At 41.5% G+C, this 56,552-nt stretch carries 42 protein-coding genes (1 of these 42 only partly in view); 11 read left to right on the top strand and 31 right to left on the bottom strand.

The annotated features are described in order from the left end of the window. Positions 1-17: 17 nt before the first annotated feature. Positions 18-1,430: a replicative DNA helicase gene (gene dnaB, locus PR800_RS06750; protein ID WP_004260904.1), complete on the bottom strand. Its 1,413-nt coding sequence runs from the start codon at positions 1,428-1,430 to the stop codon at positions 18-20. A 212-nt stretch (positions 1,431-1,642) separates the two neighbouring features. Between dnaB and PR800_RS06745 the strand changes: the two genes are divergently transcribed. Further along, on the top strand, positions 1,643-2,626 hold the full coding sequence (locus tag PR800_RS06745; protein ID WP_102139110.1) for a quinone oxidoreductase: 984 nt from the start codon (positions 1,643-1,645) through the stop codon (positions 2,624-2,626). Positions 2,627-2,679: 53 nt separating this feature from the next. Here the strand turns inward: PR800_RS06745 and dusA are convergent, their stop codons facing one another. The 3 genes from dusA to PR800_RS06730 form a co-directional block, all read right to left on the bottom strand. After that, positions 2,680-3,681, bottom strand: coding sequence for a tRNA dihydrouridine(20/20a) synthase DusA (gene dusA, locus PR800_RS06740; RefSeq protein WP_102139111.1), 1,002 nt, complete (start codon positions 3,679-3,681; stop codon positions 2,680-2,682). A 213-nt stretch (positions 3,682-3,894) separates the two neighbouring features. Further along, positions 3,895-4,521, bottom strand: a complete 627-nt coding sequence (ycaC, locus tag PR800_RS06735) for an isochorismate family cysteine hydrolase YcaC (RefSeq protein ID WP_004260919.1) — start codon at positions 4,519-4,521, stop codon at positions 3,895-3,897. 137 nt (positions 4,522-4,658) lie between these two features. Further along, entirely contained in the window at positions 4,659-4,868 is a 210-nt protein-coding gene (locus PR800_RS06730; protein WP_004260921.1) for a YdgH/BhsA/McbA-like domain containing protein, read from the bottom strand. 243 nt (positions 4,869-5,111) lie between these two features. Between PR800_RS06730 and cbrC the strand changes: the two genes are divergently transcribed. Beyond that, positions 5,112-5,699, top strand: a complete 588-nt coding sequence (gene cbrC, locus PR800_RS06725) for a PF03691 family colicin E2 tolerance protein CbrC (RefSeq protein ID WP_206275888.1) — start codon at positions 5,112-5,114, stop codon at positions 5,697-5,699. A 201-nt stretch (positions 5,700-5,900) separates the two neighbouring features. On the opposite strand, the gene PR800_RS06720 is transcribed toward cbrC, so the two are convergent. The 4 genes from PR800_RS06720 to PR800_RS06705 all read right to left on the bottom strand — a co-directional run bounded on the left by PR800_RS06720 (position 5,901) and on the right by PR800_RS06705 (position 10,863). Next, a complete protein-coding gene (locus tag PR800_RS06720; protein ID WP_102139113.1) occupies positions 5,901-6,374 on the bottom strand; it encodes a DUF6882 domain-containing protein in 474 nt (157 codons plus the stop codon). A gap of 3 nt (positions 6,375-6,377) precedes the next feature. Then, the gene (gene uriH, locus PR800_RS06715; RefSeq protein WP_102139114.1) at positions 6,378-7,313 is read right to left on the bottom strand and encodes a uridine-preferring nucleoside hydrolase UriH; all 936 of its coding nucleotides are present in this window, start codon (positions 7,311-7,313) and stop codon (positions 6,378-6,380) included. 98 nt (positions 7,314-7,411) lie between these two features. Beyond that, positions 7,412-9,571, bottom strand: a complete 2,160-nt coding sequence (locus tag PR800_RS06710) for an ornithine decarboxylase (protein WP_272530439.1) — start codon at positions 9,569-9,571, stop codon at positions 7,412-7,414. A 272-nt stretch (positions 9,572-9,843) separates the two neighbouring features. Continuing rightward, positions 9,844-10,863: a mechanosensitive ion channel family protein gene (locus PR800_RS06705; protein WP_102139116.1), complete on the bottom strand. Its 1,020-nt coding sequence runs from the start codon at positions 10,861-10,863 to the stop codon at positions 9,844-9,846. A gap of 143 nt (positions 10,864-11,006) precedes the next feature. Here PR800_RS06705 and PR800_RS06700 point away from each other — a divergent pair, with 143 nt between their 5' ends. After that, positions 11,007-11,414, top strand: a complete 408-nt coding sequence (locus tag PR800_RS06700) for a DUF2750 domain-containing protein (protein ID WP_166267295.1) — start codon at positions 11,007-11,009, stop codon at positions 11,412-11,414. A 32-nt stretch (positions 11,415-11,446) separates the two neighbouring features. Here the strand turns inward: PR800_RS06700 and PR800_RS06695 are convergent, their stop codons facing one another. From PR800_RS06695 to rbsK, 3 genes are all read right to left on the bottom strand, one after another. Beyond that, positions 11,447-12,463, bottom strand: a complete 1,017-nt coding sequence (locus PR800_RS06695; protein WP_272530438.1) for an aldose 1-epimerase family protein — start codon at positions 12,461-12,463, stop codon at positions 11,447-11,449. A 63-nt stretch (positions 12,464-12,526) separates the two neighbouring features. Then, entirely contained in the window at positions 12,527-13,834 is a 1,308-nt protein-coding gene (fucP, locus tag PR800_RS06690) for an L-fucose:H+ symporter permease (RefSeq protein ID WP_102139119.1), read from the bottom strand. A gap of 108 nt (positions 13,835-13,942) precedes the next feature. Beyond that, entirely contained in the window at positions 13,943-14,872 is a 930-nt protein-coding gene (gene rbsK / locus PR800_RS06685) for a ribokinase (protein ID WP_094961414.1), read from the bottom strand. Positions 14,873-15,040: 168 nt separating this feature from the next. On the opposite strand from rbsK, the gene deoC reads away from it, so the two are divergent. Beyond that, complete coding sequence (gene deoC, locus PR800_RS06680) at positions 15,041-15,709, top strand: deoxyribose-phosphate aldolase (protein ID WP_166267291.1); 669 nt, start codon at positions 15,041-15,043, stop codon at positions 15,707-15,709. A gap of 55 nt (positions 15,710-15,764) precedes the next feature. After that, positions 15,765-16,544, top strand: a complete 780-nt coding sequence (deoR, locus tag PR800_RS06675) for a DNA-binding transcriptional repressor DeoR (protein WP_102139122.1) — start codon at positions 15,765-15,767, stop codon at positions 16,542-16,544. Positions 16,545-16,586: 42 nt separating this feature from the next. Here deoR and rnz read toward each other — a convergent pair whose 3' ends face one another. After that, positions 16,587-17,501, bottom strand: a complete 915-nt coding sequence (gene rnz, locus PR800_RS06670) for a ribonuclease Z (RefSeq protein WP_166267287.1) — start codon at positions 17,499-17,501, stop codon at positions 16,587-16,589. Between the two features lie 233 nt (positions 17,502-17,734). Here rnz and PR800_RS06665 point away from each other — a divergent pair, with 233 nt between their 5' ends. Further along, complete coding sequence (locus PR800_RS06665; RefSeq protein ID WP_231068824.1) at positions 17,735-19,915, top strand: inverse autotransporter beta domain-containing protein; 2,181 nt, start codon at positions 17,735-17,737, stop codon at positions 19,913-19,915. A 380-nt stretch (positions 19,916-20,295) separates the two neighbouring features. Continuing rightward, complete coding sequence (locus tag PR800_RS06660) at positions 20,296-34,227, top strand: invasin domain 3-containing protein (RefSeq protein ID WP_272530435.1); 13,932 nt, start codon at positions 20,296-20,298, stop codon at positions 34,225-34,227. Between the two features lie 75 nt (positions 34,228-34,302). On the opposite strand, the gene rtcR is transcribed toward PR800_RS06660, so the two are convergent. Next, complete coding sequence (gene rtcR, locus PR800_RS06655) at positions 34,303-35,883, bottom strand: RNA repair transcriptional activator RtcR (RefSeq protein ID WP_272530434.1); 1,581 nt, start codon at positions 35,881-35,883, stop codon at positions 34,303-34,305. A 959-nt stretch (positions 35,884-36,842) separates the two neighbouring features. Here rtcR and PR800_RS06650 point away from each other — a divergent pair. Next, positions 36,843-37,916: a slipin family protein gene (locus PR800_RS06650; protein ID WP_439652722.1), complete on the top strand. Its 1,074-nt coding sequence runs from the start codon at positions 36,843-36,845 to the stop codon at positions 37,914-37,916. 3 nt (positions 37,917-37,919) lie between these two features. Next, positions 37,920-39,146 carry an RtcB family protein gene (locus PR800_RS06645; protein ID WP_102139126.1) on the top strand — a complete coding sequence of 409 codons (1,227 nt, stop codon included), beginning with the start codon at positions 37,920-37,922 and terminating at the stop codon, positions 39,144-39,146. A gap of 56 nt (positions 39,147-39,202) precedes the next feature. Here PR800_RS06645 and PR800_RS06640 read toward each other — a convergent pair whose 3' ends face one another. The 8 genes from PR800_RS06640 to PR800_RS06605 all read right to left on the bottom strand — a co-directional run bounded on the left by PR800_RS06640 (position 39,203) and on the right by PR800_RS06605 (position 46,270). Continuing rightward, a complete protein-coding gene (locus tag PR800_RS06640) occupies positions 39,203-40,033 on the bottom strand; it encodes a hypothetical protein (protein WP_210844204.1) in 831 nt (276 codons plus the stop codon). 311 nt (positions 40,034-40,344) lie between these two features. Beyond that, positions 40,345-40,638 carry a type II toxin-antitoxin system RelE/ParE family toxin gene (locus tag PR800_RS06635; protein ID WP_272530431.1) on the bottom strand — a complete coding sequence of 98 codons (294 nt, stop codon included), beginning with the start codon at positions 40,636-40,638 and terminating at the stop codon, positions 40,345-40,347. Positions 40,639-40,640: 2 nt separating this feature from the next. Beyond that, on the bottom strand, positions 40,641-40,910 hold the full coding sequence (locus tag PR800_RS06630; RefSeq protein WP_166267275.1) for a type II toxin-antitoxin system Phd/YefM family antitoxin: 270 nt from the start codon (positions 40,908-40,910) through the stop codon (positions 40,641-40,643). A 181-nt stretch (positions 40,911-41,091) separates the two neighbouring features. Next, a complete protein-coding gene (locus PR800_RS06625; protein WP_244974779.1) occupies positions 41,092-41,547 on the bottom strand; it encodes a DoxX family protein in 456 nt (151 codons plus the stop codon). Between the two features lie 173 nt (positions 41,548-41,720). Further along, on the bottom strand, positions 41,721-42,287 hold the full coding sequence (locus PR800_RS06620) for a molecular chaperone TorD family protein (RefSeq protein WP_166267273.1): 567 nt from the start codon (positions 42,285-42,287) through the stop codon (positions 41,721-41,723). A gap of 37 nt (positions 42,288-42,324) precedes the next feature. Next, a complete protein-coding gene (locus tag PR800_RS06615) occupies positions 42,325-43,221 on the bottom strand; it encodes a dimethyl sulfoxide reductase anchor subunit family protein (RefSeq protein ID WP_272530430.1) in 897 nt (298 codons plus the stop codon). Further along, on the bottom strand, positions 43,218-43,856 hold the full coding sequence (locus PR800_RS06610) for a DMSO/selenate family reductase complex B subunit (RefSeq protein WP_102139131.1): 639 nt from the start codon (positions 43,854-43,856) through the stop codon (positions 43,218-43,220). The genes PR800_RS06615 and PR800_RS06610 overlap by 4 nt, the downstream gene beginning before the upstream one ends. Beyond that, entirely contained in the window at positions 43,853-46,270 is a 2,418-nt protein-coding gene (locus PR800_RS06605) for a DMSO/selenate family reductase complex A subunit (protein WP_195698141.1), read from the bottom strand. Before PR800_RS06605 ends, PR800_RS06610 begins: the two co-directional genes overlap by 4 nt. Positions 46,271-46,461: 191 nt before the next feature. Between PR800_RS06605 and PR800_RS06600 the strand changes: the two genes are divergently transcribed. Next, positions 46,462-47,235 carry an AraC family transcriptional regulator gene (locus PR800_RS06600; RefSeq protein WP_136134398.1) on the top strand — a complete coding sequence of 258 codons (774 nt, stop codon included), beginning with the start codon at positions 46,462-46,464 and terminating at the stop codon, positions 47,233-47,235. A 24-nt stretch (positions 47,236-47,259) separates the two neighbouring features. Here PR800_RS06600 and PR800_RS06595 read toward each other — a convergent pair whose 3' ends face one another. From PR800_RS06595 to PR800_RS06555, 9 genes are all read right to left on the bottom strand, one after another. Continuing rightward, entirely contained in the window at positions 47,260-48,414 is a 1,155-nt protein-coding gene (locus PR800_RS06595; protein WP_206275876.1) for an adhesin, read from the bottom strand. Between the two features lie 16 nt (positions 48,415-48,430). Continuing rightward, positions 48,431-48,964, bottom strand: coding sequence for a fimbrial protein (locus PR800_RS06590; protein ID WP_102139135.1), 534 nt, complete (start codon positions 48,962-48,964; stop codon positions 48,431-48,433). Beyond that, entirely contained in the window at positions 48,964-49,479 is a 516-nt protein-coding gene (locus PR800_RS06585; RefSeq protein WP_272530428.1) for a fimbrial protein, read from the bottom strand. The genes PR800_RS06590 and PR800_RS06585 overlap by 1 nt, the downstream gene beginning before the upstream one ends. Continuing rightward, positions 49,472-49,882, bottom strand: coding sequence for a hypothetical protein (locus PR800_RS06580; RefSeq protein WP_272530427.1), 411 nt, complete (start codon positions 49,880-49,882; stop codon positions 49,472-49,474). The genes PR800_RS06585 and PR800_RS06580 overlap by 8 nt, the downstream gene beginning before the upstream one ends. 47 nt (positions 49,883-49,929) lie before the next feature. Further along, positions 49,930-50,667, bottom strand: a complete 738-nt coding sequence (locus tag PR800_RS06575; protein WP_229597524.1) for a fimbrial biogenesis chaperone — start codon at positions 50,665-50,667, stop codon at positions 49,930-49,932. Between the two features lie 14 nt (positions 50,668-50,681). Next, positions 50,682-53,234: a fimbria/pilus outer membrane usher protein gene (locus PR800_RS06570; protein ID WP_272530426.1), complete on the bottom strand. Its 2,553-nt coding sequence runs from the start codon at positions 53,232-53,234 to the stop codon at positions 50,682-50,684. Between the two features lie 88 nt (positions 53,235-53,322). Further along, positions 53,323-53,901: a fimbrial protein gene (locus PR800_RS06565; protein WP_102139191.1), complete on the bottom strand. Its 579-nt coding sequence runs from the start codon at positions 53,899-53,901 to the stop codon at positions 53,323-53,325. Between the two features lie 61 nt (positions 53,902-53,962). Further along, a complete protein-coding gene (locus tag PR800_RS06560; protein ID WP_102139192.1) occupies positions 53,963-54,478 on the bottom strand; it encodes a fimbrial protein in 516 nt (171 codons plus the stop codon). Between the two features lie 233 nt (positions 54,479-54,711). Beyond that, entirely contained in the window at positions 54,712-55,041 is a 330-nt protein-coding gene (locus PR800_RS06555) for a helix-turn-helix domain-containing protein (RefSeq protein WP_166267257.1), read from the bottom strand. Between the two features lie 636 nt (positions 55,042-55,677). Between PR800_RS06555 and PR800_RS06550 the strand changes: the two genes are divergently transcribed. After that, on the top strand, positions 55,678-56,298 hold the full coding sequence (locus PR800_RS06550) for a flavin reductase family protein (RefSeq protein ID WP_195698138.1): 621 nt from the start codon (positions 55,678-55,680) through the stop codon (positions 56,296-56,298). A gap of 56 nt (positions 56,299-56,354) precedes the next feature. On the opposite strand, the gene PR800_RS06545 is transcribed toward PR800_RS06550, so the two are convergent. Continuing rightward, positions 56,355-56,552 carry the 3' portion of an AAA family ATPase gene (locus PR800_RS06545; protein ID WP_102139142.1) on the bottom strand. The gene runs 315 nt beyond the window's last position, so the window shows 198 of its 513 coding nt (coding positions 316-513); the start codon falls outside the window, past its right edge; the stop codon is at positions 56,355-56,357.

Below are 56,552 nucleotides of genomic sequence, written 5' to 3'. Positions count from 1 at the left end.
GTATTTATGAGGAGTATTTAGTCCTCGTCGTTATAAGCCGGCCCCGCATAATTATCGAAGCGCGACCACTGCCCATTAAACGTCAACCGCACTGTACCAATTGGCCCGTTACGCTGTTTACCTAATATAATCTCAGCAACGCCTTTGAGCTCACTATTATCGTGATAAACTTCATCGCGGTAGATAAACATAATCAAGTCCGCATCTTGCTCGATAGACCCTGATTCACGTAAATCCGAGTTAACTGGGCGTTTATCAGCACGTTGCTCAAGGCTTCGGTTCAACTGAGACAGTGCCACCACCGGTACATTTAATTCTTTCGCTAACGCCTTAAGTGAACGTGAAATTTCGGCAATTTCTAACGTACGGTTGTCAGAAAGCGCAGGAACTCGCATCAATTGGAGGTAGTCAATCATGATCAAACTTAAACCTCCATGTTCACGGTAAATACGCCTCGCACGTGAACGAACCTCTGTGGGAGTCAGGCCCGAAGAGTCATCGATGTACATATTGCGCTTTTCCATCAAAATACCCATCGTGCTTGAAATTCGTGCCCAATCCTCATCATCAAGTTGCCCAGTACGAATACGGGTTTGGTCAACACGGGATAATGATGCCAACATACGCATCATGATTTGGTTACCTGGCATCTCTAAACTGAAGATTAAAACCGGTTTTTCTTCCGTCATCGCCGCGTTTTCGCACAAGTTCATTGCAAAAGTGGTTTTCCCCATCGATGGACGAGCGGCCACAATAATTAAATCAGAACCTTGTAAACCTGCAGTTTTTTTATCGAGGTCTTGGTAACCTGTTGAAACCCCAGTAACACCGTCGTGAGGCTGCTGGTAAAGTTGCTCAATTTTTTCAACAGTTTCCGACAAAATGGCTTCAATGCCTTTCGGCCCTTCATCTTTATTCGCTCTTGATTCGGCAATTTGGAAAACTTTAGTTTCGGCTAAATCGAGGAGGTCTTCACTGCTTCGCCCTTGTGGGTCATAACCTGCATCCGCAATTTCATTAGCAACAGAAATCATATCGCGAACTATCGCACGTTCACGGACGATGTCTGCATAAGCATTAATATTCGCCGCACTTGGCGTATTTTTAGATAGCTCAGCCAAATAAGCAAAACCACCGACGCTATCTAATTCACCCTGTTGTTCTAGTGATTCCGATAGAGTAATAAGATCAATAGGTTTGCCTTGCTCAAGCAAAAATTGCATTTGCGAGAAAATAGTGCGGTGGGGTCGGCTAAAGAAATCAGCATGAGTCACACGTTCAGAAACGGTATCCCAACGCTCGTTATCTAACATTAACCCCCCTAAAACAGACTGCTCCGCTTCGAGAGAATGAGGTGGAAGTTTTAACCCTTCCATTTGGTGGTCTCGTGGGGCATCCGTTTTGAAATTTGATGAGGGTTTTTTAGCCATACATTAATATCCAAGTCTATAATTAACGATCTGCGCTTAGTATACGCCAATCTTATTTTTTTGTGGTTTTCTTTGCATCTTTACGCAAAGTCATCACAAGATAAAATACATCACTGAAAGCACAAACCTATAATTCTTCTGATTGAAACATGGCGTTATGATAAAACGATTGTTATTGTAATTAAAATGAATGGTTCTTATTGGAGATTGTCATGGCAAAACGTATTGAGTTCGCGCAACATGGCGGCGCTGACGTCCTTAACTTGGTAGATTACTCCCCAGCAAATCCAGCAGATAACGAAATTCAAATTGAAAACCGTGCTATCGGGATTAACTTTATCGACACCTATGTCCGCAGTGGTTTATACCCTGTCGCTAATCTGCCTTGTGGTCTTGGTACAGAAGCAGCGGGTGTTGTTGTAAAAACCGGTGCTCATGTCACAGGTTTCAAGCCCGGTGACCGTGTCGTTTATGCGCAAGGCCCACTAGGTGCTTATAGCGAAGTCCACAATGTTCCTGAAAATGCGGTCGCTCACCTCCCAGATGGTATTACGTTTGAACAAGCCGCAGCCAGCTCATTAAAAGGTATGACGGTTTATTATTTATTCCATCAGACATATCAACTGAAACGTGACGAAGTCTTTCTGTTCCATGCCGCTGCAGGCGGTGTTGGGCTGATAGCTTGCCAGTGGGCAAATGCACTAGGCGCTAAGATGATAGGCACAGTGGGTTCTGCAGATAAAGCGTTAAGAGCCAAAGATGCTGGGGCATGGGAAGTCATCAATTACCAAACAGAAGACATTGCAGCTCGCGTGAAAGAAATCACGAATGGCGAAAAAGTGAATGTAGCGTATGACTCTGTTGGTCAATCCACATGGCTTGCCTCATTAGACTCACTCAAACGCCGTGGCTTGATGGTTAGCTTTGGTAACGCCTCAGGCCCTGTCACTGGCGTGAATTTGGGGATCTTAAACCAAAAAGGCGGGTTATACGTTACTCGCCCATCGTTAGGCGTTTATGTGACTAACCGTGCTGAGCTAGACCAAGCTAGTAATGCCTTATTTGATATGATTTTAAGCGGTAAAGTGAATGTGGATGTACCACAATCACAAATTTTTGCTTTAAAAGATGCACAAAAAGCGCATGTCACTATCGAATCGAGAAAAACCCAAGGTTCGAGTTTACTGATCCCATAAACAAGTTTCACCTAGAGAAAAGCGCCAATTGGCGCTTTTTTTCCCATATGTAGCTATTCACCGCGAGTGACAAACTCCAGAGCTTGCTCAACAACGGCTAGATCCGCCCCTTTTTTATGCGCATTTTCACTTAAATGCCGACGCCATTGGCGCGCACCAGGAATACCTTGGAAAATCCCTAACATATGCCGCGTCATATGACCTAAATAGGCGCCCTTTGTTAATTCATTTTCTATATAAGGGTACATCGCCCTAACTGCATCAACACCATTGGTGATAGGAAAGTGCTCACCAAACAATTGGTTATCAACCGCTGTTAAAATAGACGGGTTTTGATAAGCTTCACGCCCCACCATCACACCATCTAAATGTTGAAGATGCTGTTTGGCTTCTTCTAATGTTTTAATACCGCCATTAATGGCCATCGTCAGATGTGGGAAATCACGTTTTAATTGATAAACTCGCGGGTAATCTAATGGTGGGATTTCGCGATTTTCTTTTGGGCTAAGGCCGGATAGCCATGCTTTACGCGCATGGATAATAAACATCTCACAACCGCCTTTATCAGAAACGGTTTCAATAAAATCACATAAAAACGCGTAGCTGTCTTGCTCATCAATACCAATACGGGTTTTTACGGTCACCGGGATAGAAACCACGTCTTGCATGGCTTTCACGCAATCAGCAACCAATTGGGCATCACCCATTAAACAGGCACCAAAACGCCCATTTTGTACGCGATCTGATGGGCATCCGACATTTAAATTAATTTCATCATAACCACGTTCTTGCGCCAGCTTGGCACATTGTGCCAATGCGGCTGGGTCGCTACCACCGAGCTGTAGCGCTACCGGATGTTCTTCCTCACTAAAGGCAAGATAGTCCCCTTTCCCGAAAATAATCGCCCCTGTTGTGACCATTTCAGTATACAGCAAGGTGTTTTTGCTTAATAAACGATGAAAATAACGGCAATGGCGATCTGTCCAATCGAGCATCGGCGCAACGGAAAATCGGTTTAGGTTGGTGTAGCCTTGTTTTGAGGTATTTTGATGCATGGTGGTCTTGTGTATTGAAATCAAATGGATAGCCCCAAAAAGTAAGGAGCCAAGCAAAAACAGCAGGCTATTATAGCATAGAGCGAACTAAGTGCGATGATGACGAAAACGAGCGGCTGAACTCAGCTAATTTAACGAAATAACCCCCGATATGAGCAATGTCATATCGAGGATTTCCAAACCAATTATGTCATTTTAATATTCAGTCACACACTATTTTTTCGCAGAAAGCAGTGCATAGCTGGTCATTAAGTTACGATAATCAGGGATATGGTTTGAGAACAACGTACCTAACCCTTCCACATCATTGCGCCAATCACGGTGTAATTCACAAGCGGCACCAAACCAGCTCATCAATTGGGCCCCTGCTTTTGACATTCTATCCCACGCGGCATCACGTGTGATTGGGTTAAATGTACCTGAAGCATCAGTAATAACAAAAACTTCATAGCCTTCTTCTAAGGCTGATAATGCAGGGAATGCTACACACACTTCTGTCACAACACCGGCAATAATCAACTGTTTTTTACCTGTCGCTTTGACAGCTTTGACGAACTCTTCGTTATCCCATGCATTGATTTGGCCTGGGCGGGCAATGAAAGGGGCATCAGGAAAAGTTTCTTTTAACTCGGGCACTAACGGGCCATTAGGACCATCTTCAAAAGATGTCGTCAAAATAGTCGGCAAGTTAAAATACTTGGCAAGATCCGCTAACGCTAACACGCTATTCTTGAATTTATCGGGGTCTTGGTCGCGAACCAGTGATAATAAACCCGTTTGATGGTCAACAAGTAATACAGCGGCATTATCTTTATCTAGGCGGTTATATTTGAAACTCATATCAACGACTCCTCAATAGTTAGAAAAGTACTCTATGTGGGTTCAGATAAAACAAAAGTGGTATTTAGTCTGCTTATCGCACCTAAAAAACCACTTTTCATCAAAAATATTTCAACAAGATGAATTCACACAATTCGTTATTTAGTTTCTGCGCTCATTGTGACAAAATTTCCCATACGAGCACTGGTAATTGTATAGCTATCCGCACCGGCGGCTTTAGCTTTAGCTGCAATTTTTGCTTCTGTTGAAGCCAGCGTATCACCTGTTGCAGTGATTGTTGCTGCTGACGCACCAAATGCGACGAAAGATAATACAGAAGCTGCCATCAAAGTTTTTAACATGTTCATAATCTAATTCCTTCACTTTTTATTCGATGAGACAACCCTTGTTGTCTGCGATGAAGGTATCATATCGACAATGTTATTTAGGTTAAAGCTAATAATATCGCTCAATTCATTCAAATTAACTGAACAACTTACTTTATCTGAAACTCACCATGGAATAAAACCGAAAGATATAATCAAGCAGCCTTGTGGTATGCTTTCCCAAAGTTGGTTTACTTCTCGCGCAACCTTTAATAGGAACTGTATATGCCACTCAATAACCGAACACTCCCTACATTTAGGTACCACCCGGATCCTATTGAAACTGAAGCTTTTCTGACGGATAAAACAGTAACCTGTGATTGTTGTAAGCAACCTACTGATATTTATTATGAAAGCCCGTTTTATTCTATTGAGGACATTGATGCTTTGTGTCCTTGGTGTATTGCCGATGGTTCTGCCAGTGCAAAATTTGATGGTGAGTTTCAAGACCCTGCCAGTGTTGAAGGTATTGATTGCGAATATGACGAGGACGGCGAGTTTTCACATACCCTAACCCCCTATCCTACTGAAATGTTTGATGAACTAATTAAACGAACACCGGGCTATCAAGGGTGGCAACAAGAAATTTGGCTCGCACACTGCCAAGAGCCTTGTGAATTCATAGGCTATGTTTACTGGGATGACATCAAAGATAAACTCGATGAATTTGTTTCCCTTGAAAATGATATCGCTGATTATGGTTTTTCAATTTCAGAGCTCGCGAATATTCTCCATCAAGATAGCGCTGCTCAAGGTTATTTATTTCGTTGTTTACATTGCAAAAAACTACGTTTGCATTTTGATTTTAGCTAATTTATACCAACTAAATCGCGTGAAGAGGCTTATCTTCACGCTCTCATCTTCAACTATTCATCAGTTCAATAATTTGCTCAGCTAATTCTGGCGTCGCGGCTGATAGCAAACTCCTCATTGAAAAAACTGAGTATAACGGGCAGGTTATAGAATAAAGGCGCTAAAATGCCTTATCGACCAGAGATAAAGCACCAATACAACCTAAATTTGTTGGAGAGACACCTCACCAAATGTCATAAATATCAAAGTATGCCCCGCAATCCCACGATATACCCCTTGCTGGCTATTGAGTTCGCAAGCCAATGCCGTTAATTGCCATGCGTCATATTCTTCAATGTGACTAATTCGGGCGGTTAATAATGCGTTGTCTTTCCGCTCGCCATAAGCTTTCACCGCAATTGCATCTTGGGTTAAAGCGCTGTCGATAGAACTGTTTGCCCAGCTCCACATCCAACTGCCTTGGCTTTGGTCATAAGTACCAACAATTTGAACTGGCGCTGTTGCCATTATATTGTCAGGCGCATGAAAAATAATGGTTCCTTCGTCTTGGTTCACGGACCAATCGGCTTCATCTAATTTCCATGTATCACAATGAAATTGGTTTTTGGCCTGTAACGCATTCATACTGCGTTCAATTAATGCCTCATAAGGCATCTGTTCTATTTCATTATCCATTTATTACCCAATATTTTTTAATGCATTGATAATCAACTGCCAAAATTTATGATGGTCTAACTTAACCGCGACTTGAGTATGGCAATTTTCAGGCGCTGGATGACGGAAATCAGCCACTGTCATGCCTAGCGTGTGCGTTCCTGTCAGCTCAATATTCACAGGCACTTTTTGCGTAGTCATTACTGTCGGATCAATGACATAGGCAACCGCACAAGGGTCGTGCACTGGCGGAGCATCAAAGCCTTGAGCTTGCTTGTACATTTTCCCAAAGAAATCCAATAATTCGATGACAAATTGCGAACAATCACTGCCAATCGCAGCAATTTCTTTCACAACATCAGGGGTTGCTAGCGCTTGATGGGTAAGATCTAACCCCACCATGGTTAGTGGCCACTTTTCATTGAAAACAATATGAGCCGCTTCTGGGTCAATTTTAATATTAAACTCAGCTACCGCACTCCAATTCCCAACATGGTAGCCCCCGCCCATCAGCACCACCTCTTTAACTCGCTCGACAATGCGCGGTTCAAGACGAGCCGCAAGCGCAATATTGGTTAATGCACCAGTAGGAACTAAAGTCACTGTTTTAGGAGGGTGAGACATAATCGTTTCGATAATCAGCGAAACCGCATGCCGTTCATCAAGCGTCAATGTGGGCGTTGGTAATACAGGCCCATCGAGACCTGATTCCCCATGAATATCAGGTGCGACTTCAATTTCCCGAACTAAGGGGCGAACCGAACCCGCGGCAAATGGAACACCGGTGATCTTCGCCATTTCAGCGATAGCCAATGCATTATGAGTGACTTTTTCAAGGGTTTGATTGCCGGCAACGGTTGTTACCGCCAATAATTCAATGTCAGGGTTACCATAGGCCAGTAATAACGCGATAGCATCGTCATGGCCGGGATCACAATCGAGGATTATTTTTTTGCTCATACCTTACCTTCTTAAAATTGGAGTCAGAAATGGCACTGACCCCAATTTAACGAGCTAGCAAGGCAAAATCTATGCTTAATATCTGAATACTTGGAAATTTATTTCAAAACATGCGCATAGACACGTTTTTTCTCACCTTCATTTTTCGAAATATAAACACCTTGTAGCTCAGGTGCAAAGCCCGGTAATGCATTAATCCCTGTTTCTAGTGCTTTGAAATAGCGCAATACTGGGCCAGACCACACTTCCCCTGGCACCATACACAGCACACCCGGTGGATACGGTAGCGCACCTTCAACGGCAATACGCCCTTCTAATTCATCTAACGGCAATAATTCACAATTACCACGAATAAATTCTAAGTGTGCTTGCTGAGGCGCCATTTTTACTTCAGGGAAGTGATTTTTACGGAACATCTCTTTTTGCAGCTGTTTAATATTGTCATTAACGCTGAGCTGATGCATTTCTTGGCACAGGCGACGCAATGTGTAGCCTTGGTAATGTGCTTGATAACGCTGATAAACCGATGGCAAAACCTCTTCCAATAGTGCGTCTTCATCCAGTAACTGTTCGAAACGGACTAAATGAGAGACTAACAGCTCCAGTTTTTCACGGGTTTCTGCGGGAGTTAACAAAAACAAAATTGAATTTAAGTCACACTTTTCAGGGATCACTCCGTGTTCACGTAAAAAATGCGCCAAAATCGTCGCAGGAACGCCAAAAGTTTCATATTCGCCACTTTCGACATCAATACCCGGGGTCGTTAGCATCAATTTGCAGGGGTCAACAAAGTATTGGTCCTGTGCATAGCCATCAAACGCATGCCAACGTTCTTGTGGTATGAAATTAAAAAAGCGCTGCTGCGCAGCGATTTGCTCCGTTGGGTATTCATGCCATGCCTTGCCATCCACCATTTCAGGAACAAAGGGTTTAAAATAACGGCAGTGCTGAAATATCGATTTTCTTACCTCAATCCCCACTTTCACGCAGTCCATCCACATCATTTTACCTGCATCACCTTGGTGAATACGTGCATTCACATCCAAAGAGGCAAACAAGGGATAAAATGGGCTAGTAGAGGCGTGCATCATAAAAGCATTGTTGAGTTTTTTGTGTGATACAAAACGCTCTTGTCCCTTGATATGATTATCTTTTTTATGAATTTGTGACGCTTGAGAAAACCCGGCCAGCTGTTTATGAACTGACTGAGTGACCATAATACCTGGGTCGTTTTCATTTAATTCAAGTAGCAATGGCGAGCACTGACGCATCATTGGAATAAATTGTTCATACCCCACCCACGCAGAATCAAATAGAATGTAGTCACATAAATGACCTATTTTATCAACGACTTGCCTTGCGTTATACACCGTACCGTCATAAGTTCCAAGTTGGATCACGGCTAAGCGAAATGGTCGTTTAGCTTGAGCTTTTTCAGGCATCACTTCTTGAATAAGTTCACGTAGATAACTTTCGACAAAGCAGTGCGCATCAATACCACCAATAAAACCAAAAGGATTACGTGCCGTCTCTAGGTAGACAGGTGTTGCCCCCGCCTGTATTAACGCCCCATGGTGGTTTGATTTATGATTGTTGCGATCGAATAAAACTAAATCGCCCGGTGTTAATAGCGCATTTAGTACCACTTTATTAGATGATGAGGTACCATTTAACACAAAATAAGTTTTGTCCGCATTGAACACTTTCGCGGCGAATTTTTGTGCCTCTTTCGCGGCACCTTCGTGGATCAATAAATCGCCCATTGCCACATCGGCATTGCATAAATCGGTACGAAACAGGTTTTCACCATAAAACTGATAAAATTGTTCCCCTGTAGGGTGGCGACGGAAAAATTGGCCGCCCTGGTGCCCCGGACAGGCGAAAGTCACATTATGGCCCGCAGCATAATCCATCATTCGAGCAAAAAATGGCGGTAATAACTGCTCAAGGTACTGATCCGCCGCATCGAGCAATTGACGGCTATTTTCTTCACGGGCAGCTGGAGCTGGCGGTAATAACGCCGTTAAATAAGGTGGTAAGTTTCCATCGGTTGGCAGCTGTTTATCACTGATGATAAACAGCGGAATACTCAGCTGGCTCTCAACGACTCTTTCCCACAGCCCTTGGTTGGCATCTTGTTCAGATAGCACGACAGCGGCAATATTGTTTAACTGTGCATCGCGAATATCTACCCACTGAAATTGATTAGTGAAATAGATTGCGACCCCCTGGCTACATGCCACATTGATTTTGTTCATAGCAGTCTGGCTCTTAGTTAGCTGAGGAAAAGAGGCGGACAATATACTTGATAGATCAGGGAATTGAAATGATTAGCATGGTAAGAAAAGAGGGCAAGATTTGGAAAGTCGAATATATTTTATAAGCCACTGGTTAATAGCATAAAAATTCTATCTCATCACAACCTACTTCCCCACACTTCAGGCCATCATAAAGATAATAAAAAGATAAATTAACCAATTAACCCGGTGATCACCACCAATTAATCGGCCAATTTATCTGTAATGGGACGTTAGTTGTTTTTTTCCACATACAACGTTTGTGATGGGAATGCGAAGTCCGCATCGTGGCGTTTAACTATCTCAATGATCTTCAAATACACCGCTTGCTGCGCGGCTAACCATTCAGCCCAAACTGTTGTTTTGGTAAAGCAATACACCATAATATTTAACGAAGAGTCAGCAAAAGCATCGAAATACACTAATAGAGTTTGGCTGGTATCGATATTGGCATCTTGCTGTAACATCGTACGGATATCGTCGACAATCGCTCCAATTTTATCTGAATCTTCGTAACGTAAACCAATTTCAGTTTTGATGCGTCGGTTAGTCATGCGCCCTGGGTTTTCTACACTAATAGAAGAAAAAACCGAGTTAGGAATGTATAGCGGGCGGTGGTCAAACGTAATAATTTTGGTGATCCGCCAACCAATTTCAACCACCGTGCCTTCGATATTTCTATCCGGTGAACTGACCCAATCGCCAATATTAAAGGGGCGGTCAAAATAGAGCATTATCCCTGAGAAAAAGTTACTTAGGATGTCTTTACCTGCCATACCGATAGCAATACCGCCAATTCCACCAAACGCCATCAAACCAGACAGGCTCATCCCAAAATGCTCACCAAACAGCAGTACCATAATGACAAATATTGCGGTTTTAAATACACGGGCGATAATACGAGCCGAAGTGGGGTCACTGCCTTTTTTAATCTGAGCTTTTTCTAGTCGGTTCGCTAATTGAAACAGTTTTCGCATTAAAATCAATGCAATCAATGTAATAGTGATAAAATTAACTAAAGAGGTTGAAATAAAAGTTAAATCAAAATCAGAGGCAGCCATATCGACATACTGAGCAATAACGATAACTACGCCACACAGCACTAGGGTTTGAACCACATGGATCAAAATACTTTTGCGCTTATGTTTATGCTTACGCCGTTTATGTACAATCTCAAAAACTAAATAGATTGCGAGAAAAGTCGCAATTAAGGTCATGCCAATGGCATATTTCTCAAGTAATGCTTCTATCATTTCTAACCGCCCTAAAATTTACCTGATAGATCTTATTTTTATTTGTTTTACTGTGTATTGTTTTTCGTTACTTTGCCATTAAGATAACAATTATAAAGATAATTTTCCTAATAATTATCAGTTACTTTTTAAAATATCCAATAATGAATAACAACCAGTTTTCCCCAAATGACAAAGAAATAAAAAATGTCCATGCGCTTAGGCCATACCAGCAGTATACCTATTTTGTCGGTAAAATCGCTGATTGGGAGCAGGTATGGGGCCTTGGAGATGGGCAAAATATTGTTACCGCATGGAATGATGAAAAATGTCTTTTTCTACCCCTATGGCCTGCCAAAGCGTATGTTGAGTTGTGTTTAACGGATAAATGGGCAAATTTTACGCCAATGCTATTTACCCTTGAACACCTGATGACAGAAATTTTGCCTGATATGCATGAAGCAAATATTAAGGTTGCTTTGATGATGCAATCTGATGGGAAAAAAACACTGATTTATGATGCTGCGGCGCTTCTTGCTGATTTGGAAGAAGAATGTCAGCAATATGAGTAAAAGGCAGCAACGCTGCCTTTTTGAGATAAAAACTACTTTTCAACACCGGTAGTGACAGTAAATTCACGGGTTTGCCCCGCCTCCAACCAAATCAGTGTTTGGCTATTTTTTGCCGCAAGGAAACCTTCTGGACGACACGTTGCGGGGAGAACAAATGCGCCAACTTTTTGGTCACCATTATACAAAATCCAACGGGTCGCATAATTTAGCTCATTAGATTTGAAACGAGTGACAAACGTATATCCTGTAGACGAAGTCATCCTAAACTCAGGCATTGCGGTATATTGGCTAAGGTCATCCATAAAAAATACAATTTCAGGGTCACACATTTGTGGCTGATTAAGCTGATTTAATGTGACTTTACCGGATTTCAGCGCTTCATTAAATTCGAGCCATTTTTCAGTTGGCTGAACATGCCCCGGTATTGATTCACGCAATTTAATCGCATTTTCAGGGATATTTTGCGTCAGTGTTGCATTCTCCACGTAAGCATAATTCATATGGCACATATATTGGAGAGGCATAGGAACCGATGCTAAATTGGTGACTGACATATGAATATCAAATAAAGCACTGTCTGAGTTTAATTGCACTGACGGTGTCGCACGATAATGATGACCAAAACCCATCACATACTCATATTCGCCAACAACTCTTAAACTTTCGCCAGTCAGTTCAAGCCAAGCGCTATCCATTGCTGCGCAAGGCATTTCCCCATGTAATGGATGTGAATCTTCTGGTGAAGGGCAACCATTGCTGATTAAACCTGAATGGAATGCAAAGCAACCGTAGGTTTCAACGACCGTTGGAACACGTTTTGGCGCTGAAAACATATTTTCCATTTTCAGATTTTGGCCACAAAATTGTGCATCCCAAATCATTTGTCCTAAAAAAGGTAAAATCGTTAAATACCCTTGCTGATTTTCAATTCGTAGCCCTTCCACGCCAGTTTGGTAACGAAATGCAGTGGCCGTAAACTGGTTATTTTTTAGAATAAGCGTCGGGTTTTCCGTAAATAAGCTTTTGTGAAGAGGTATCAATGTATTCATTTTCATACTCACGGTTTAATGAGATAAATGGAAATGGGTAGCTCACACTACCCAATTTGAGCACTATTTTGCAGCTTGTTTGGCTTTAAAGCGGCGTTCACCAACGAAGTAAAAACCGACATACACGAAGCACAGCATAGAAACGAGGAATGAAAGCTGTAATGAGTGCAGCATATCTGCGACATAGCCTTGAACTGCAGGAACAACCGCAGCACCGACAATCGCCATTACAATGACCGCTCCGGCCATTTCGGTATGCTCATTATCAACAGTATCCAAAGTACCTGCGTAGATTGTTGCCCAGCAAGGTCCAAATAGAATACTCACCATGACCGCTGCATACACTGCAGTGAAACTCGGAATAAATGCAACATAAATCAGGAACAGCGCACCAATCACCGAGTAGATAATTAGGACTTTCTCTGCATTAAAGCGAGTCATTAAAATATTGGCGATAAACTTACCAATAAAGAAACAGGCAAAGCTATACACCATAAAGTTTGAGGCATCACGTTCGTTAATATCCCCCATTTCTAGCGCTAGGCGAATAGTAAATGACCACACTGCCACTTGCATTCCGACATATAAGAACTGGGCAATAATTCCTTTTCTAAAGCGGCTATTTTTCGCTAAATATCTTAAGGTTTCTAATGCAGTAGGACGCTTATGATCTTGCGTTTCTGCCACTTTACATTTAGGAAACTTGGTAATAAGGAATAAAATCATTACCACAACCAATACCATAATCATGTAACGGTAAGGTTCGAGGGTATTCTCCAACATGGCTAACCGGAATTCATGGATTTGTTCCGCATTCATTCCCGCCATTTGGTTTTGTAAACTCTCTCCTTCGGAAAATACCAGATATTTACCCAGTAAGATCCCGCCTGCTGCGCCAATTGGGTAGAAAGTTTGGCTAATATTTAAACGCAATGTAGCGTATTGTTTAGGTCCTATCATTGAGCTGTATGTATTCGCTGCGGTTTCAAGGAAGCTTAAACCAATCGCAATGGCGAAAATCGCGGCCAAGAACATGGTGTAAGTCGCCATATGAGACGCAGGGAAGAACATGCTGCAGCCCGCGATGTATAGGATCAGCCCTACCATAATGGCATATTTATAACTGGTTTTTTTGATCACTAACGACGCTGGAATAGCGATTAAGAAATAACCACCATAGAATGCGCTTTGTACTAAAGCAGAGGCGAAGTTACTGAGTTCAAAGACACTTTTAAACTGTGTGATTAAAATATCATTTAATGCTGCTGCGCATCCCCACAATGGGAACAGGCACGATAGTAGGATAAATTGGAATAGAGGAGTCTTACTCAGGTAGCCATCCGGTAACTGAGTGATGTTCTTAATGTTCATAGTAACCCTTATATTTTTATAATTTATACCCGATGAGTGGCTATGTGGCTCTGATGACCACTTAATTATTCAAAGGGTATGTAGCTACGTTGGACTATTATTATCTAGCTATTCATTAGCTGTGTTGATTTGTACAAATTCATTAAATTGCTCAACACTTGGATAAGAAGATTGAGTTCCTTTCCCTGTCACACTGAAAGCCGAAAACATCACTGCTTTTTTCAGTGCTTCTTCAATATTCCCCGTATGGACATAGTAATGAGAGAAACAGCCGATAAAAGCATCCCCTGCACCACTGGTGTCAATCGCATTCACTTTAATTGCGGGTATATGTAACTCGCTGTCGCGAGTCATCCATAACGCCCCTTTGTCCCCTAATGTCACGATGACGTTTTTTAACCCTTTATCCAGTAAAGACTGCGCAGCGCGACGAATGTTATCCATCGTGTCGACTGGCATATTGGTTAAAATTTCTAGTTCAGTTTCATTAGGGACAAAGAAATCACATCGGCAGGCAAAATCCAGATCGAGCGTACGTTGTGCAGGCGCTGGGTTAAGCAACACAGGGATCCCATGTTTATTACCGAATGAAATCGCGTGATAAACTGTTTCAAGTTGGACTTCTAATTGCAGAACGATCAATTTACATTTTTTCAGATCTTCCGCTGCGCGATCGATATCTTCTGGGGATAAAAACTTATTCGCCCCTTTGACGATCAAAATACTGTTTGATGAATTTTGATTAACAAAAATTGGCGCAACACCACTTGAGGTACAAGGTACTTTTTCCACATAACGGGTGTTAATGCCATAAGACTCTAGATTGCGGATCGTATTATCTGCAAAAATATCATCACCGACTTTGGTTAGCATGATCACTTTTGAATTTAACTTAGCAGCAGCAACCGCTTGGTTCGCACCTTTACCACCGCAACCAATTTTGAAAGCTGGCGCTTCTAACGTTTCGCCTTCTTTTGGCATTTGATCGATGTAAGTGATCAAATCAACCATGTTTGAACCAATAACTGCTATATCCATAATGTCCCTCGTGTTAAATAAATCACATAATGATATGATAGTAACATTATCATGTTGCAAAAATATCATTTGTGATTAGGATCTCGAATAACGAATGATCAAGTGTTATATCTACCACATTTCCTCATTCTTTGTTGTCTATCCCACATTTATATAGGAAAGTTGAAAATGCAAGACTTAGCAAAATATATTGATCACACTTTACTTGCTGCGAATGCGACTGTCAGCGATATTACTAAACTGTGTACAGAAGCTGCAGAACACCATTTTGCATCTGTCTGTGTGAACACAGGTTATGTTCCTTTAGCCAGCGAACTTTTAAAAAACAGCGACGTTAAGGTTTGCTGTGTGGTAGGCTTTCCACTCGGTGCAGGATTAACTGAAGCCAAAGCATTTGAAGCCGCAGAAGCTGTGCGCCGTGGTGCTGATGAAGTCGATATGGTTATCAACATTGGCATGCTCAAAAGTGGCGACTTAGACTTTGTTCGTCGTGATATCGAAGCCGTATTTGCCGCCTGCGGTAAAGCAACATTAAAAGTTATTTTAGAAAATTGCCTGTTAACTGATGAAGAAATTACCCAAGTTTGTGAAATTTGCCGCACAATTAAAGTCGGTTTTGTGAAAACTTCAACAGGTTTCAGTACAATGGGTGCAACAGAACACCATGTCGCTCTGATGCGTAAAGTCGTTGGCGATGAAGTCGGTGTCAAAGCCTCCGGTGGTGTGCGTGACCGTGAAACTGCAATTAAAATGATTGAAGCCGGCGCAAACCGTGTAGGTGCAAGTGCGAGTGTTGCAATTGTCACAGGAACGGCAACCAAGCCGAGTGACTACTAAGTGATGGGGCGCGGTTTAACCGCGCCAATTTTGTATATCATAAAAGGATTGTAGGGTGATAGAAACTAAACAAAAAGAACGCCTTCGCCGTTTAAGTGAATGTTTAAAACGCTCAGGACGCATTCATTTAAAAGAAGCCGCTAGAATACTCGAAGTCTCAGAAATGACTATTCGACGAGACCTCAGCGCTGATACCGAAGGCCCTATCCCTATGTCGCTCCTCGGCGGCTATATTGTTTCTGTTACCCAACCTGTCAATTTAGTGTCAAATGAGCCACAAGCGGATGTTTTTACCCCAGATCAAACTGAAGAATTATATATTCCTAACCTTGCAGCGAGCATGGTGACTGAAGATGACGTGATCTTCTTTGATAATGGCATTGAAATGGCAACCTTAATTTCACTCATCCCCGAAGAGATTAATTTCACCGGTATTTGTTACTCACATAACGTTTTTCTCGCCCTTAGCCAGAAAAAAAATGCCACCGCGCTACTGTGTGGTGGGGAATATCGTCCTAAAAGTGACTCTTTTTACAACCCATCTCTCCCTTCATTACTGGATTCAATCAACCCCAAAAAAGCCTTTATTTCAGCGGCCGGTGTACATGGGAATTTTGGTGTAACTTGCTATAATCTCGATGATTTACCCATGAAGAAAAAAGCTATGGAGAAATCCATCCGTAAGATTTTATTAGCGCCCTATAACCTGTTTGATGAAGTCGCTACCGCCAATATGGGGGAATTATCACAATTTGATGTGATTGTCACAAACCGGCAGCTTTCTGATGAATATGAAACATATTGCCGTAATGGCTTTGTGAAAGTGATTTATTAAAACCATCAATAGATTTAGCGGGCAACCTATTGCCCGCCAACATTAGATCTTCACCGTCAAATAATCTTCTGCGATTTCCGTTTGAGGGAATACTGACTGGCACTGTGCCAATAACCTTGGAATATCCTCACTCGTATAGCGGCCACTCAAATGAGTGGCAATAAAACGTTTTACTCCCGCTTCACGTGCTAGCTCCGCCGCTTGTACTGTCGTCGAGTGCCCACGCTCATTGGCTTTTTCGGCGAATTCAGCCTCTAGTGTCGTTTCATGGATCATTACATCGGCATTTTTCGCGAGCGCCAGCGCTTGCTCTGTCGGTTGAGTGTCTCCAAAAATCGCAACGACTTTACCGGGTACGGGCTCACCGAGGTAATCAGCGCCATTAACGACTCGCCCGTCATCAAGAATTATCGTTTCTCCCGCTTTAAGCGCTTGCATCCAAGGGCCTCGAGGAATATTGTCATTGGCTAATTTGACTGCATCTAATGCACCACTCTTCGGGTACTCCTCAATACGATAGCCATAGCACTCAACACGGTGGTCAAGGGCATAAGCCGTTACAATTAACTCCCCATCATCAAATAACTGCCCAGCTTCAATTTCAACGATTTCCAACGGGTATGTCATATAAGACATACTCACCGCTAATACCGTTTCAATATATTGCTTTAACCCTTTTGGACCATAAACCGTCAGCGGGTCTGTCGCTCCCCCCATTGAACGGCTACATAACAAGCCGGGTAGACCAAAAATATGGTCGCCATGTAAATGGGTAATAAATATTTTCTCAATTTTTGGCGTTTTAAATGGGCTATTTAAAATGCGATGCTGTGTCCCTTCGCCACAATCAAATAACCAATAGCTTTTACGAATACCGACCAAATTTAATATCATACTGGTGACATTGCGCTCTTTTGTCGGCACCCCAGCACTGGTTCCTAAAAATGTTAACTCCATAACTTCCTCATCTAATTTGTTGTTTTTATTATGGTAAGATTTTTTCCAATAAAAAATCATTTATTTTAATCTGTATAATATTCTGTATTTTTTGATTATCAACCAAAGCCAGTTATTCCAAATATTTCCAATATACAAATCGTGTTTCCGTATTCATCCAATCAATTCACAAGCACTGAGCACTGTCTAGCCTGAAAATAGCCATGTTAATATTGATATCAGGAATATGCTCGATGAATCCCCCTTCGTCAAAATTGAAACCTAAATTACCGAACTGCTTGCTATTCTCAACGGCAATTTGGTCTACGGCTATTGTGCCAATGGTGCCAAGCTATGCCCAAATCGCCCATTTAGACGATTTACCTACACTCGGTAGTAATGCTATTCAATTTGAAGGACCCCAACCCGAAGCCCAACTTGAAGATAGTACTGAACGTTTTTTAGCGGAATATGGGCAAAATGCCGCAAACTTTGCTTCTGAAGAAAAAAACACCCAAAATCTTGCCGATATGGCACAAGATTACGCTCGCCATAAAGCGGCTAACATCGCTACAGATGAAATAACACATTGGTTATCCAAAGCCGGTAATGCCAGGCTCAATATTAATCTCGATAAAAAATTGTCAATTAAGGCTTCTCAATTAGATTGGCTAGTACCTTGGTATGATCAACACGATTTGTTGTTATTTTCTCAGCACAGTATTCACCGTACTGATGGCCGGTTACAGACCAATAACGGTATTGGTTTACGTCATTTCCAACAAAATAGCATGATCGGGGTGAATGCTTTCTTTGATCATGATTTATCCCATTACCATTCGCGCTTAGGGCTTGGAGTCGAGTATGCTCAAGATTACGTTCGAATGAGTGCGAATAGCTATTTAGGGCTATCGGCTTGGCGTAGTGCGTCCGAATTAGCCTATGATTATAACGCACGACCAGCAAACGGTTGGGACATTCAAGTTGAAGGTTGGCTCCCTACGTATGCCAATTTAGGTGCGAACCTAAAACTGGAACAATATTATGGTGATGACGTGGCTTTATTTGGTAAAGATGAGCGTCAGAAAAACCCAATAGCGGCTACTGTAGGCATCAATTGGTCCCCATTCCCTCTCCTTGCGCTAAATACAGAACATAAAATAGGTAATAGAGGAACAAATGAAACAAGTGCAAAAATTGCCTTCAATTGGTTGTTAGGAAGAAGCTTAGCACAACATCTTGATGCTTCCGCGATAGAAGCTACTCGTCATATTTCCAGTAACCGCTATGATTTTGTTAACCGTAATAACAATATTGTGTTGGAGTACCGAAAGAAAACGTTAATTTCACTCTCATTACCGAAAGTTATTCAGGGTATGACAGGAGAAGAACTCTCTATTATCCGCAATTTAACCACGAAATACCCGCTAGAAAAAATAGTGATAGAAGCCCCTGAATTGATAGCCGCTGGGGGAGAAATTCACCTTAATGGCATAGAAAGCTCAGTAAAACTGCCATCTTATAAAATTGCCAGCAATGCTTTTAAAAACCAACAACTCAACCTTTATCGTTTAACCGTAACGGCTTATGACACCAATGGAAATGTTTCTCCACAAGCGGAAACGTTAATTGAAGTTACCAATACCGGTGCTCTCACCATCACCCATAAAAATACCGTAAAAAGAAATAATGCCGTCGCTAACGGTAAAGACGCAAATACATTCGCCGTAGTAATTAAAGATGCTCTTGGTCACCCAGTCCCCAATGCAAAAGTCAGCTTCACACTGCCTGCAAGCCTTAAATCTATTGATCAAAAAAACATGGGGTATTATTCATTACTTAATCATTTTATGTGGAAAGCCCAAGCGACAAAATCAGTTTCTGAACAACCCTATAGCATCGTTGCCAATAGTAAAGGTGAAGCCTCTATTCAATTCACCTCTTTTATATCAGGAAGTTATGCCATAAAAGCAAATACGGAACATGGCATAGAAATAAATGAAATGTTTAACTTTAAACCCGATATTAGCCAGTCATTCATTGGTAGCATTGATATCATCCAAGACAATGCAGTCGCTGATGGGATCAGTAAAAACAAAATTAAACTGCATATTGTGAATAATAGCCGACAAAGCATCGCTGGGGCACAGGTTCATTTTGAAGCACCAAATGGCGTTATCTCACCAACTAAATTGACTGATGAATATGGAAATACAGAATTAGAAATCAGCAGTTTAGCCGAAGGCTCCATGGATATCATTGCTACCTTAAATGGCGATAGCCGAACAATACAAGTTAATTTTCTAAGGAATGCATCTGCGATAAATATTCAGCCAAGCACAGGAACTCTTTTCAAATCGCCAGTAAGTGAACAAAACAGCCATCCACGCACACCGTTAGGTTTGCTAAAGCAGCTATTTCAAAAAATGGGATAACGCTGTTCGCTGTAAAATAGACTTAATTTAGTTGTTTTTTCAGTATCAAAATTGCCCCTGATGGGGCTTTTTAAATTCAACTAACCTAGCTTATGACTTTATTGAATCGCGACTAAATTTACTCTCCTTACCAATCCAATATCGCATGTTTTATAAGCTAGTGGCTTGTTTTCATTCAAGTAAGGTTTATTCCCAATCGATAGAAATACTTTAATATAGGCGAAGAGACTATTTTTTAGCATTATTAATAAAAGCTGCCCATTCCGTGTTATTCCACCTTGTAAATTCCGCTTCTGTTTAAGTCAAACTAATTCACAAGCTCTTACCTATATAAGCATTCAACAATAACCCAGTTAATATTGAAACTAGGAATAAATTGAATGAACCCCGCTACGTCAACCACAAAGCCAACCATGAGACATAAAATCTCAAATGGTTTTGTGCTCTTTACTGCAATATGGTCTTCGGCCATCATGCCGGTTATACCAAGCTATGCAAAAATGCTCACACCTGATGACCTACCTACTCTGGGAAGTGACCCCGTTCTAACCGATGATGATAAAACAGAGAAGCTGGTTGCTGAATATAGCCAAAGTGCTGCGCGTTTTATCTCTGGTAAGAAAAAAGCGGCAGATCTTGCTGATATGGCACAAGACTTCGCTCGCAGTAAAGCCACAAATGCGGCAACAGATGAGATAAATCGTTGGTTATCCAAAACCGGTAATGCCAAATTCAGTGTTGACGTAGATAAAAAATTAACCATTAAAAATACCCAATTAGATTGGTTAATTCCTTGGTATGACAGTACAGATTTATTATTGTTTACCCAACATAACATTCACCGTACTGATGGCCGATTACAAACCAATAATGGTATTGGGGTTCGTCGCTTTACCCCAGAGAGTATGATGGGCGTCAATGCCTTTTTTGATCATGACTTATCTCGCTACCACTCTCGCCTAGGTTTCGGGGCAGAGTACGCTCAAGATTTCTTAAAACTGAGTGCCAATACCTATTTACGTACATCAGCATGGCGTAGCGCTCCTGAATTAAAGAATGACTACAATGCCCGCCCGGCTAATGGATGGGATTTACACGCTGAGGGCTGGTTGCCTTCTTACCCAAATATTGGCGGAAGCCTTAAATTTGAGCAGTATTTTGGCGACGATGTCGCCCTATTTGGCAAAGATAAGCGCCAGAAAGACCCTCTTGCCACAACAGTTGGTATAAACTGGACTCCATTCTCACTGGTAACTTTAAGCGCAGAACAAAAAATCAGTGGTGGATTAAGTGAAACTAATGCCAAAGTCCAGTTCACTTGGGCACTGGGTAAGAGCCTCGCAGAACAGCTTGACCCAAGTAAAGTGGGTGATGCTCGTCGTTTAATGGGCAGTCGCTATGATTTTGTGAATCGTAATAACAATATCGTACTAGAATACCAAAAGAACACCCTGATAACCCTATCATTACCCTCAATAATCCAAGGGAAGACAGGGGAATTATTACCTTTAATTAATACCCTCAATACCAAATATCCGTTAGATCAATTAGCCGTACAAGCACCTGAATTTTTAGCCGCTGGGGGCGAAATAATCCTCGACGGAGCGTCTACAAGAGTCAAATTGCCGTCTTATAAAGTGGCAATGACCGAACAAGAAAGGAAGAAAATCAACCTTTACCGATTCACGGTAACAGCCTCTGACAGCAAAGGAAATATTTCACCACAGGCCACAACTTTGGTTGAAGTTACAAACTCCGGCGTATTATCAATTAACCCAAATGAGGTTATCAAACAAGGAAATGCGGTTGCTAACGGCCAAGATATTAATAAATTAACGATTACGGCCAGAGATAGTTTAAATAATATCGCGCCAGACTCAACAGTGACATTTATTCTCCCGGCAGGACTTAAATTCGTCACACAAAAAGCCACCTCTTCAAGAATGGCGTTTAGCAATTTATTCAAAAAAATGCAGGCGGCAAAATCAACTGATAAACAAAAATATAAAATTGCCACCAATATCAAAGGGGAAGCTTCGATTCAATTCACCACTTTGACTACGGGTGAACACCGAATTCAGGTAGTGCCAAATGGCGGCGTTCCCATTGAAACCACCTTTTTCTTTATTGCCGATACGCATCAAGCGCATATTAAGCATTTTAATATCCTCAATGATAATGCGATAGCCGATGGGACATCCAATAACAAAATTCAATTCCATGTTACTGATGATAATGCACACCCCATTAAAGACGCTGTACTGCAACTTGAGGCAAGAAATGCCACAGCCAAGCAGCTAAGCCCAACCGATGAACAGGGTAACACTGAAGTCGAGGTAAAAAGCCAAGTCGCAGGGCCTGCCAAAATAACGGCAACACTGAATGAACAAAGCGTCACGGTAGAAACCCATTTTGTATTTGGTCAATTAGCCCATGTCACGATTGTCGACCTTGCACAAGCCGCTGCTGGCACAGACAGCACGATTACCATTTCACTGACTGATACAAACAACAACCCTATTTCTGGAGCTGATGGTTCTGTCATCGTGAACATCGATGGCAAACCAACACCAATTACTATCACGGAAAACCGTCCTGGTAGTGGTATCTACACCGGAAAATTACCGGGACAACATACTGGTACGCCAAGTATCACCGTCACCATTGATGGGCAAACCTCCTCTCCAGAAACGTTAATTGTTGAGCAGCCAAAACCAATCTCCCCAAACAACTCAAGCGGCACAGGCCAAAAAGGGGAAAAAGGCGTTATTGAAAATATCGTCGTCACTCCAAACCGAACCCACGGTTTACAATCGGGAGATACTCTTGACGTCACTGTAACCATTACTGATGGATTTAATAATGGACTTACGGGTTTAAACACCAATGACATCGATATAGGTCAACATAAAGGCGATACGCTGATATGGACGGATAATGGCGACGGGTCTTACACCACCACTTTGCCATTAACGGAGATCGGAACCAATGATTTAACCGCTTCTATTAATGGCACCACTAGCTTGAAAACGGATATTCAGGTCGCTAATGCCACTGGGACTATTCATGTTGATAAAGTCAAAATCATTAAAGTAGAAAAACCAGCAGCAGGTGTAGATAGCACTATAACCCTCGAGTTAACCGATAAACATAGCAACCCCGTTGTTGGTGAAACAGAAGTGACTGTCAATATTGATGGCCAAGCACATACTTTGCCAGTGACAGAAACATCTCCAGGTATTTATGACGTCATTATTCAGGGTCAACTCGCAGGCAACCACATTGTTTCTGTTATCGTTAATGGGGAAGGATCACCAAAAGAGCCACTTATTGTTGATAAATCACGGCCTGTTAAACCTAAAGACCCAAGCGGTGCAGGGCAAAAAGGCGAACTAGGTGTTATCGATAATATCGTTATCACGACAGGCGATACTAGCCATCTGCAATCTGGCGATAAACTTGAGGTCGTCGTTTCCATTACTGATGCATTTAACAACGGCTTGTCAGGCTTAGACACCAATAATATCAATGTTGGTAAACACAAAGGCGATACATTGGTATGGGTTGACAACGGTGATGGCTCTTACACCACCACCTTGCCACTAACCGACATCGGCAATAATGACCTTACCGTTTCCATCAATGGTACTAAGAGCCCGCAAAAACAAGTCCAAGTTAGCAATGCCAAAGGAAAAGACAAAGTCAGTAAAGTTGAAATTATTCAAACAGAAAAACCCGCCGCAGGTTCAACCAGCACACTAACCGTTCAATTAACCGATAACAACGGTAACTCAGTAGTCGGTGAAACTGAAATGACCGTGAATATTGATGGCAAACCACATACTCTCCCCGCGAAAGAAGGGAAACCCGGTATCTATGAGGTCACGCTGCCAGCACTGCAAGCAGGTAATCATCAAATTACTGCCGTGATAAATGGCCAAAGCTCCCCTAAAGATACTTTAGAAGTGCAAAAACCGACCCCAATTAGCCCGAATAATTCGAATGGTACAGGCCAACAAGGTGAGAAAGGCGTTATCGACAAAGTCGCAATCACACTTGATCACACTCACCGTTTTGAATCCGGTAATCCTCTTGAAATCACGGTTGCGGTAACTGATGCCTTTGGTAACGGCTTAGCTGGCTTAAATACTGATAACATCGATATCGGTAAACACAAAGGAAATACCTTAAGCTGGGTAGATAATGGTGATGGCTCTTATACCACTACCTTGACCTTAACCGACGTTGGTAGCAATAATTTAACTGCCTCCGTCAATGGTGCCCATAGCCCAAATACAGAAGTTCAGGTCAATCATGCCGTAGGCGCTTCCCATGTCGATAAGGTAAAAATCACCAAAACAGAAAAACCGGCGGCTGGTACAAATAGTATTGTAACTATCGAATTAACCGATAAATATGGCAACTCGGTTGTCGGTGAAAAAGAAATTACCATTCATATTGATGGACAAGCCTATAAACGTCCTGCAAAAGAAGGTAAACCCGGGATTTATGAGGTTAGCCTACCCGCACTGCAAGCGGGCAATCACAACATTAGCGCGAGTGTGAATGCCCAACACTCAACTGACACAACCTTAGTGGTCGCAAAACCAACTCCAATTAAACCAAATAGCAATGGTAAACCGGGAGAAAAAGGCGTGGTCAATAGTATTGCTATGACGACAGGCAATACCAGTAACTTACAGTCTGGCGATCAACTTGAAATCACCGTGACCATCACCGACGCTTTTAATAACGGTTTAATTGAGCTAAATACAATTACCCTTGACGGATTTAACGGCAAGCCAGTCTGGACGGATAATGGCGATGGCTCTTATACGGCGACTCTCACACTGACTGAAGTTGGCGATAAAAACTTAATTGCTTCTATCAGCAATCATAAAACCGCTGTAACACCGCTCCAAGTTAGTCACGCGTCGGGTCAAAATAACGTCAGTAAAGTTGAAATCACCAAAATAGAAAAAGCAGATGCAGGTTCAAATGGCACTCTAACTGTTCAATTAACCGATAAAAATGGCAATCCAGTGGTCGGTGAACAGGAAATGGTTATTGAGATTGATGGCACCCCACACACCTTGCCAGCAAAGGAAGGGAAACCGGGCATTTATGAGGTCACGCTACCCGCACAGCAAGCAGGTGATCATAACATTATAGCCACGGTAAATGGCCAAAGCTCAGTTAAAGATACTTTAGCGGTGAAAAAACCAACCCCAATTAGCGCGAAAAACTCAAGCGGAACAGGTGCTCATGGTGAACGAGGCGTTATCAATAACCTAACCATGACAACAGGTGATATCTCACGTCTGCAATCAGGTGACAAACTGGATATCACTGTCACCATCTTCGATGCATTTAATAATCCGTTAACGGCTCTCGACGCCAGTAATATCATTTTGGATGGATACAAGGCAAGCTCGCTGAAATGGTTAGATAAAGGTAATGGCGCTTACACGACTTCGTTGCTGTTAACACAAACTGGCTCCAATAATATCGCGGCATCTATTAATGGTCATAAATCACAACAATTCCCTATTACAGTGAGTAATACGACGGATATCAATCGAGTTGCTAACGTCGAACTTGAAACAATCATCCCGAGTGATACAGGTGAAAACCAAATTATCACCGTAAAAGTCACTGATAAATATCAGCACCCCGTCACCATGATTAGCAGCATGATAACAGCAAATATCGACGGCCAGTCAACATCGATTGTTTTAACAGAGTCACTCACTCAAGCAGGTATTTATACAGGAACGTTACCTGTACAAAATACGGGTAAATATACCGTTAAAGTGACGGCGAATAATAAAACTGCATCAAAAATTTGGACAGTTAAAACCCCTGCAACCATAACCGTGAAAGACAAAAATGGAAGTGGTATAGGAAATCAGCGTGGCGTCATTAAAACCGTTACATTGGCTTCATCAGCGGTTAACGACCTAAAATCAGGGCAGTCATTACAATTAACCGTGACACTTAAAGATGCATTTGGTAACCCCCTTGAAGGGCTCAGTGGCGCGAGTATTCAGTTAAATCATCGACAACCTAGCAATCGCTCTGTGACTTGGATAGACCTCCGCAACGGCGACTACACGGCTCTTTTGCCTCTCACCAAAATTGGCCAAGATACTTTAACCGTGAAAGTGAACAAAATAACCACTTCCCCACTGAATATTAACGTGGGAAGTGCTATTGGAACCTCGCAAATCAAGCAAGTTAAAATCAAAGATATCGCTAAACCCGCTGCAGGTGAAACGAGTTCCATCACACTATCAATCACTGATACCAATGATCAACCCATTACAGGGATAGATAGTAACGCGGTCATCTCTATTGATGGCACTGAAGAATTGTTTAAAATCACGGAAACAACCAATAGCAAAGGAACCTATACTGGCACGCTTTCTGGCCAAAAATCAGGCGTTCATAAAATTATTGCCACTGTTGGTGGTGTTAAATCCACAGAATCAACCTTAACCGTTAGCGCTCCTTCCCCCATTGCTATCAATCATGGTGGTAAACCACATTATCGCGGTGTCGTTAACCGTACAACACTCGCCATTTCCCCAAATAATAACCTAAAATCTGGCGGTGCGTTAAAGCTAACCGCGATATTAGAAGATGCCTTTGGTAACCCATTAACTGGCGTTGATTTAGCGCAATCACTCACCCATAAACAAGCGGGTAAAGCCACTTGGATAGCACAAAAAGATGGAAGCTATACGGCTAACTTAGTTTTAACGCAATTAGGGCAAGATCACTTATTTATCACCGTAAATAACATACAAAGCCCAACCATTGTTATTGATGTCAAACCACAGTTAGGCAATAACGCGATTCATAAAATCGATATTAATGATATTACCAACGCAGCCGCTGGTGCAGAAAGCACCTTCACGGTGGTATTGGCCGATGCTCAAGGTAACTTAATCGACGGTGTCCAAAGTGTTGAGGTCACCATCGGTAAGCAAAAACCAGAAAGCATTAATGTCACTCAACAAGCAGATGGCCGCTACATAGGGAAATTATCTGGGCAACAAAGTGGCTCTTATGACGTGGTTATTAGCGCCAATCAACAAAATTCGGCTAAAAAAACATTCGCCGTGACAAAACCTGATACAGTCACTGCGACCTCAGATGGAAGTGGCAAAAAAGACCAGCGTGGCGTCGTTAGCCATGTTGAACTGAAAAGCGCATCAGTAAGTTCGGTATCTGGCCATCATTTACAGCTCACTGTCGAGCTAAAAGATAGCTTTAATAACCCATTAAAAGGCGTCTCCAGCAACCACATTGCACTAACGCACAAGCAAGCAAGTCATGTGGTTTGGACCGACCATAACAACGGCCAATACACCGCGACCTTGCCATTAAAGGTACTGGGAAGCGATGTATTAACCGCCACCGTTAACGGTATCAATAGTTCGGTAGCAAATATTACCGTGGAAAATACTGCTGATATTAAACAGGTGAGTAAGCTAATCGTCGCGACGATTGCACCATCTGCAGCGGGAACAGAACAGCAAATCACCGTACAAGCCGTTGATGCCAATAACCATGGTGTGACTCAAATTGAGAATAACATCAACGTTACCCTCAATGACAAGCCACTTAATTTAACATTTGTTGAATCGAAAACCATTAAGGGCACTTACACTGCAACCCTACCAGCCCAAAAAACCGGTAACTATACCGTCAAGGCCAGTGCCAATAAGAAGGAAACGCAACAAACTTGGCAGGTTACTGCCGCCAAAACGATTCAAGCAACAAAAACTGATGGCTCAGGTGTTCAAGGCCAAGCCGGTGTGGTGAATACCGTTGCGCTCGCTGCGACAAACGCACCAAACTTTAAATCCGGTGATACCGTAAAACTCACGCTAACCTTAAAAGATGCGTTTGATAATGCGCTTAGCGACATTGATGTTAAAAACATCACATTAGCGCATAACCAAACCGGTAAAGTGACTTGGGTTGATCACCATAATGGCACCTACACCGCTGATTTACCGTTAAAGACACTGGGTAAAGAGCGCTTAGTGGCGATGGTTAACCAGATAAAAAGTACGCCAGTTGACATCAACGTTGAAAATGCAATTGGAAGCAACCGCACCCATCAGGTTGATATTGTTAATATCGCCAGTCCGCAAGCCGGTGCCGAAAGCCACTTTGCAGTATCCTTGACCGATATAAACAGCCTCACAGTCATGGGGATCACTGAGGTCACTGTGAATATTGCGAAACAACAACCACTAAATATTGCCGTCACTCAACAAACAGATGGCACCTATACAGGGAAATTACCGGGACAACAAAGTGGGGTTTATAGTGTCGTTATCACTGCCAATAATAAACCATCCACGGCAAAAACACTCACAGTGACAGAACCTGATACAGTCGCTGCGACCTCAAATGGAAGTGGCAAGAAAGACCAGCGCGGCGTCGTTAGTCATGTTGAACTGAAAACCGCATCAACAAGTTCAGTATCTGGTGATCATTTACAGCTCACTGTCGAGCTAAAAGATGGCTTTAATAACCCATTAAAAGGCGTCTCCAGCAACCACATTGCGCTGAAGCACAAGCAGGCAGGTCATGTCGTTTGGACTGACCATAACAATGGCCAATACACCGCGACCCTGCCATTAAAGGTATTGGGAAATGATGCATTAGTCGCCACCGTTAACGGCATCGATAGTTCACCAGCAAACATCACCGTGACAAATTCCACCGATATCAAGCAAGTTAATCAACTGGTTATTGCCGCTATCGCCCCATCGGCAACCGGCTCAGAGCAAACCATTAGCGTACAAGCGGTTGATGGCAATCATCATGGTGTGACACTCATTGCGGATGACATTAAAATTACGCTCAATGATAAGCCACTTAACTTAACATTTGTTGAATCGAAAACGGATAAAGGCACTTATATCGCCACTTTACCTGCACAAAAAACAGGGAATTATCTGGTTAAAGTGACCGCCAATAAACAGGAAACTCAACAAACTTGGCAAGTTACTGCCGCCAAAACGATTCAAACAACAAAAACCGATGGTTCAGGTGTTCAAGGCCAAGCCGGTGTAGTGAATACCGTTGCGCTCGCTGCGACAAACGCACCAAACTTTAAATCCGGTGATACCGTAAAACTCACACTAACCTTAAAAGATGCGTTTGATAATGCGCTTAGCGGTATTGATGTTAAAAACATCACATTAGCGCACAACCAAACCGGTAAAGTGACTTGGGTTGATCACCATAATGGCACCTATACCACTGATTTAACCTTAAAAACACTGGGCAAAGACGCATTACGTTCCACCGTTAATGGAATTAGCAGCCAAGCTGTCGATATTGAAGTAATAAAGAGTGACGAGGTCAATACAGTCAAGAATGTTGATATCTTATCTCTCCCTACACAAATCGCGGGAATGGACAGCACATTAATTGTTGCACTGACAGATGTAAATAATCACTCCGTCACAGGTATCAAAGAGGTCACAGTTAAAGTCGATAATAAGCATTCATCGACGATCCCTGTAGCGCCACTCAATAATGGTAACTATATTCTCACGCTACCGGCGAAACAAAGCGGCTCCTATGACATTATTGTTACAGCTAATAATATCAATTCAGTTGCTAAAACATTGACGGTGGCGGTTCCAAACACCATCGTTGCCACTAACCATCAAGGAAATGGAATTAAGGGCCAACGCGGGGTTGTTGCTAAAGTGCAATTTAATACCGCACCGTCTGGCACCCAACCAGCCGGTACCTTGCTAGCATTAACTGTAATGTTAGAAGATAGCTTTGGTAATTCGCTGACGGGTGTCAACAGTCTCGCTATCACTCACCAACAATCAGGCTCTGTCATATGGAAAGACAATGCGGATGGTACTTATACCGCTGACTTATTATTAAGCAAGCTAGGCACTGACACCTTAAAAGTCACAGCCAATGGTATAAGCCAATCACAGGTTATTGATGTTGAAGCGCCACTGGGTAAATCTGTCGTAAATCATGTGGCATTAAAGGCGGCCAATCTGACGTTTAAGGTAGGTGACACCGTCGAATTACAACTGACATTGGCTGATAGCCATGGCAATGGTGTTGAAAAGGTACAAACCAACGACATTCAATTAGAGCATAATCATACGCTTGTTCCTAAGTTGGTCTGGTTAGAGAAAGGCGCAGGTATTTACACAACGACACTCCCTCTGCATAAACAAGGGAAAAACACCTTTGTAAGCCGAGTTAATCACCAAACCAACGCCCCACTGACGATTGATGTCAGCGCACTAACAGACCCAACACAGGTAAAAACGGTTGAGCTCAAGGCCAATACAAACCAACTGACTGTAGGTAGTAAAACAGAGTTGACACTGATATTAGCAGACCAATGGGATAATGGCGTTGAAGGGATCGCCGCTAAAGATATCACCATAAATGATGCGCATACTAAGAAAGATCTTGCAGGCTTAGTTTGGGTTTCAAAAGGTAACGGGGTCTATACCGCACCCATTACCCTATCAATGGCAGGTATTCATTCACTGAGAGCTAAAGTTAATTTACAACATAGTAAAAATATATTAATTGAAGCGAAGCCTTCCACTGACTCAAACCGAGTTCGCAATATAACGCTATCAGCGACATCAAATATGATCACTGCGGGTGATGAAGTCTCTTTGTCCTTGAAAGCAACTGATATGGATAACAACCCGGTTATTCATATCAACAATAATACAATCACACTGACTGATAACAAGAAGCCAGTTAACGTGATCTGGAATGAAGATAACCATGGATTAGGGATCTACACAACTCGCATCATGCTCAGTGACGTTAAGACGCATACTCTGATGGCTGGTATTGATCAATTTACAGATACAGCAACTATCACGGTCAATTCACCAACAGGTAAAGATGCAGTGAAGACCATCGCCATTTCACCAATAGCCAACAGTGATGCAGGACAATCATCACCGCTATCTATTGATTTAACTGATGCATATGGCAACCCGGTTAAAAATGTCTCCAGTAGCGATATTACTGTGACCATTGATGGGCAAAAACAAGACATCCTCTTTATGGAAAAAAATGTGTTAAATAAATATATCGCCCAACTTCCCACCGCTAAAGCTAGCCGCTATAAAATAGCAGTGGAAGTCAACGGCCAGTCAGAAAGTACCGAATGGGTCGTCAATCCGCCGATAGAAATCCCAATCACTTCTTATGATAAAGACCGTTTACGAGGCTCGCTAGAGACTATTTCTATCACCAGTAATACCCCCACTAACAGTGCCAACTCAGGCGATAAAGTGACCTTAACTGTCGGACTAAAAGATAAGTTCGATAACAAACTGACTGGTGCGGCAAACTCATTAAAATTATTAACTAACTTACATTCAGCCTCAACATGGAGAGAACTCCGCGGCGGGCTATATACTCAAGAACTCACCATGAATAAGCTACATAAGCAGTCTATTCAAGTCGTAGTAGATAAACTACTCAGCGATAAGCTTGAGCTAACCGTTGCTCCTGCCAAAGGGGTAAATAAGGTGCATAAAACCACTCTTGAAACCGATGAAGGTACTATTGAGGCAGGTAAAGAAGTGCAATTAACATTAGCCTTAACGGATAGTGTTGATAACGGTGTTATTGATATCGATACAGGGGCTATTCAGCTCACCAATAATGGAAAACTAGCCAACGTTACATGGGCTAATCCACAAGATGGCGTGTATACCACCAAGCAGCAGTTAAGCACTGTTGGTAATTATCAGTTTAAAGCCACCGTAAATAACCGCTCAAGCCGTATCCAAACCGTGGAAGCAACCTATCCAAGTGGGAAAGATGTGGTGAAATCCGCAAAAATGACCACAAACGCAAATACGTTTGATGCAGGTAAAAAGGTTGACTTAACGTTAGAACTAAAAGACCAATATGGCAATTTGGTTACTGGCGTCAATGGCGCTGATATTGTGTTAAAAGACAGCCATACCGCAGAAACTATTGATAGCAGCAATATTGCTTGGAAAATGGAATCGGTGGGCGTGTATAAAGCCACTTTACCATTAACCAAAGTCGGTAAACACACATTAACAGCGACGGTGAATAAACAAGATGCCAATACCAAGGAAGTCACGGTAAAAGCGTTGAAAGGGGCTAGCAATGTTAAGGAGATCAAATTAACCACGGTGGCAACTTCAGTCAATGCAGGGGAAAGCACCTCATTAATCCTCACCATGCTCGATAACTATGGTAATGAAGTGGCAGATATCACATCGAAAGATATTATGTTCAAAAATACCGACAGCACGATTAACACTAAAGCAGCGTGGGTGAAAGCATCTTCACACGGTAGTGTCTATACGGCTCAGGTCACGCTAGAGAAAGTTAAAAAGCACACATTATCGGTTGAGGTAAATAAACAGGTAAAAAATATCGAAATTGATGTAAAACCGCAAGAAGGTGCCAAAAATGTCGCGAAAGTTGAGTTAAATGCACCAAAAATAGTGGCAATTAATGCTGACGTTGAGCTTCAACTCAGCCTAAAAGATAAATTCGGTAATGGTGTTGTCGCGGTTAATATTTCTGATATCACACTGGAACATTTAAATACATTAATACCAATAGCTTGGGTTGAAGGCAATGAGGGTAAGTACACATCCAGCGTAGCGCTAACTGAAGCCAAAGCACATCCACTAACAGCCAAGGTTAATGGACACTCTTCAGATGCCACTATCAGTGTTGAAAGCCCGAAAGGTGTTAAACATGTAGCCAAGATCAGTATGAAGTCTTCAATAACCGCTGATAGTTCAGGGAAATTAACTACCCTGCCAGGGCAAGAGTTCAAGTTAACATTCACATTAACTGACCAATATTACAATGGCGTCACTGGATTAAAAGAAACCGATATCAACTTAACTGATACTCAAAAACCAAGTTCAGTGCTAATAACGGCATGGCAAGAAAATACACTGAAGAAAGGTGAATACAATGCCACTGTATCACTGACTCAAACAGCCCAACACAAGCTGACAGCAAAAGTGAATACTGTTTCGGATACTGCACAGATAATGGTGACCCCATTCAGAGACACCAGTTACATTGCAACCGTTGAATTAAAACTTGATAAAACTAATACCAATATGGGTAAAACATATAATGTTGAGTTAAAAATCAAGGATAAATACGGTAATGATGTATTTATTAATGACAGCGATATTGCAATACATAATAAAAATCAAAAATCATCAGCTATTCAAGAGAAGTGGGATATAACAAGTGACACTTTCACTCGCCAATATAAAGGAACGCTCAGTTTTACAAAACCTGGAGAGTATATAATTTCAGCAGGTGCAGGCAATGCACATAGTAAACCTGAAGTGGTTACTATTGAAGCTGGCGCACCTGTATTTGCCCCAGGGAAAAGCTCACTCACTGCGAGTACCTATGAAACAAGCACAACTGATATCAAACCTACCACGATACAGCTAACGCTTAAAGATGATAATGGTCATTTGATTACAGGGAAAAAGCCAAAAATAGAAATCACATCAAACATAATGTATGGGCAGATATCAAAGGATATGATAGAAAACTCGGCAGGAGTATACACTGTTGAGTACAAAAACAATTCTGATTCAGAAATTGCTAACATCAAATTACTCAATAGCTCCATTGGTTATACGGGTAGTGAGCAGTCTATCCAAATTATCAATTACGACAAAATATCAATTACACCGTTAGGTACTAAGGAAGCCTATGCGGTTGATAAGCAATTCCCTTCTACCGGATTTACTGGAGCACAATTTGCCATCAAACCTTCACTAGGTACCGCATCTAACTATAACTGGGAGGTTGACCAAAAGTGGTTATCTATTGATAGCAAAGGAGTTGTGACACTGAATAAACACCCGGAAGGTCGCAACACTGCAAAAGTCACCATCACAGGAAGACCTAAAACGACTAATAGCAAGAATATGGTATATACCTTTAACATGAATAAGTGGTTTAGCACAGGGGCACAATTGGATTTTCATAATGTAATGAAATATTGTACTAATTCTCAAAGAATAGCCACACCAGAAGATCTAAAACACAGTAAGATCTCGCTATTCACCCAGTGGACAGAGAAAACCATTAACGACAACATAAAACTAGACCAAATAGCAGCACAAGACTGGATTTGGATAATGAACCAGAATCATATAACCTTATACAATCTACGAACACATAAGTACCTAACCAATCCTTTTAATGCCGGTGAGCGTGGTCTGGTGTGTGTTAAAGAGTATTAATTGCAATTAGCTTTAACTTATTGTTATTTATATCTCATCAGCCCCCTCTTGGGGGCTTTTTATTATCAATTCCCTTTACCTACCCTTCACCTCATCCCAATCCAGACCAAATTTGGCGAGATACTTTCGCAGCCTGTCCGCGTCATTGGGCTGTTTTTTGTGTTGCCGTGAAACGGCAAACAGCTCACGCCCCGCCTCTGACAAGGAAGATGAACGGCGGCAAACTTCAAGCACCATTGCCAACTGTGGTTGGTCGAATAAATCAATCTCACCAATTTGCTTGGGTAATGTATTGGTTGATTTTGTTTGCCATTGGGCTTGCAAGCGGCCAATTTCCTCTTCGGCCACCGCTTTGGTAATGCGCCCGCGTTCGGCAAAAGTGGCCATCCGGCTGATAGATGCGCCCAGTTCACGGAAATTACCACGCCACAGGGCTTGCGGGGAACAGGCGAACTTCGCATACACCTTGCGAGCTTCACTATCAAAACGGATTTGGCTTTGTTGCTCTTGGCAAAACTTAGCTAATTCATAATCCACATTTGGCTCGATGTCTTCACGGCGGTCACGCAAGCCCGGTAACACAAACGTCCACATATTGATACGGGCAAATAGATCTTCACGAAATTTGCCCTCCTCCACTTGCTGCGCCAAATTACGGTGAGTCCCCGCAATTAATTGAAAATCACTGTGAATTTCTTCATCTGAACCATAAGGGAAAAAGCTTTTTTCTTCGATGGCTTTCAGTAGCATTGCTTGCTCATCAAGGCCTAGCTCCGCAATTTCATCAAGAAATAAAATGCCGCCATCCGCTTCTTTCAGTAACCCACGCCTTGGGTTGATTGCCCCTGTGAATGCCCCTTTCACATGACCAAACAGCGTCGACATGGCGTTATCACCACGTAAGGTGGCACAGTTTACTTCCACAAAACGCCCTTTAACTTGGTGGCGGCTTTCACGCAGTTGATAAATTCGCCTAGCTAAGAAAGACTTCCCCGCCCCCGTTGGCCCATTGAGTAAAATCGGGGCTTTAGAACGCAGCGCGACACGTTCGATTTGCTCAATCATGGTATTAAATGCCGCGTTGCGGGTGGCAATACCCGATTTTAAAAACGAAACCTGCTGTTGCTGCTCTGTTTGGAAACGGCTGGTGATATGGGTATAACGGCTTAAGTCAAGGTCAATCACGGTATGAATACCGATAGGGTCTTTTTCTCGCCCTTTTTGGCTCGGTGACGTTTGAATTAATTTGGCAGGTAAATAGTGAGCTTCCGTTAATAAAAACCAACAAATTTGTACCACATGGGTACCCGTCGTGATGTGTACCAGATATTCTTCATTATCAGTATCAAATTGATAATGCGAAGAAAAATCCAGTAATGAGGTATACACCTCTTCGAAATCCCACGGGTCAGCAATATCCACCTCATGCAGCACCACTTCTGTATTGGGAGAGGCTTGCTCAATATCCTCTTTCACCCGGTGTGCCATGCTATAGTCATTCACCTGATGAAGTAATTCAAAACGACCAATATCCAAATCAGGCTGTTGGCAAAGGCCAACCGTTGGCCGCCATTTTGTCCAGCGGTTGGCTTTTTTGCCTCGCCTGTCTAGTACGGTGCCCAATACCCCAATAACAACCTTACGTTTTTCACTCATAGTATTTATATAAATTTATAAATTACGATATAAAAAGATAATAAATAGCATAATCCATTTACCACGCCAATGTTACCCACCTTTATCTTAAAATTATTTTTTACTTATATTTCAATTTGATAAAAATTTTTATCCCATTTTTTAAAAAGTTGGCATGCTTCTGGCAATACTCTATTCATCCACTGCCGGAAATTGTCTGAACTTCGCGTTCAACCGGTGTAGACATGGTGACTTAGTCACTGCATGGTCTGTATGCCGCCGTCGGTAAGATACCTTTTGGTAATAGCAAAGCTATCAGGTTCGACTCCTGAAACTAACGTCTCCAAAACGTAAAACAACGAGCTGAAGTTAAGCTTAAAGCCGCTACTCGGGAGCCACGCTGAGTGATGAGCAAAAATTTAGACAGCCAGTTTTGGCGCTCTACTTTTTCCCTCACTACTTCGCTTTTTTCTTCAGTAGCGGATAAATATAAAAAAGGAAAAATAATGAAAAAAATAAATGTAGCTCAAGGACTTATCGCATTAACTGAAAAAAATGGCGATTTTCAGCACCTATTATTAGCTGGTGAGCACAAAGTGAATGATTGGTTTAACAAATTAACAGTCACCATGTATCCATTAAATGACGAACCAATTGAACATAAACTGGCAGAGCATTTGCGCCAATATCATCAGCAGTGGGTTGTCGACTATTGCATTGATATCAATTTATCCGATGATGAAGTCGCATTTTTATATTTGCATGATCGTTTAATTGAGGTCATTGCGCCACAAACGCGCCGTTTATATTGGAAAATGACCAATACATTACGGGTTGAGAAGCAAAGTATCGCTGACTTTAAAATGTCCAACGAATTAACCGCCGCGTTAGTACACAAGAAAGACATTAAAGGCCGTGAACTGTGCCTGATCACGCAAATTCCCGCAGGGAAACTTGGCTTATTTAAAGTTGATGGTGAGATAAAAAGTTTATTAGAAACTGGAACTTATGGATATTGGAATATCAAGCAAAAACCAGAAATACAGGTCATTGATGTTTGCTCGCAATCTATTGATAAACCAGTCGATTACGTATTAGCGGAACAAATTCGCCAATATCACCCAGATTGGATAGCATCCCACGGGGTCGATATTGATTTATCGGATGATGAAGTTGGCTTTTTATATTCACACCATAATTTGGTTGAAATTTTATCCCCAGCGACTCGACGTTTGTACTGGAAAGTCGGTGATAGCTTGAAGGTTGAGAAACAGAAGGTCGGTGAAATCGTGTTATCAGAAACCTTGATACAACGTTTAAGTGGCAAAAAGCGTATTAAAGGTCATGAGCTATGTTTAGTCGCTCAAGTACCTGCATGGCATATGGGCGTGCTGAAAATTGATGGTGAAGTCGAAAACTTGCTTGAACCGGGTACTTATGGCTACTGGCGTATCGAACGCACACCCGAAGTTGAGGTGATTGATACCCGTTTACAGTCATTAGAAGTCAGCGGGCAAGAGATTTTAACCAAAGACAAAGTCACACTGCGGATCAATCTGTGTGCTAACTGGCGTTATCACGATATTTTATTGGCATTCTCAAAATTGAGTCAGCCTGTAGAGCATTTATACCGTGAATTACAGTTTTCATTAAGGGAAATCGTTGGTACTCGAACCTTAGATGAATTGTTAGAAAACAAGCAGTTAGTTGATGAATTGATGCTAACTCAAGTAGTGCAGTGTGTGGCTGAGTTTGGCCTAGAAATTGATAGCATCGGTGTAAAAGACATCATTTTACCAGGGGATATGAGAACAATTTTATCCCAAGTGGTAGAAGCCGAAAAATCGGCACAAGCGAACGTGATCCGCCGCCGCGAAGAAACCGCCGCAACGCGCTCACTGTTAAATACTGCAAAAGTGATGGAAAACAACCCCGTTGCACTGCGTTTAAAAGAGCTTGAGACCTTAGAAAGTATCGCACATCGGATCGACCAAATTTCTGTTTACGGCGGTCTAGACCAAGTATTAAACGGATTAGTAAAAATTAAGGAATAAATAATGATAAATAATAAATTCAACGAATTAATTCAAGAAAATGGCGTGCCTGTAAAAATGTGGACCAACGGTGTACCCGTTGACCCTAAAGCGGTAACACAACTACAAAACACCGCAAAAATGCCGTTTATTTTTAAGCACCTAGCCGTAATGCCTGATGTGCATGTAGGGAAAGGTTCAACTATTGGGAGCGTGATCCCAACCAAAGGAGCGATTATCCCTGCGGCAGTGGGGGTGGATATTGGTTGTGGAATGATTGCCGTGCGAACGTCTTTAACGGCATCGGATTTACCTGATAGCTTGCAAAATATCCGTTTTGCTATCGAAGCTGCAGTACCGCACGGTCGAACCACACATCGACATGGACGTGATAAGGGGGCTTGGCATCGTACACCAGATATTGTTGATAGCCACTGGGCGCACTTGGATGAAGAGTTCAAACGTATCTGTGATAAATACCCAAAACTGCGTCAGACGAACCATTACAACCACTTAGGAACATTGGGAACGGGAAATCACTTTATTGAGCTGTGTTTGGATGAACAAGACCGTGTATGGGTAATGTTACATAGCGGGTCGCGAGGTGTGGGAAACGCGATTGGTAACTTGTTTATCACGTTGGCGCAAAAAGATATGCAACAGCATATCGCTAATTTGCCTGATAGAGACCTTGCTTACTTTGAAGAAGGAAGCGTGCACTTTAATGACTATATGGAAGCGGTCGGATGGGCGCAAGATTTTGCGCGCCATAACCGTGAAGTGATGATGCACCGCGTATTGGAAGCGCTATCGCGTGAAATTCCAAAACCATTTACGACCCAACAAGAGGCCGTAAATTGTCACCATAATTATGTGCAAAAAGAGCAGCACTTTGGTGAAGAAGTACTGGTAACCCGAAAAGGCGCGGTGTCAGCGCGAAAAGGCCAAATGGGGATCATACCAGGATCTATGGGAGCAAAAAGTTTTATCGTGCGCGGTTTAGGTGATGAAGAAAGCTTTTGTTCCTGTAGCCACGGTGCAGGACGCGTAATGAGCCGAACAGAGGCGAAAAAACGTTTCTCAGTCAGCGACCAAAAAATGGCTACCGCCCATGTGGAATGCCGAAAAGACAGTGACGTGATTGACGAAATACCGATGGCGTACAAAGACATCGACGCAGTTATGGCAGCTCAATCATCATTAGTAGAAATTGTTCATACCCTACGCCAAGTGGTGTGTGTGAAGGGTTAAGCTTAAGTATTAGAATATAGGCTATATCTTACATGATAAGGCCTATATTCTATAAGTTAACCTGTGGTATTAGAAATAGACTCATCAAATTGCTCTTTGTAAGATTTCTGAGTTCTTTTTACAAATGCTAAATAATCAATATGTTCTATTTTATCTATTTGCTTATTTACGTTGCGATTAATTTCATCAAAACTTTGTACATTATATTTTTTATGCCCACTACCAATAGCTATGCTATTAATTGCACCACAAATGATGTTAAGCAATTTTATTTTTTCATTAGTAAAAAGAATACTATCTTTTTTAAAGTCTTGAATTGATTGGGAACAGATAGTAAATGAAGTTGAATTTACCCACTCATCTTGAGTATTCTGAAAAGGTTTTAACCATTGACCATGAGCAACTTTATTTCGATTTCTAATCACAGGCGCTAAATGCCCACTAATCCATGTTTTTATTCGCTCATATATCGTAAAAAGGATAATTCCTAAGCTATCTTCATTAGCATCTTCTTCAAACTGAATGTTTCCATTCTTTTTAACCGCTATTGCAAGAGCCGTTAGCCATCTTTGCTCTAAACTATTTTGGTTGTATATAATGCTACGTTCATGTTCTGTAAAGACACTTTCCTCATAAATAAGCACATGCAACCTAGCTTCACACCATACGGATAATAACATTGAATACAAACGAGTGAATGTTAAAACATCGTCTTGTATATTCTGATACGCTGAAGATGCAATGGCTTTTCTTAACTGCCCCTCTACATGACGCAATCCATTGCCAACCTGCTCGAAATTTTGTCGGTGATATTCCCTTATTTTACCTATATATGAGGAAGGGTCACAGACATAAAGGGAGTCTACCCTGCGTCTTATTTCTGTCAATGTTCCCTCCCCTATAGGCTATATAAAATCCTGATGCCAAAACCGTTTTAATATATTAAACCGTTTTGGCATCCAGGATTCGAACCATGGACCTCCTATAAAAATAGGCGTGCAACCTTACACCAATGCCCCATAGTGATATTAAATTTACTTTTTAAATGTGCAATACGAGAGTTTAATTACTGCAAAGCGCTTCGCAAAGATATTGAGTAAACTAATTTTTCCAAAAACAGACCATCAGAAAATTTCTAATACCATTTGCCTTAATGATATTAATTAGTTAAAAACAAAACTTATTGCCACCCGGCTTTTTATAAATGAGAGTTTGGGTCCTGTGTATGATGCAATACCGCTAGCACTTCAATGCCTTCAAGCGCTTTTCGATAATAAATAATGTGGCTTTCAACAGGGAAGCTAAAAACGCCTAAATATAAATCTTCACTACGATCACGGCCAAGAGATGGCTGGTTCACGAGTATATCCGTCATTGTCACACGTAATGAATTCGCATAAGCCTCAGCAACATTAGCTCCCCATCTACGCAGAGAATACAGCTGAATTGAGCGGATATGTCCTTTCGCTTTATGAGTAAACTTAACGCTCATCCTTAAGCCTTATTTTCAAGTTCGTCCATAGTTAGCGGAGCAAATACATCATCAATGCTATGAAGTTCACCGCGTTCTGCTTGCGCAATAGATTCAGCCAAAACCGCTTTTAAACTCTGTAATTTTAACTGCATTAGCTGGTCATATTCATCTGGAGAGATAACAACAGCAACGCGCTTCCCATGCTTACTTATTTCAACAGGTGCACGCTGAACTTTCATCAACAAATCACCAAATTGATTTTTAGCGACTTGTGCGGGGATCGTTTCCATACATCACCTACAATATAAAATGGCTTGATTAGCTATTATAGCTAAAATAGCTTAAATAACCAGCAATCCAAAAAAATCACGTGTCTTGAACTTCCCGTAGTTTGGGCAAAAAAATAGACCATCAGAAAAATTTTGATGGTCTTTTTTCAAAGGCAATGTCAAACACGAAAGAAAAACTAATTTATCGCCAGTTCGGGTTTTTGATAATGGAATATTTACCCGCACCTAAAAATGCCAACGCAATACCACTCAAGAAGAAATACACAATACTTTCAATCGCCCATGCACCTGTTTTATCGAGCAAGAATGTTTTATCTAGCCCAATCATCAGCCATGCAACCACCATAGTGAAGGCGACTAATAATGCAGATGGCCGAGTTAAAATCCCTAAAATAATGAAAATAGGGGCAACAACTTCACCTAAAATGGTTCCATAAGCGATAAATTCAGGTAACCCATAAGAAGCCAGCAGCGCTTTAATACCACTCGCTCCTGTCATTAATTTGCTCATGCCATGAAATAACATGAGCCCACCCACAGCAAGGCGCAATAACAACCTGCCTGCATCTTCATGGGACAACAAACGATTTAATAAATTGACCACTTTATACCCCCTATGGATATCCAAAAACATCATTAAGTAGTATGGCTTAAAAATGTATTATGGCTTAGAAAGCTAAAGTAAGAATCATTTTAATTTGCATTTCTTATAACTAAATCAATTTTCATTTGATTAAATTTTGTTAACTTTTCACCCATTCAAATATTACGTTTAATTAACCATTAAACAGTCAAATATACTGAATAATATTATAAACATGACCTTACAGTAACCAGTGTTAATTCCGTTAATGCGTTATAAAATGGGCTACATGTTGTTCGATTTAATTGCTGGTAAAATTGTGGTAACCAATTAGCCAAATGGTCATTTAGCAATTCTTTTAATGCGGCTTCCCTGACTTGTGAAGCCAACACTGCCGCTTGAAATAACATTAAACCAACATGATCCGAAGGTTCTGGATAGTGAGTTTGTATTTTCAAGCGTTCGCGTTTTAAAAATTCACTTAATGCCACCGTGGAGGATCCTTGCAATACCCCTTCAGGGTCGAGATATACCGAGCCCCATGGTGGGGCCGGTAATGCTTCGGGACCAATAAATAAATCTGTCCATTGAGTGTGGAGTACCGCAGCTTCGATGTTTAGTGATGCCGAGATACGTTCACTAAGCTGAGCACTGATCTTACAAGGCCATTGAGATGCAAAGTCATTTAACTTGAAAAAGCTTATCGCATAACGGCTTGCATCGTCATTTGGTGAAAATAAATAGCACGTGCCTAAGATATTAAACGCAGCTGCGTAGTGTGAAAAATGGATCATGAAAAAGATAATTTCCTAAGCAATATGCCGTTATTTATCAATGAATAGTGTAAAAACAGTAGCGCAGCATAAATTCAGCAATCATGGCAGCCGCACAACCCACCACTAAATACCCTTTGCTGCTCGAAGACATAACCCCACTCGCAGTCTGTCGCATATGGCGAAATAACCCATACCCCAATACAATCACCGACAATATTCCAACAACCCAGCTTGTAATACGCAGCGACCAAATCCCTTGGTAGGCATGAATAGAGTCGATAGGAAATGTAATAGATTCATTATTATAGCTCGTGCTAACTAAGTAACTTTCATAGGCAGGTTGATAAGCTAAACGGACTAACAAGCTAATGCCAATCACTGCCCACAGTATCCATAACCCGCGAGTTGAAACTTGCGCCGCTGGCGATCCTGCATGAAAACGCAATAACAAATTGATTAATAAATAATACCCAGCAGCTCCCGCAGTTAACATCGTGCCGTAGAACATCAAATAGGTATTATCATTCATCCACGTTAACATTGATGTATAACGATAAATTGAAGCCATGGCATATACATCACACAGCCCAGCGATAATCGCTAAACCAAGTAACAGATACGACAGCTCCTTTTTGAACCAGAGCCATAGAAAGGTCAGCCCAAGAAAAGCAAAATAGGTGGCAGTAAACACCACTTCACGGCTTAACCATGATGAAAAAATATTCAACAATGAATTAGGCGCATTCAAAGGAACCCCTAAGTGGGTAATTGAAGACAACAAACCAATACCCGCGAAGACACAGGCGACAAACATATACCACAACAAAAATTGTGCATTAACTTTACGGCCCAACGCCGCTGATAATTTTTTTGCGAAAAGCGCTAACATCACACTCAACCCAATGGATGTTTGCATCAAAAATGTGAATAACAATAGTGGCCATTCATTCATTTGGCTTCTCCTTGAGAGTTTTGAGTACGGCCAGCCCCTTGGTGCGGGTGGATCACTAAATTCGGATGCGTAATCGATGAGTCCGGTAGCCCACGAACATCCGCAAGCTCGCCATAACGTTGTCTTAATTCATCTATCGGGCCAAACTGAATTGCCCCTAATGGACACGTGGCGACGCAGACGGGTTGCTCCCCTTTTAGTTGTAAGTCGATACAAAAATCACATTTCGACATTTGCTTGGTTTCCGGGTTCATTTGCGGTGCGCCATAGGGGCAAGACCACGCACAAGTTCCACAACCCACACATTTATCTGTGTTGACCATCACGATACCGTCCCCTTCACGTTTGTGCATTGCCGTTGTCGGGCAGTTTTTCACACACATTGGGTCGGCGCAGTGGTTGCATGAAATGGATAACGTATAAGCAAAGACGTTATTCACCAATCCCCCAGAGCCATTTTCAATAAACTCACCGCCAGCGATTTCATATACGCGACGATATTTGCGCCCGACATCAAGGTTATTTTTATCTTTGCACGCGACTTGGCAGGCTTTACAACCTGAGCAGCGTGCAGAGTCGATATAAAAACCAAGCTGTTTGCTGCTTATCGCGGGATAAACGTGAAATTTACTCATGCTTTGCTTACCTCCACCAATAAGGTTTGATGGGCATTTCCATGTGCCATTGCGGTGCTACGGGCTGATGTTAAAACGTTAGCGCAACCGCCTTGGTCAACGCCATTTTCATCAGGTTGCCACCATGCTCCTGCTTGTAAAGCCACCACTCCGGGCATAATCCGCTGGGTGATTTTGACGGGCACCATAGTGATACCGCGGTCGTTATTCACTTTGACGCGCTCTCCATCCGTAATATTTCGTTTTTTGGCATCAATGGGGTTGATCCACAACTCTTGGCGCTGCACTTCTTGTAGCCACGGGTTCGCAAATTGCGTTGAATTGGCACGATTACGGCCTTTCCAAGTAATTAATTGCAATGGATAACGTGAAATTAGCTCGTCTTCTGGCCCTTCAATGGCAGGTACGTAATGAGATAATGCAGGGATCTCCACATCATGACGTTCATAAAGACGCTGAGAAAAAATTTCAATTTTTCCAGATGGCGTTTCAAACGGGTTATTATCGATATCATTAATATTTTTCTCAAAGGCGACATGGCCAGTATGGGGTTTATGTTTTAATAGATGGCGACGTTTAATTAGCAACTCATCAAACGTTGGAATGTCGTCTTCTGGGCGCTTCTGATGAGCGTCATTGACTAAATGTTCAATCCACTCTTTTTCTGTGCGCCCTTCACTGAATTTCTCACCAACCCCAAGTTTTTCAGCTACGTCACGTAACCATTCATAGTCACTACGGCGCTCAAATTCAGGCTCAATCACTTTCTCGGACAAAATAATGTAGTTACCCGTTCCCCATGTCCCCCCCACATTCCAACGTTCTAAGAAGCTGGTTTCAGGCAGTAAAACATCGGCATACTTGGCGCTAGGTGTCATGTATAAGTCACTGTAAACAATAAACTCAACTTTACTTTCATCTTCCAGAACGTTAGCCGCATGCAAAATGTCGGGGTTCTGGTTAGTCATATAGTTACCCGCCAACGAAAAAATCATTTTGATTTCCGTATCGAGTTTTTCTGCGTTTTTTAAACCATTATTTGGCGTCACAAGGTCTTTGTTCTCACAAGCTTGTACCCAATTGGTGATATTGATTTTTGCTTTGACTGGGTTTTCAAATAAGCTCGGCCCCGCTAATGTTTTACGTAAGTCAGGGGTGACTGCCATACCATAGCCCGCAGCCCAACCCCCTTTCACGCCTACATTTCCGGTGATGGTGGCTAATAGCGTGGCACCTCTTGCAGAGCGTTCACCACAGATATGGCGCTGGGGGCCCCAACCTTGCATTAAGGCCGCTGGTTTTGTATTGGCATATTCGCGAGCCAGTTGACGAATGGTATCGGCGGGGACTTTCGTGATGGGTTCCGCCCACTCTGGGGTTTTCACCACACCATCTTTTTTTCCCATTAAATAAGCAATTAATGACTCATTTTCAGGGATGCCTTCAGGCATCTGGTGCTCATCAAACCCCAAGGTGTATTTATCAATAAAGGCCTGATCATGAAGACCTTCGCTGATGATCACATACATCATGGCATCCATCATCGCGTTGTCTGTGGTCGGCAAAATGGGGATCCACTGGTCGGCTAATGACGATGCGGTATCCGAATAGCGTGGGTCAACCACAATGAATTTGGTGCCATTTTTTTTCATTTTTTGGAAATAATGATTAGTATGGCCAAAAATGGTTTCGTTCGGGTTATGTCCCCACAAGATCACCAATGGCGTATTTTCTAATGTGTCTAGCGTGCTACCACTTGCTGACGTGCCATAGGTATAAGGCGTAACCGCCATGGTATTGCCATTGCTCACTGAGTGGTAATTTTCTAAAAAACCACCCGTGATATTAAACAACCGACGCAACATATTCGCACCTGAGAAAATCCCCCCAGTCACCCCGGTACTGAGGCTCACAAAGCGTGATGCAGGGCCATATTGGGCATTGATACGCTGCATATTGTCAGCAATCAATGTTGTCGCCTCTTCCCAACTAATGCGCTCAAAGCGCCCTTCGCCACGTTTACCCACGCGCTTCATTGGGTATTTCAGGCGATTTGGGTGATAAACAAATTTTCGATAGCTGCGGCCGCGCACGCAAGCACGCATGATTGGCATCTCTTCGTCTAAATCGGCATCTGGACGGGTACTAATTCGTGTCACCACACCTTCTTTAACATGTGCTCGAATATCACACTTGCCACCGCAGTCAAAACTACTGCAGGTCGAGACCACTCGCTCACCGTTATTTTCCAGCGTTGTGGTTGGGATGATATTCGGGTTTTCTGGTGTCGATGCGACTGTGTTTGTGGCAATAAATGGGACAGCCATGAGTGCAGAGCTGCCTTGAATAAACCGACGACGGGTTATGGGGTCAATCAAACTCTTGCTATCCGCCTGATCGTGATAATTTTCCATGATAACTCTACCTCTGGCATACATTAGGTTGCCGCGCTAGAGTAATCATTTCCCTGCCTGCCAACTTTCGAAAAACCGCCAAACACATTGGAATTTCAGCCAACCATGAAAAACATGTGGTTATATCAATAAAAATTGCCTATATTCAGAAAATAGATGATAACTTTTGAATATCAGCCAAGAAAATTACTATGCGAAATATTCCTCTAAAAACGGTCGATGCAACTCCGCGTGATGTTTTAGCTATCGGCACTGATTACCTACCAAACGTGCTGCTTGATTCTCACGTTCACCGCCGCGCACAGTTTCTATATGGTGCGACAGGCTTGATTGAAGTGAGTACAGCAGATGGCGAATGGGTCATACCACCTGATAGTGGTGTTTGGATCCCCTGTAATACGCCTCATGAAACACGCATGTTGAATGTCAGTACGCGTAGCTTATACATTGAGCCCAAAGCCGCTCCACGTAGGGGAAACAAATGTGAAGTGCTCAGGGTTTCGCCCTTACTTCGTCAGCTATTGCTTGAAGCGGTTGATACGCCAATTGAATATGATTTAAATGGCCGTGATGGTGTGATGTACCAATTGATTTTGCATGAAATTGCGCAGGCAGAGCCCCTGCCTTTCTATGCCCCAATTCCACGGGATGAACATTTAGCCCAGTTGTGCCGGGAATTCCTAAAAGCGCCACAAATCACCTCATTACCACAGGAGTGGGCGGCAAAATTACATAAAAGTGAGCGCTCATTTAGCCGTTTTTTTGGTGCTCAAACAGGGTTATCTTTCTCTGACTGGCGGCAGCAAGCTTGTTTATTAAGTGCGATTACCCACATTTCTGCGGGTAAATCCATTACCGAGGTCGCATTCGATTTAGGCTACAGCAGCGTTGGGTCTTTTTCGACCATGTTTAAAAAATGGTTAGGGCAAAGTCCATCCAGTTTTATTCAGAGAATTAGTGGATAACACCTAACCATTCAAAAACTAAATTTAATCAAATGTGGCAATTAACCATGCAGACCCTTGATAACTTCCTGCGTCTGCATTATTTCCTTGAATACGACTACGTATATGGATCGTGCGATTTGAATGAATTCCTACACGAATATCTGTCCCCGTCGCCCCGGTTTGTTCATCCACAATGTCTAACTTACTGTAAATCGTTCTATTTGAAGCATCTTTCATCGGTAAACGCTTTTGCGGGTCACCATCTGTCACATAGTCTAACCGTAACCTTACCTTCGTTAAGGCCGCAAATTTACACGTGTATCTGATGCTTTCCGTCACCAAACTATCGTAATGAATACTACTTAATTGGCCGTGTCGCAAATTGACTGTGCTAGCCTGCCCAGAGCTCGTTTGCGTGGAGCACATTGCTTTCACATTTAACTGAGAAGCTGCAAGACGCATTGGCACTGTTGATTCAGATAAAGGCCAGCTGTCAAAGGGAGGCGCTGTTTTAGGTTCAGTAAAAGCGCGAACATAGCCCGCTAAATCCATTGCAGGAATAACCAGTTTTCCATCAATAATTTGCTCATTAATAAAAAATGTAATAGTAACCGGAAATTGACTGGTAAACTCTTGAGCAGACCTAACAAGCCCCACATAAGCATATGAGCACATTCCTGCATCAATATTTATCCAATTTATTATCGGAGTTTCCACCGTCATCACTAAATTGTTATTGATCCGGTAGGCCGTTTTTCCATCAATCGTGACTCCCGCAGAAGCCACATACATAAACAAACGATGAAATGCCTGTGATGAATGAATTCTTGTATTGCTACTTCCCCATCGTCTACCAACACAATCAACCAAGCCAGACACGCTCACTTGAGCACTATTACCGTCAATAACAATAGGGTTTCCTACACGATAATAATTTTTGCCATCAGAGCCAACCCGTGAAACGGGTTCAATAACACTATTACTATCGATCCGAATTGAATAACCTGAATTGGAATTTTGTATTCGAGGTGCATAGTCTGCATGAGCATTTATTCCATACAAACTAAGAATAGCCACCAGAAAATACATTGATAAGCCAGATGGTTGTTTAAAGAATTCTCGCCTCAAAAATAAGGGAAATGGTATTTTCACCATAGAGCAAGAAACCGCCTGAAATAGGATTTGAAAATTAGACATAACCGATATTACCGCCTTAATAGTAAGTGACCGAAATCATGGCAATAGCACTAAATTTTCCAGCACGGAGTTGGCTCGCTGGTAGGGTACTAACGAGATCAGCTTGTAAAATAATTCGCTGCAAAGTGGCATCTATTTGTTCTGGGAATATTTGCTGAATTTGATTAACTTCAAGTGGATGAGCCACACCTCCAGTTATATTATTGATATTAATGCCAAGGCCATCAGTACTGGTGGATAAAATACTTTTTCCTTGATAAACCATAGTGTTACTATTTTTGGGGTTAATCATAATACCGAGTGATTTATTCCAATTACAGCCAGTTAAATACAAAGGAAATGTATGGGATTGGGAAATATCATCAGAATTATGCGGTATATTAATCACCCCAAAATTGATTTTTAACGGGGTACTGTTATCTTCACTACGCAGGTGGCAGGCTGGGTCGACTAGCGTCGCACTCACATCGATTAAGACATCCGACTTAGATATAAATGGGAGAAATAAAAAACACAAAACAAATTTAGATAACCAATTGATTGTATTCATTACTCATACTCCAATGAAAAAGTCGCTGAGCTTGAAAAAAAACCTTTTTTTGCTTCATTCAGCGGATTTTTACGAACAAATACACCAAATTCCAATTGTTGAGTCCCATCCGTAACCGTAACCGGTGTTACCTCAATCGATTTATCCCAAGTAACAAGTACTCTTTGCTTATCAACTACACCGAGCAGTACACCACTATTTCCATCCGTTCCAAGGTAATTATCACCCTCTACAGTGACCTGTTTTGGGCTTTTCCAGGTAATCTTAATCATCTTATTTAGGTCGGCTTGGCTACATTTTTCAATCGTGATAAAAAAGGGGGTGATATCACTAGGAATATTGTCATTAATCGACTTCAAACGTATATTTTCAATTGTTACCCGCTTATTGATAGAATCAGCCGCTAACTGACAGGTTTTATTGACTAAAATACCACTAAACTCCACATCTAAGCTGTCCATACTCCAAGCAAAAATAGGGAATCCAAGGCTTAAAAGTAAAATAGCCTTACTCATAAACCACCTCCAGCCGTAATAAATTCGATTTGTGCATTGAAACAGGGGGATAAATGAGATTATTGCCATTTAATAGATTCATTTTCTCTATAGCCGTAACATTCCCATTTTGCACATCATAAAAACGTATTTGTGCGGGCGTTGTTTGCATTTTGTTGGCAGAAAAGGCATCGCCTGCGCCACATTGAGTCAGCATCACCGCTGAGGTTGATATTTTTAAGTGACAAGGTGAATTGAATAATTGAGCGCTGACTTCTAACCATCCACTATTTGAATCTTCATAATGCGATTCATTCACTGCAGTATGATTTAAAAACTCGCTAGCCGAAGACATCCCGCCTATCACGCCACTGATGACCATGCTACTGATGAAAAATAAGCCGATAAGCATATATTTTATCAATGCATTACTCCTTCTATTATTAATGCTAGGCATATTTCCTAACTTAACTAACGTTCATCAACCACAGTGCAAACCTCTTGCTGGCAACGAAAAGCTAAAGTCGGTTTTCCGCCATAGTCGTTGATATAGGTTAAATGTGGCTTTGTCAGCGGCTGGGAAACAAATTCTTGGGTAGATTTCGGTGGTACCATCACCACCTCGAATTGACTTTGTTCAGACTGTTTTTGGTTATTACCCAAGCCAATAACCGTCAAATTAAAAGGTGTTGAATTATTGAGTTGATACCCTTTATTGGTCTTCATTAGTGTGACCTTATGTGCCCAGTTTGTTTCTGACTCAGCTAAAATGGACGAGGGCCGATAAAAAAGCTTCACCCGCGATTGCAAAGCAATTTGTAAGGTATTCGCATCATGAGATTTAGGCGGGACTTCTCGTAAATTAAAATAAAATACGGATTCCCTATCTTGCGGTAACTGACTAAATAAAGGCGTCAGACTCAAACGAACTAAGCTTTGGCTATTCGGCTCGACACGCTGTAGAGGAGGCGTGGCTAATAACGCTCCTTTTATTAACTTGTTACCTTGTGGGTCTTCAATCCAACTTTGCGCGAGATATGCCTCTTCTGGGTTATCATTGGCTATCTTGATATTGATCGATTTCGCATCCCCAGGGAAAATGATCCGAGTTCGATCCAAGGTCACTGCTGCATGAGTATTAAATGATAATATTGATATAACAAACAGCACCCTCACAACCCATTGATAACAGATATCTAATTTCCACATAATTAGCCTCACAATCATTTACTTGATGATGAATCAACTGAACGGACCGCTTTGACTGAAGAGCATGGCAGCAATAACAAATCAGTAAGCTCATTTAATTTTTCAGGTAGGGATAACTCGCACTGCAGCTGGTTATTCCAATACAACGACAACTTTTCTTGAGGTGATACCCCCACTAGCCACGTCACACCGCCTTCACCCACGAGCCCCAATTCTTGGTTATTTTTATTACGTACACTGGCACCAAAAGGTGGGTGTTTTCCATCTAACAAAGCAAAAACAGTAAATAACTTTTCGCCTTTCATCACCGATAAGCTGCGATAACCGATGGCACCTTTGGTTAACGTAATATCCGTTGAGGGATCGAGGCTTTCTATATCATCGGGTAACTGGCTGGTATTGATTGAAGCAGTAGATTTTCGATAACTATTCACATTGGGAATAACGGCCAATCCAAATGCATTGGTTTTAGTTACACCATTTTCGAGAGGAACACCGCTCACCTCCGGTGTTTCAATCATAAGTCGTGTATCACCGTGCGCTGAGCGGTGCAATGCCGCTCCTTTAGAGGTTAATGTGAGCCCACCATTGATTGACCCACCAATACTGTGGTACTGATCTGGTACATAGCTTGCATTTATAGATGTACTTGCTTGAGAGATATCTCGTGAATAGAAGCCACTCAAACTGACTTGATTATCAATATTTTGCCCATGGTTATAACCAACATTGATATTGAAATTATCCTGCTCTCCATAGCCACTATATCCAACCTGATGATTAAATTGGTTATTTCCCGCTGAGCGTGAGTAGAGCTCAGAGAATGTGACACTATGTCCACGAAATAACGGTACAGTGAGATACAGATTAATGGCATCATCTTCATTACCATTGTCTCGCTCTGTACGGCTCGCTGATAATGATAAATTTGCCGCATTTTGGGACAGAAGAGGGAAATTTAAAGGCGCATTAACGTATAAACCGTATTGTGTTTGTGAGTCATGCTGCCAATAAGTACTATATTGATAATTAAGAGAAATATTAAAATCATCGAAATATTTATTTAAATATAATTGATAATTTTCTTTTGCTGCCTGAGTACCATAACCTATTCTCTCCTCATCCATAAATTGCGTGAGTGTTCGGTATTCTTTGTCGGCAAAACGATAGCCCGCAAAGGTAATATCTGTACGTAGCTCATCGAAAGATTTTGCGTAATTAACGCGATAAGAGCGTCCTTGGCGTCTTTTATCTGAAAAATCGGCAAAAGATTGTGTGATATCAAAAGAAACCGCGCCTATTGAAAAAAGATCTCGCCCTATTCCTAACGCTGCACTTTGGTAATAGCCATTGAGCTGAGTGCCTCCATATAATGACCATGCATTTGAAACACCATATGATAATTCACCACTTACAACAGGCTCCCCTGTCAAATGCCGATTGTCATAACGCGTCTTTCCCATAGCAACCTTATAAATGACGCGCCCGGGACGTGTTAAATAAGGCAACGAGGCCGTACTGATACTAAACTTACTCTCTTCCCCATTTTCTTCGCGGACGGTCACATCTAATACACCACGAATGCCGCTATCAAGTGTTTGAATACGAAATGGGCCGGGAGGAACTGCCGTTTCAGAGATAATGCGTTCTTGGCTGCGAACAATCACAATTGCATTCGTATTTGCAACACCAATAATTTCAGGTGCATACCCCACTAATTTAGGCGGCAGCATGCGGTCATCACTTTCTAAAGAAAAACCGGTATATTGCCAAGATTCAAAAATATCCGAATAGAAATAATTTTCTCCCAACGTAAAGATTGAGGCACTATCTTTCAATGAGGTAAATGCATAAAGACGAGTAAAATCAAAGTTGTGTTTTTCCTGCGGATAATCACCCCGTTGTTTTTGATAAGATGTACTGTAATCGCCACGTAAGCGCCAAGCCCCCCAATTCACCCCGGTGATCCCATTACTCGATAAATAAACTTGCCGATGATTATCCGTTTCTTTGGTTGCTGAAATATTCGCGTTGTAATCAATAAATACACCACCGATCCCCTCTTCCCATAAATTAGCGGGTACCCAGTAAGGGTCGCGGTATTCCATCCATATTTGTGGAACCGTCATTTTCAACGACAATGTACTGAGCTCGATGGCTGTTTGAACCCCTGTTAACGCAGAAAAGTCGAGACATTTCCCATTATGGGTAAGTGTTACTTTCTCCATCGCCGAACGCTTTAAACCAATTAATTCAAGAACATCTGGAGGAATACAGATGGTTTGTGTGACTTGGGTTGATTCTCCGGCGATTGGCTTATTTTCATAAACGGAGATATCACGGGGTGCCCCTAAGCGTTGTCCATTAACAAAGAGAGTAAAAACATAATTTCCTGGTAGCGTATACCCAGCTACTGAAAACTGGCTCATATCAATATTCTGAATATCATCCGCATCTAAAACATCTGTATTAAATTCAGAGGCAAATACTTTGCATCCCATAAGACCCGATAACAGAAAAGCAATGCGCCAAACCAGCTTCAATTTCGCGTTAATTTTGAACACCATGCTCTATACCATCCTCGCTATACCAGATTAAATGCAATAAGAGTGCATCTTCAAAATGAAGCTCATAGAAACGTATTCTTCGTGCGTGTTATTGGTAATCGATGAAAAAGCGGAGCAGTCCGTAATAACGACCTGCTTGGATCGGTTGTCCGGTTAATTCCAGACGTAAGAAATAACGAAGGAAAAGGCTGTAACCTGATTTATCTTGATACAACACATTGTCAGATAATGAATAATCCTTATTAGGCTGTAATCGTCTTTTTGAATTATCTAATACCGAAATACCCACCCCTTCGGAAGCACCTTGTAGTATAAAAGCATCAATATATTGTGTATTTTGGCCAACAAAGCGTATCTTCCATGTTTTTAGATCAACGGTTGAATAGACACTGCCGCAATCTTGTAACTCGATAATAAAAGGCTGATCATGCATTTCTCTTTGCAAGCTATTTGACAACAAAGCGAGAGCCAAAGAAGAAAAATCAATAGTTTGATAGCGATTTTGCAATGTTATTGAGCACGGTGCATCAATGACGCTACCCCTGAGTAACGTTATTGCACTGACGCTGTGGGGTTTAACGCTTTTGATGTCTGCATATGAATGAATACTAAAAATAAGCATTACCAGCAGCACTGTTATATCCATAGCCCTTTGATAGCTCACCACGACACCTCTTCTACTGGCTCTCATTTAACCACCAGCCAATGCTGGCGGTTAAATAATTTAGTTATTGATAGGTAATACGAAAGTTTGTTACCGCACTGAACCTACCTTCCGATACACTTTTCGTCGTATCAACAGCCTTTGCTAACGCTTTGAAAGACAGGACGTTATCTCCCTTTTTATTGATAATGCGTGAGAACACATCTTTCGCTTTTCCAAATTCAAATCCATCAATGCCAATTCCCACATTGTTGGTATTGCCTGCAGAAGTAGAAAGCAAAGTATTTGTTGCATCCGCATAACTTTGGCCTGTAAACACTAATTCCATTGATTTAACAGCAATGGGTTTTCCGGCTGCATCAGTATCAAAATCAGCGAAATCGCATCCCGTAAATTCAATATTAAATTTCACTTCAGCTACGCGACCATTTTCCAATGCTCTGCGAGATAACTGTCCAAAATCAATAAGTTGCTTTAGTGATGATTGAGCTATATTACAAGGCGTGCTCACAACGACACCTTCGAAATCAACTGTACCGGTATTGTCTGCCGCAGAATTTGCTGACAAAAAAACCGTCATCAATGCAGTAAAAATAAATAACCGAGATGATTTTGATAATTTGGGGGCAATATTTAATTTGGTTAATCGCATATATTTTTCCTTTCAATTAAAAAATTAAACTACAACAAATACACCATTAAAAATTTAATAGCGTAAGTCTAATTTCCATATTTAATCCAATTAAAGAGGACACAAAAACTAAGAACTACAATATATGTAAATTACTATCTCAATAAAAAATCCATTGAAAATCATCTGGTTTTTAGTTTTCCATAATAGTAGAAAAATGTTCTTTCGATGAGATAAAAAATTTCATCTTGTGTTCTTATATCTGCAATTTCACTTGAATGGTTCACTAATACTTTAAAAAAGAACTCTAACCAATTTTTTTCTAATACGTTCAAAAAAATATTTAACGTTTCAATATTAATACCAGTTTCTCCTCTTTCATAACGAGAAATCTGCTGTTGACTTATTTTTAATATTTTCGCTAATTGGTATCCTGTTAATGATTTATCAATTCTTGCTTGCCTTAAAAATAACCCAACATCTCGACGTAATAATGCATCCGTTTTTATCATATTAATTCCAACAAAAAACACTCCCATATAAAAAATTCAATTAGCCAACCTTACTTAAAAGACAGATTATTTTCATGTGAAAAAGTGGATATATCCAAGCACAGATAGAAACAATTAATTTTAAATATAGGTTTATTAATTAAGCCTGTAAATACGTTTGTATCGATCGAACATATATAATTTGATAGTTATTTCCTATTAAATTATATAACACCTATTATATATTTTATAAAACTGCAAAAATAAACAAAAAAATCAACAAATTAAACAACATTGCAGATAAAATAATAGCAAAATAAATAAATTAAATTTAAAATATTAACGTACCGGACAAAATAAAATAAAAAGAATAAAGCAACGCTACCAATTAAAACGAATAAACCCACTAGATTTACACAAAAATAGAGTTAAACAATGAAGTCAATGCTAAAACTCATAAATAAAATAAAGATAATCATCAATTACTATTTAATTTATTATTGTTATATTGAGTTATATCCTCAAGCGTTAATATAAGCAAAATTAAAAATAGAATATCCACTTACTGCATTATTTATGCATTAATCGCATTTTTTATTTAAACACCTAACACCTTGTTCAAATATCCGTTAAAGTAAAGTTAAAAAGGACTCCAAAATGATAGAAAAATTCTATAGCTACCAACCACTGCAGGGTCACGGGCTCCCCCATGATCCTATCCCATCACTCATTGGCCCTAGGCCTATTGGTTGGATATCAACCTGTGATAGTAAAGGTAGAGCCAATCTAGCTCCTTATAGTTTTTTCAATATTTTCAATTATTCACCACCTATATTGGCCTTTTCGAGTGTTGGTAAAAAAGATTCAGTAACTAATGCCATCGAAACAGGGGAGTTTGTGTATAACCTCGCAACTCTTGCACTTGGCGAAAAGGTAAATATGAGTAGTGCTACATTGGCACATGGTGAAAGCGAATTTGCATTAACGGGGCTATCCACTCTCCCTTCAACATTAGTTTCACCCCCTCGCATCGCTCAAACACCCGTTTCAATGGAATGTGTTGTCACGCAATACCAACAACTGAAACGTGCTGATGGCCAGTTATTGGATACTTGGATGGTGATGGGAGAGGTTGTCATGGTGCATATTGATGAGTCCGCATTGAATGATGGATTATATGACTGTGCTGGCCAGAAGCCACTATTGCGTGCAGGAGGACCCGCCGATTATTATTGGATAGAACAACAGCAAAATTTAAAAATGTATCGCCCTAAATGACTATAAATCTGAGTAATAAGTATCCTCCAGAGGTTTATTACTCAGACCTGTTATTTCTATGGGTAAAATTTGCAGATTAACTGCTCGCTACTTTTTGGATAAGAGAAATGTGCCGTAATTAAATCAAACTGCGTTTCAGATGTTTGAAATGGGTTTTCCCCTGCTAAATTCCGCGCTGCAAGTCTTGCTTTACACTCGTCATTACTTACCTGTAATACATGAAATACATAAGGGACATCAGATGCCTGTGCCAA

The organism is Providencia sp. PROV205, from assembly GCF_028479505.1.
Classification (GTDB): domain Bacteria; phylum Pseudomonadota; class Gammaproteobacteria; order Enterobacterales; family Enterobacteriaceae; genus Providencia; species Providencia huaxiensis.
The sequence above is the reverse complement of the archived record's forward strand: the minus strand, read 5'-3'. Positions and strand labels throughout refer to the sequence as shown.

Bases quoted from the DNA above. Each gene is read 5' to 3' on its own strand.
- PR800_RS06610 (WP_102139131.1), bottom strand. From the start codon at position 43,856: ATGAGTAAATTTCACGTTTATCCCGCGATAAGCAGCAAACAGCTTGGT.
- PR800_RS06630 (WP_166267275.1), bottom strand. From the start codon at position 40,910: ATGGAAACGATCCCCGCACAAGTCGCTAAAAATCAATTTGGTGATTTG.
- PR800_RS06730 (WP_004260921.1), bottom strand. From the start codon at position 4,868: ATGAACATGTTAAAAACTTTGATGGCAGCTTCTGTATTATCTTTCGTC.
- rtcR (WP_272530434.1), bottom strand. From the start codon at position 35,883: ATGAGTGAAAAACGTAAGGTTGTTATTGGGGTATTGGGCACCGTACTA.
- PR800_RS06560 (WP_102139192.1), bottom strand. From the start codon at position 54,478: ATGACGGTTTTTTTGTCAGCAAATTCTGCGGCAGACAATACCGGTACA.
- PR800_RS06615 (WP_272530430.1), bottom strand. From the start codon at position 43,221: ATGAATGAATGGCCACTATTGTTATTCACATTTTTGATGCAAACATCC.
- PR800_RS06605 (WP_195698141.1), bottom strand. From the start codon at position 46,270: ATGGAAAATTATCACGATCAGGCGGATAGCAAGAGTTTGATTGACCCC.
- PR800_RS06585 (WP_272530428.1), bottom strand. From the start codon at position 49,479: ATGAGTAAGGCTATTTTACTTTTAAGCCTTGGATTCCCTATTTTTGCT.
- PR800_RS06705 (WP_102139116.1), bottom strand. From the start codon at position 10,863: ATGATAGAAGCATTACTTGAGAAATATGCCATTGGCATGACCTTAATT.
- rnz (WP_166267287.1), bottom strand. From the start codon at position 17,501: ATGGAGTTAACATTTTTAGGAACCAGTGCTGGGGTGCCGACAAAAGAG.
- PR800_RS06550 (WP_195698138.1), top strand. From the start codon at position 55,678: ATGATAGAAAAATTCTATAGCTACCAACCACTGCAGGGTCACGGGCTC.
- PR800_RS06590 (WP_102139135.1), bottom strand. From the start codon at position 48,964: ATGAATACAATCAATTGGTTATCTAAATTTGTTTTGTGTTTTTTATTT.
- PR800_RS06700 (WP_166267295.1), top strand. From the start codon at position 11,007: ATGAATAACAACCAGTTTTCCCCAAATGACAAAGAAATAAAAAATGTC.
- rbsK (WP_094961414.1), bottom strand. From the start codon at position 14,872: ATGGATATAGCAGTTATTGGTTCAAACATGGTTGATTTGATCACTTAC.
- PR800_RS06645 (WP_102139126.1), top strand. From the start codon at position 37,920: ATGATAAATAATAAATTCAACGAATTAATTCAAGAAAATGGCGTGCCT.
- cbrC (WP_206275888.1), top strand. From the start codon at position 5,112: ATGCCACTCAATAACCGAACACTCCCTACATTTAGGTACCACCCGGAT.
- PR800_RS06620 (WP_166267273.1), bottom strand. From the start codon at position 42,287: ATGATCCATTTTTCACACTACGCAGCTGCGTTTAATATCTTAGGCACG.
- PR800_RS06665 (WP_231068824.1), top strand. From the start codon at position 17,735: ATGAATCCCCCTTCGTCAAAATTGAAACCTAAATTACCGAACTGCTTG.
- PR800_RS06635 (WP_272530431.1), bottom strand. From the start codon at position 40,638: ATGAGCGTTAAGTTTACTCATAAAGCGAAAGGACATATCCGCTCAATT.
- PR800_RS06695 (WP_272530438.1), bottom strand. From the start codon at position 12,463: ATGAATACATTGATACCTCTTCACAAAAGCTTATTTACGGAAAACCCG.
- PR800_RS06660 (WP_272530435.1), top strand. From the start codon at position 20,296: ATGAACCCCGCTACGTCAACCACAAAGCCAACCATGAGACATAAAATC.
- PR800_RS06625 (WP_244974779.1), bottom strand. From the start codon at position 41,547: ATGATGTTTTTGGATATCCATAGGGGGTATAAAGTGGTCAATTTATTA.
- deoC (WP_166267291.1), top strand. From the start codon at position 15,041: ATGCAAGACTTAGCAAAATATATTGATCACACTTTACTTGCTGCGAAT.
- PR800_RS06555 (WP_166267257.1), bottom strand. From the start codon at position 55,041: ATGATAAAAACGGATGCATTATTACGTCGAGATGTTGGGTTATTTTTA.
- PR800_RS06710 (WP_272530439.1), bottom strand. From the start codon at position 9,571: ATGAACAAAATCAATGTGGCATGTAGCCAGGGGGTCGCAATCTATTTC.
- PR800_RS06595 (WP_206275876.1), bottom strand. From the start codon at position 48,414: ATGTCTAATTTTCAAATCCTATTTCAGGCGGTTTCTTGCTCTATGGTG.
- PR800_RS06570 (WP_272530426.1), bottom strand. From the start codon at position 53,234: ATGGTGTTCAAAATTAACGCGAAATTGAAGCTGGTTTGGCGCATTGCT.
- PR800_RS06600 (WP_136134398.1), top strand. From the start codon at position 46,462: ATGCGAAATATTCCTCTAAAAACGGTCGATGCAACTCCGCGTGATGTT.
- dusA (WP_102139111.1), bottom strand. From the start codon at position 3,681: ATGCATCAAAATACCTCAAAACAAGGCTACACCAACCTAAACCGATTT.
- dnaB (WP_004260904.1), bottom strand. From the start codon at position 1,430: ATGGCTAAAAAACCCTCATCAAATTTCAAAACGGATGCCCCACGAGAC.
- uriH (WP_102139114.1), bottom strand. From the start codon at position 7,313: ATGAGCAAAAAAATAATCCTCGATTGTGATCCCGGCCATGACGATGCT.
- ycaC (WP_004260919.1), bottom strand. From the start codon at position 4,521: ATGAGTTTCAAATATAACCGCCTAGATAAAGATAATGCCGCTGTATTA.
- PR800_RS06720 (WP_102139113.1), bottom strand. From the start codon at position 6,374: ATGGATAATGAAATAGAACAGATGCCTTATGAGGCATTAATTGAACGC.
- PR800_RS06575 (WP_229597524.1), bottom strand. From the start codon at position 50,667: ATGTGGAAATTAGATATCTGTTATCAATGGGTTGTGAGGGTGCTGTTT.
- fucP (WP_102139119.1), bottom strand. From the start codon at position 13,834: ATGAACATTAAGAACATCACTCAGTTACCGGATGGCTACCTGAGTAAG.
- PR800_RS06745 (WP_102139110.1), top strand. From the start codon at position 1,643: ATGGCAAAACGTATTGAGTTCGCGCAACATGGCGGCGCTGACGTCCTT.